The 49,217-nt window shown below is 44.7% G+C and carries 29 protein-coding genes and 1 pseudogene; 29 read left to right on the top strand and 1 reads right to left on the bottom strand.

Features of this window, described 5'->3' with window-relative positions; genetic code table 11:
- The 7 genes and pseudogenes from GC102_RS09590 to GC102_RS09560 all read left to right on the top strand — a co-directional run.
- Positions 1-2,097: OmpL47-type beta-barrel domain-containing protein (locus GC102_RS09590; RefSeq protein ID WP_171689305.1), on the top strand; the 2,097-nt coding region annotated here is incomplete at its 5' end.
- Positions 2,098-2,300: 203 nt separating this feature from the next.
- Positions 2,301-2,507, top strand: a pseudogene (locus tag GC102_RS09585) (SUMF1/EgtB/PvdO family nonheme iron enzyme); the annotation flags it as partial.
- 438 nt (positions 2,508-2,945) lie between these two features.
- The gene (locus GC102_RS09580) at positions 2,946-5,345 is read left to right on the top strand and encodes a helix-turn-helix domain-containing protein (RefSeq protein WP_171689304.1); all 2,400 of its coding nucleotides are present in this window, start codon (positions 2,946-2,948) and stop codon (positions 5,343-5,345) included.
- A 374-nt stretch (positions 5,346-5,719) separates the two neighbouring features.
- Positions 5,720-6,631: an ABC transporter permease gene (locus tag GC102_RS09575; RefSeq protein WP_246320829.1), complete on the top strand. Its 912-nt coding sequence runs from the start codon at positions 5,720-5,722 to the stop codon at positions 6,629-6,631.
- Positions 6,632-6,665: 34 nt separating this feature from the next.
- Complete coding sequence (locus tag GC102_RS09570; protein WP_171689302.1) at positions 6,666-7,532, top strand: carbohydrate ABC transporter permease; 867 nt, start codon at positions 6,666-6,668, stop codon at positions 7,530-7,532.
- 67 nt (positions 7,533-7,599) lie between these two features.
- A complete protein-coding gene (locus GC102_RS09565) occupies positions 7,600-9,132 on the top strand; it encodes an extracellular solute-binding protein (RefSeq protein WP_246320828.1) in 1,533 nt (510 codons plus the stop codon).
- 84 nt (positions 9,133-9,216) lie between these two features.
- Positions 9,217-10,632, top strand: a complete 1,416-nt coding sequence (locus tag GC102_RS09560; RefSeq protein ID WP_171689301.1) for a sulfatase family protein — start codon at positions 9,217-9,219, stop codon at positions 10,630-10,632.
- Between the two features lie 362 nt (positions 10,633-10,994).
- Here the strand turns inward: GC102_RS09560 and GC102_RS09555 are convergent, their stop codons facing one another.
- Positions 10,995-11,960 (bottom strand): AraC family transcriptional regulator, encoded by a 966-nt coding sequence (locus GC102_RS09555; RefSeq protein ID WP_171689300.1) that lies wholly within the window; start codon positions 11,958-11,960, stop codon positions 10,995-10,997.
- Between the two features lie 79 nt (positions 11,961-12,039).
- Here GC102_RS09555 and GC102_RS09550 point away from each other — a divergent pair, with 79 nt between their 5' ends.
- The 22 genes from GC102_RS09550 to GC102_RS09445 all read left to right on the top strand — a co-directional run bounded on the left by GC102_RS09550 (position 12,040) and on the right by GC102_RS09445 (position 49,063).
- Positions 12,040-13,503, top strand: coding sequence for a sulfatase family protein (locus tag GC102_RS09550; RefSeq protein ID WP_171689299.1), 1,464 nt, complete (start codon positions 12,040-12,042; stop codon positions 13,501-13,503).
- A gap of 281 nt (positions 13,504-13,784) precedes the next feature.
- Positions 13,785-14,726, top strand: a complete 942-nt coding sequence (locus GC102_RS09545) for an alpha-L-fucosidase (RefSeq protein ID WP_171689298.1) — start codon at positions 13,785-13,787, stop codon at positions 14,724-14,726.
- A gap of 207 nt (positions 14,727-14,933) precedes the next feature.
- Positions 14,934-15,395, top strand: a complete 462-nt coding sequence (locus GC102_RS40545; protein WP_171689309.1) for a glycoside hydrolase family 36 N-terminal domain-containing protein — start codon at positions 14,934-14,936, stop codon at positions 15,393-15,395.
- On the top strand, positions 15,326-15,532 hold the full coding sequence (locus GC102_RS40540) for a GH36 C-terminal domain-containing protein (RefSeq protein ID WP_171689297.1): 207 nt from the start codon (positions 15,326-15,328) through the stop codon (positions 15,530-15,532). Before GC102_RS40545 ends, GC102_RS40540 begins: the two co-directional genes overlap by 70 nt.
- Before the next feature lie 6 nt (positions 15,533-15,538).
- Positions 15,539-16,588 (top strand): glycoside hydrolase family protein, encoded by a 1,050-nt coding sequence (locus GC102_RS09530; protein ID WP_246320827.1) that lies wholly within the window; start codon positions 15,539-15,541, stop codon positions 16,586-16,588.
- Positions 16,589-16,916: 328 nt separating this feature from the next.
- On the top strand, positions 16,917-17,840 hold the full coding sequence (locus tag GC102_RS09525; protein WP_171689307.1) for a carbohydrate ABC transporter permease: 924 nt from the start codon (positions 16,917-16,919) through the stop codon (positions 17,838-17,840).
- Between the two features lie 14 nt (positions 17,841-17,854).
- Complete coding sequence (locus tag GC102_RS09520; RefSeq protein WP_171689296.1) at positions 17,855-18,685, top strand: carbohydrate ABC transporter permease; 831 nt, start codon at positions 17,855-17,857, stop codon at positions 18,683-18,685.
- Between the two features lie 110 nt (positions 18,686-18,795).
- Entirely contained in the window at positions 18,796-20,148 is a 1,353-nt protein-coding gene (locus tag GC102_RS09515) for an ABC transporter substrate-binding protein (RefSeq protein WP_171689295.1), read from the top strand.
- 99 nt (positions 20,149-20,247) lie between these two features.
- Positions 20,248-21,969 (top strand): sensor histidine kinase, encoded by a 1,722-nt coding sequence (locus tag GC102_RS09510; RefSeq protein WP_171689294.1) that lies wholly within the window; start codon positions 20,248-20,250, stop codon positions 21,967-21,969.
- 27 nt (positions 21,970-21,996) lie between these two features.
- Positions 21,997-23,592: a response regulator transcription factor gene (locus GC102_RS09505; RefSeq protein WP_171689293.1), complete on the top strand. Its 1,596-nt coding sequence runs from the start codon at positions 21,997-21,999 to the stop codon at positions 23,590-23,592.
- Between the two features lie 875 nt (positions 23,593-24,467).
- On the top strand, positions 24,468-28,883 hold the full coding sequence (locus GC102_RS09500) for an OmpL47-type beta-barrel domain-containing protein (RefSeq protein WP_171689292.1): 4,416 nt from the start codon (positions 24,468-24,470) through the stop codon (positions 28,881-28,883).
- A 302-nt stretch (positions 28,884-29,185) separates the two neighbouring features.
- Positions 29,186-29,536 carry a hypothetical protein gene (locus GC102_RS09495; protein WP_171689291.1) on the top strand — a complete coding sequence of 117 codons (351 nt, stop codon included), beginning with the start codon at positions 29,186-29,188 and terminating at the stop codon, positions 29,534-29,536.
- 624 nt (positions 29,537-30,160) lie between these two features.
- On the top strand, positions 30,161-31,702 hold the full coding sequence (locus tag GC102_RS09490; protein ID WP_171689290.1) for a glycoside hydrolase family 16 protein: 1,542 nt from the start codon (positions 30,161-30,163) through the stop codon (positions 31,700-31,702).
- Positions 31,703-31,921: 219 nt separating this feature from the next.
- Positions 31,922-34,570 (top strand): alginate lyase family protein, encoded by a 2,649-nt coding sequence (locus GC102_RS09485; RefSeq protein WP_171689289.1) that lies wholly within the window; start codon positions 31,922-31,924, stop codon positions 34,568-34,570.
- A 474-nt stretch (positions 34,571-35,044) separates the two neighbouring features.
- The gene (locus tag GC102_RS09480; protein WP_171689288.1) at positions 35,045-36,661 is read left to right on the top strand and encodes a type 2 periplasmic-binding domain-containing protein; all 1,617 of its coding nucleotides are present in this window, start codon (positions 35,045-35,047) and stop codon (positions 36,659-36,661) included.
- Positions 36,662-36,768: 107 nt separating this feature from the next.
- Positions 36,769-40,314, top strand: coding sequence for a heparinase II/III domain-containing protein (locus tag GC102_RS09475; protein ID WP_171689287.1), 3,546 nt, complete (start codon positions 36,769-36,771; stop codon positions 40,312-40,314).
- 220 nt (positions 40,315-40,534) lie between these two features.
- Positions 40,535-41,491: an ABC transporter permease gene (locus GC102_RS09470; protein ID WP_171689306.1), complete on the top strand. Its 957-nt coding sequence runs from the start codon at positions 40,535-40,537 to the stop codon at positions 41,489-41,491.
- A gap of 18 nt (positions 41,492-41,509) precedes the next feature.
- The gene (locus GC102_RS09465; RefSeq protein ID WP_171646607.1) at positions 41,510-42,400 is read left to right on the top strand and encodes a carbohydrate ABC transporter permease; all 891 of its coding nucleotides are present in this window, start codon (positions 41,510-41,512) and stop codon (positions 42,398-42,400) included.
- 13 nt (positions 42,401-42,413) lie between these two features.
- Positions 42,414-43,805, top strand: coding sequence for a sulfatase family protein (locus GC102_RS09460; RefSeq protein WP_171689286.1), 1,392 nt, complete (start codon positions 42,414-42,416; stop codon positions 43,803-43,805).
- A 133-nt stretch (positions 43,806-43,938) separates the two neighbouring features.
- A complete protein-coding gene (locus tag GC102_RS09455; RefSeq protein WP_171689285.1) occupies positions 43,939-46,284 on the top strand; it encodes a polysaccharide lyase family 8 super-sandwich domain-containing protein in 2,346 nt (781 codons plus the stop codon).
- A 92-nt stretch (positions 46,285-46,376) separates the two neighbouring features.
- Positions 46,377-48,635 (top strand): helix-turn-helix domain-containing protein, encoded by a 2,259-nt coding sequence (locus GC102_RS09450; RefSeq protein ID WP_171689284.1) that lies wholly within the window; start codon positions 46,377-46,379, stop codon positions 48,633-48,635.
- 101 nt (positions 48,636-48,736) lie between these two features.
- Positions 48,737-49,063, top strand: a complete 327-nt coding sequence (locus GC102_RS09445; protein ID WP_171689283.1) for a PAS domain S-box protein — start codon at positions 48,737-48,739, stop codon at positions 49,061-49,063.
- The last annotated feature ends 154 nt before the right edge of the window (positions 49,064-49,217 follow it).

Below are 49,217 nucleotides of genomic sequence, written 5' to 3'. Positions count from 1 at the left end.
CAGTATTCCGATATCTCACATCCAAATCTTGAATGGAAGGTAGTCAAGCTTGCTAACGGTTACTATAAGCTTGTAAATCATACAAGCGGTAAGGTCCTTGACAATGCGGGCTCATTAACAGACGGGACCGCTCTTTATCAATGGGCTGATTTAAACAATCCAAACCTGGAATGGGCATTACAAGCAACAGATCAAACGGTACAGGTTTCTTCGATTTCGGTAAATGGAGCAGGCGGCGCGAGTGCGATCACAGTCAATGATGGCACGCTGCAAATGCAGGCTGATGTTCTGCCAGCCACTGCAGCAAACCGTAATGTCACATGGAGCGTCTACGAAACAGATGGTACAACGTTAACGGATAAAGCGACAATTGATGCCAATGGAATGTTGAAAGCTAAAAAATTCGGGACTGTGAAAGTCGTTGCAACGGCCACTGACGGCAGTGGCGTACAAGGATCCACATTGATTACGATTGAATCCGACCAGATGGACGTCGCATTGGATAAAGCGAGTCTTGCTATCGGCTACGCGGAAGGTGACAGCGAAGTAGGCGTAACGAAAAACGTTCATTTGATAACGAACGGTTCGAACGGGACAATAATTACATGGAGCAGTGACGCTACATCTGTCATCGACGCGAACGGTAAGGTAACCCGCCCGTTATCTTTCGAATCTGATACGACTGTTAGGCTATTAGCAACGATCACAAAAGGTACTGTTTCGGACACAAGGACTTTCATTCTTAACGTATTAAAGGGGGCTCCTCCGGTCGACGCCTTGTTGTCTGCAGACATTACAGCACCAACCAATAGGGACGTTACCGTAACAATTAGCTATCCGTCGGATGTGACGGTGAAGGAGTACAAAGTAGGCGGTAACGGCACATGGACAGCGTACACCAAACCGGTGGTTGTATCCGCCAACGATACCGTGTATGCACAGAGCAAGGACGCAGCAGGCAACGTATCAAATGTGACCAGCTATACGGTCAGCAACATCGACAAGACGCCTCCAGCTGACGCAACGTTGTCAGCCGACACTACAGCGCCAACCAATAGAGACGTTACCGTAACGATCAGCTTTCCGGCTGACGTCGCGGTAATGGAGTACAAGGTAGGAGATAACGGCGTATGGACGGCATACGGCGCTCCAGTGGTTATCTCCGAAAACAGTACGGTTTATGCAAGAGGAATGGATGCTGCGGGCAATGTGTCGAATGAGACGAACTGCACGGTCAGCAATATCGATCACATAGCACCTATCGATGCAACCTTGGCTGTAGATACAACAGCGCCGACCAACCAAGGCGTCACCGTAACGATCAGCTACCCGGCAGACGCTTCGTTGATGGAATATAAAGTGGGAGTAAGCGGCGCGTGGACATCATACACCGCTCCAGTGGTTGTTTCTGACAATGACACCGTGTACGCAAGAGGAATTGATGCAGTAGGCAATGTATCGAATGTAACCGGCATTACGGTAAGCAACATTCATAAGATTGCTCCTGTAACCACCGCAACGTTAAGTCCGACTGCGCCTAACGGCAAGAACAGCTGGTACTTGGCGGATGTGACCGTAAGCTTATCCGTAAGCGCCAGTGTTTACGGAGGCTCCGTAACAACGGAATACCAAGTGAATGAAGGTGAATGGATCGTTTACACCGGCTCCATTCCAGCTTTCGGTGACGGAACTTATAAGCTCGGATACCGCAGCAAGGATCAGGCAGGCAATGTAGAACAACTCAAAACAGTCGAATTTAAAGTTGACAAGACAGCTCCAGCACTTTCCGTCCAGTTAGATAAGACGTCGATTTGGCCAGCGAATCATAAAATGGTTACGATCAATGCCACGCTGAATCCTAGTGATGCTACATCGGAAGTTGAATCCGTGGTATTAACGTCCATCACGAGCAATCAACCAGATAGCGGTCAAAGCGACATCCAGGCCAATTTCGGCACAGCGGCCACTTCCTTTAGCATGCGAGCCGAAAAATCACGCATCTATACCATTACGTATACGGCAACCGATAAAGCAGGCAACAAAACGTTTACTGCCGTAACCGTCACAGTGCCGCATGATCAATCGGGCAAACAATAAGAAAAAATAAAGAAGGGAGTGATCTGGACCCTTTGTCAAGGACACTTGTAAAAGTGGGGCATATCTAAGAAGCTAATAATAGATGATTCCTGTATTACACAGGAGTCATCTTTTTTACTTTCGGAACGTTCCGATATACTCCATGGTGCATGGGAGAAGCACCATAGCGTTTTGGCGGGAGGCACCAAGCCACTTGTGTGGGTTGGTGCTTCTTATGTTTTTTTACGACGCGCAAGGATGTGTCGTTGCATGATCCCATCGGAACGGACAAAGACAACTGGGTTTTAAGGGGAGGCTCGTACTTGTGCCATGCTTCCTATTGCAATCGATATCGTGTGGCTGCACGGAGTAAAAATATATCTGACAGTTCTGCGGGAAACATAGGTTTCCGATGTGCTGCTGATGCTTAATTTCGTATCCATGTCGCCAATAACAACTGAAACCGATTTATTTGATCCACTGGCGTTTCACTCTCAGGGTGAGCATTCATCAATGATAAATAAAAAATATATTTGAATGAATATACTTCTTTAAGTATAATTATACATATCTGGTCAGGGGGATGAAACGTTGGAGTCCGAAAAAACACTATTGTCAAACAAGCATGGGTTTACAATCAGTAGTAATAAAAGTTTTTTGGACATAGAAGTTATACATAATTTTCTTAGTAAGGATTCTTATTGGGTAAAGGGTATTGCCAAAGAATTAGTAGTAGCATCTATTGAAAATTCTACCCTTTGATATAAGATTCTTTAGCATGTGTATCGAAACCAAGGCTGAATCTGAAACCGAACAATGGTATAATAAAGTAACGAAGCTGCCTTTGTGGCATAAAAGGATTGAAGACCATGAGAAGAACAGCCTTTATGAAGCTGCTGATACAATTGACAGCGGTCGTTTTTGTGATAACGCTTTCAACTGGCGCGCTTGTATATCGCTACGTTAATCAGACACTAAAAGAGGAAGTATATCAAGCGAATACAGAGCTCCTCGGCCAAACGAAAAATATGATTGAGATCTTCCTCCGCGAAACCGAACAAATGGCGTTTTCGCTAGCGATCAACAAGGACGTGCAGCGGGCGATTTGGCTTCCTTGGGACCAACGGGATAGTTTTGATTTCATGCAGAATGTCAATGTACTGTTCAGTGACAAGATCGTTTCGTCCAGCTACGTGCATTCCATATACTTGTATAACGTGAAGAACGGCAAAAGCATTTCGAATGGCGGCGTTGATACACTGGCCGGCTCTCGCTTTGAGAATGAGGTACGCAGCTTCCTGGAGAACAAGTCTCCGATCAGCTGGCTCGATACAAGGACCGTCGGCAATATCACTGGCGAGCAGGAAAACCTCATCAGCTTCATGATGAGCGTACCTATTAACGAATATCCGAAATCAGGCGTACTGCTGCTGAACATAAAGGAGGATCTGCTGTACGACGCGGTCGTAAACATTAACAACAGCAAACTTGGCAACGTAGCGGTGCTGAACAAGGCCGGACAGATGCTTTCCTACAAAGATAAAAGCATGCTGTTCAGCCGGTTTGAGCCCGCTGAAGACCATAGGATGGACGAGAGCAAGTCGGGCTATATGATCGTTGATATAGGCGGGGTGTCCACGTTCGTTTCGTATATTACCTCTGACTTCAACGGCTGGCGTTATGTAACGCTGAACTCGGCGAGCGAGGTGTTTAAAAAATCGAGCCTTGTCTTGAAAATGACGCTGACCGTTTCCGGCATTTGCCTCGCCATCGGTTTGCTGCTTGTGTCGATCGTATCGGGCCGTCATTATACGCCGATCCGCCGCATGCTGATGGCTATCGAAGGGCAGTTCGGAAAGCTCCCTCTGCCCGCCAGCCACCGGGATGAATTTAGCTACATTACGGATTCGTTCCGTTATTTAGCCGGGCAGAACGAGGAGTTTCAAGAACGGTTCCGGCAAAATGAAATGGTGCTCAAAAATCATTTTCTGCTCAGTTTACTCATCGGCCAGCAGAAGGATCAGCGCGATATTGTTCGCCAAATGCAGTATTATGGCTTGAACGTGGAGCCGGAACATTTCGTTGTCCTGGTTCTGCGGCATAAAGGGCATTCCTTTCGACCAGCGGCACCGGGTCCGGCAAGTGAAGTGGTCGGAGAATCGATCTGTGAAATCAGGGATGCCTCTGCTTCGGAGTGGGATGAAGAATCGGAACGTGAAGAAAACCTGCTCAGTTATGGGATCTTGACCCTGTGCGAGGAGTTCGTCGACCGGTTCGGCAAAGGGGTCGTCATCGCCCGCATTCAACGCTTCGATACGGCGATCGTGCTGAACATCCCGGAGGAGATCGGCAGCAGCGACAAAGAGGCCGCGAACGCTATGGCAAAGCAGGTTGCCGTACAAATTCGTGACGCGCTCGATGAGCGGTACGACTTGCAGACAACGCTCGGGATCGGGAGCTATTATGCGCGGGCGTCCGATATTTCCGTCTCGTTCAGCGAAGCGATGGAGATGCTCCTCTTGGAGCGCGTCGCCGGGCCGGGCAGTGTCATTTCATATACGGATATGATGGGCGGGACGTTCAACCGCAAAAGCTTTCTCGCTTATAAGAGCCAATCGGACAAGCTGATTCAGGAACTGAAGGCAGGCTCGCTCGAAAGCGCCAAAGCGGTCAAAAACCGGCTAATCGCTGAGTTGCAAGGGGAGGAAGAGCTTAGCTTCTCTTATAAAAACATCGTACTGACGCAAATTGTCCACAGTCTTATTACCGTAATTCTGGAAATCAACGGTCAGATAGAAGACGTCTATGCGCCGGGCGTTAACATCTATAATGAGTTCTCCAAGCTGAATTCACTACCGGACATGAGCGTCTGGTTCGATGACGTCCTGGAGAAGACGCATCTTTACATCCAGAGCAAACGGGAGAATAAGAACGCCGATCTGGTCCGCAAAATCGTAGAGTTCGTCCTCGGCCACTATGCCGAGCCGCTTACGCTGCAAACGATTGCCGACCACGTATATATGAACGGTAATTACGTATCGAAGCTGTTGAAGGAAGAGACCGGCCAGTCGTTCCACGAGCTGATGACCGATATTAGGTTCCGGAGCGCATGCGACATGCTGCGCAGCTCAGACCGCGGCATTAACGAAATCGCAGAGCTTTGCGGCTTCGGACAGAAACAAAATTTGATCCGTACGTTCAAAAAACAGCTCGGGATGACCCCAACGGAGTACCGCAATAGTAGTATAATCGAACGGCTCGAGCAGTAAGTCCCCCGCACAGGACAAGCCAAAAAAAGATCCAAGCGATCGTATTATATCGCTTGGGTCTTCTTATTTTACCGGGTATATTTACGGTCTTCTATTACAACGGAAACGGCTGATCGGCGACGGTTTCCGAGTAATTGACACCAATCCGAGAAATTGATACCTGCACTAAATGCGAAATTGAAACCTTTTTCTAATTCCGAATCTTGTTCGGACTTGTGACACTTTGTATGCTTAAAACACGTTTCTATCATAGCGCTCGACAGTGACTGTCAGCATGCTGCAGACTTCACACCGCTTAGATAAAGCGCTTACAAGACATTAATAAACCCGGCTTTAGCACACATATGCCGGCAAAGAAAAGGGGGATTGGAAGGATGTCTTTAGGAAAGGTTTGGCAGTACATTCATGTGAATCGTTACTTATACTTGATGCTGCTGCCCGCGCTCGTATTTTATGCGGTCTTTCATTATTACCCGATGTATGGAGCGAGCATCGCCTTTAAAGATTTAAGTTTGACCAAAGGAATCTTGGGCAGTCCTTGGGTTGGGACAAAACATTTTACGTATTTGTTCGGGCTCGACAAGTTTTGGGAGGTTTTTTGGAATACTATTGTCATCAGCTTTTACCGTCTTGTATTCGGATTTCCGGCACCTATTATCGTAGCGCTCCTGCTGCATGAGGTTATGAACCGGGCTTTCAAACGGACGGTGCAAACGGTTATTTATTTACCCCACTTCATTTCGTGGGTCATTCTTGGCGGCTTGCTCGTCAATCTCTTGTCCACCAATGGCGGGGTCGTGAATAAGGTGATCGAATCGCTGGGAGGAAGTCCGATCGGATTTCTGAGCGACGACAGTCATTTCCGCAGCACGCTTGTCTGGTCGATGGTCTGGAAAGAGTTCGGCTGGAACACGATCATTTATATGGCAGCGCTCGCAGGCATCAATCCGCAATTGTACGAATCGGCCGCTATGGATGGCGCCAACCGATGGCATCGAGTTTGGCACATTACGCTCCCGTGCATTCGCAGCACGATCGTTATTCTGCTCCTGCTCAGGATTGGCAGCATGATGGAAGCGGGCTTCGACCAGATTTTCATCTTGTATCATACCGGTGTATATAACGTTTCGGACATTATCGACACCTACGTTTACCGGATCGGGCTTGCCGAAGGACGGTTCAGCTTGGCGGCGGCGGTTGGACTGTTCAAATCGGTCATCAATTTCGCGTTGCTCGTCTTTGCCAACAAGCTGGCTCGCAAAATGGGCGAGCAAGGCGTCTATTAACAGGCTTAAGCTTATCCAAAGGAGGACTTACAACATGGGCAAAACGAGCCTGGGAAGCACTGCGTTTCAGACGCTGAACTATACAATGCTTATTCTTGTGACGCTGACGACGCTGTATCCGTTCTGGGATTCATTGATCGTCTCGATCACGCCACTAAAGGAAAGTATGGCGACGAACATTCACCTGTTTCCGAGGACGATCACGTTCGAAGCTTACGCCTACCTGCTTAAAATGGGCGAACTGTGGTCATCGTATCGGGTTAGTATTTTCGTGACCGTTATTGGAACGGCAATCAGCATGCTGCTGACGATCATGGCCGCATACACGCTCTCTAAGCGCAATCTTAAGGGTACGCGGTCGATCATGTTTCTGATCGTGTTCACGATGCTTTTTAATGGAGGGCTCATTCCAACTTACATGGTTGTTAAGCAGGTCGGGCTGATGAATACGGTGTGGGCATTAATCCTACCGTCGGCGATTAACACGTACAACCTGATCATTATGCGTAACTTTTTTCTAGGTATACCGGAAAGTCTTGAGGAGGCAGCCAAAATGGACGGGTGCACCGACGTCGGCATTTTATTCCGTATCGTCATTCCGCTATCGATGCCGGCGATCGCGACGATCAGCCTGTTTTATGCGGTGGCGAGGTGGAACGAGTTTTTCGCAGCGGTCATGTACATTACGGATAAAGATGTTTGGCCGATGCAACTGTTCCTCAGATCGATGCTTGTGGAGAATGGCGCCAGCTATGCAGGAGGTTCGGATAGTCCGTTCCTGCTCGGCCAATCGATCAAGATGGCGACAATCATGGTTGCCACGATACCGGTCATGCTTATTTATCCGTTCTTTCAGCGTTTCTTTGCGCAAGGCGTCATGCTTGGCGCCGTAAAGGAGTAACAGGTAAATCAATGCTTTTCGTTTCGAAAATGCATTGAGATATAATAACTAAAGGGAGGTTTCTCATTTGAGCAAAATCAAGAAAACAACGGCCCTGTTTCTTAGCGCAACCATGTTGTTTACACTGGCGACAGCATGCGGGAAGGCAGAGGAAGGTACTTCAAAGGATTCAAAGCAGAACCAGACGAACGATAAGCCTTCCAAGCTTGTCTTCATGACGACCGGCGACCAGGCGGCTGCCAATTTGAAAGGGAATGACCGTATTATTAGCGAAATCAACAAGCGGTTAGGCGTCGAACTTGAAATGAAAATCGTACCGGAAAATTCGTACGATAAAATTAATGTTGCTATGGCAACCGGCGATTACCCGGACGTTCTGACCATCAACTATCCGAGTAATTCGCTTTCCCAATGGATCGATGAAGGCATCATCATACCGATCAATGATTATTTGAAGGATATGCCGACGGTCAAGAGCAAACTCGATAGTTCCCTTTCCTGGACGGCCGTGAACGGTAAATATTACGGCTACCCCTTTATCGAGGAACGATCAAATTGGGACCTCGTCTATCGTGCCGACTGGCTTGAGAAATTGGGGCTGAAGCCGCCGCAAACGCTCGATGAGTTATACGAAACTCTGAAAGCGATTGCTACGAAGGATCCGGATGGTAATGGCAAGGTCGACACATTCGGACTAACATCTGCCAAAACCGGTTCTAAAGTTCCGACTTTCGACTTTGTTTTCTACGCTTATGGTATGCCTTACGGCGACTGGGCGCTTGACGATAAGGGTAACATTATTCCGACTTTCGAGCATCCGGCGTTTAAAAAAGGGATGACCTATCTGAAGAAGCTGTGGGATGAAAAGCTGATTGAGCCTGAATATCTACTCAATGACACGCAGATGAAAGAGCAAAAGTTTTATCAGGGCAAGGTCGGATTTATGGATGCGGCATTGTTCCGAAATGTCAACCGGATCGAAGCAAGCCTGCAGAAGGTGAATCCGAACGGCAAGCTGGGCTTTGAAGCTCCTCCGGCCGGACCGGACGGCAAGCACGCGATGTACCAAGCGCCAAAAACCGGATTATTCACGGCGATTACGAAAGGTGCCAAAAATCCGGAAAAGGCAGCTAAATTCATTGAATTCATGCTGTCCAAGGAAGGACGCGACCTGCTTGAGCTCGGTATCGAGGGCGTTCACTATACGAAGCAAGGCGATAAAATTACCTACAACATTGAAGAAAGAGCAAAAGATAACTTCGCATCTAACGGCTGGGCGCATGCGCTTGCGTGGGGCAGCGTTGTCTGGCCGCTTACCGAAAACTATTTACCGCAAACTGAACCGCAAGCCGACCGGGCAAAAGAGTCTGTGCGTATAGCGACTGAAAATATGAAGCCGAATCTGATCAATGTGACGAAAAAATCGGAAACCGAATTCAAAGGTGTCTTGGATGAATTGTACTACCAGTATTTTAACAAGATGCTGATGGGGAAAATCGATATCGATACAAGTATTGCAGAGCTAGGGAAAAAATGGAGAGAGCAGGGCGGTAGTAAGGTTCTTGAAGAAGTCACTGCAGCTTATAAAGCGAAAAAATAAGGGATTCAAGCATATCAAATCAAAGATAGGTCGGATTGCCGAACAAGCGTCCGGCCTTCTCGTTATATGCGGAGGGGATGTATCATGGGAGAAAAAAGCTTGAAAAGACCCAATATCGTATTTATTTTATCCGATGATCAAGGCGCTTGGGCAATGGGGTGTGCGGGCAACCGCGAAGTGAAGACACCGAATCTGGACCGCCTAGCGGCAAGCGGCGTCAGATTCGACAACTTCTTCTGCACGTCGCCGGTCTGTTCGCCTGCGCGGGCTTCGCTGCTTACGGGCCGGATTCCGTCGCAGCATGGCGTGCACGACTGGATTCGCGAAGGCAGTATCGGTCCGAATGCGATCGAATATTTGGCCGGTCAGCCCGCTTACACGGAGGTGCTTGCCGAGAACGGCTATGTCTGCGGCTTGAGCGGCAAATGGCATCTCGGAGACAGCGTGAAGCCGCAGAAAGGATTCACGCACTGGTTCGTGCACCAAGCCGGTGGCAGCCCATATTACAACGCCCCGATGATCAAGGACGGGCAGCTGTATAACGAGCCTGCGTATGTAACCGACGTCATCACGGATGACGCACTGCAGTTTCTCGATTGGCAGGCGGAAGATGGCGAAAGACGCCCATTTTATTTGAGCGTTCACTATACGGCTCCGCACAGCCCATGGTTGAACGGTAACCACCCGCAAGAGTTTCTCGACATGTATGCAGACTGCCCGGGTGAATCGTGTCCGCTCGATACGCCGAGACATCCTTGGCTGATCAAGAACGCGCCGGGCGAGGACCAGCCGCTGGAGAGCCTGCGTGGCTACTATGCTTCGATTACGGCTATGGACGCGAATATCGGCCGTATCCTCGACAAGCTGGAGGAGCTTGGCCTCACGGACGATACGCTGGTCGTGTTTATGGGCGACAATGGCTTTAATTTCGGCCATCACGGGGTGTTTGGTAAAGGGAACGGGACGTTTCCGCAAAACATGTATGACACATCCGTCAAAGTCCCGGCGATCTTCAGCCATCCGGCGCGCATTCCGCAGGGCGTCGTGTCGGATACAATGGCAAGCGGCTACGACTTCATGCCGACGATCCTCGAGTATGCCGGTGTGCAGGATGTTGCGTTGGACGGCTTGCCGGGGCATAGCTTTCTGCCGCAGCTGCTGGGTGAACCATCCGCGGAACGAGAGAACGTCGTCATCTATGACGAATACGGTCCTGTCCGGATGATCCGTAACAAGGAGTGGAAATACGTCCACCGATATCCATACGGATCTCACGAGCTGTACCATTTGGCAAACGATCCAGACGAAGCCATGAATTTGATCGATGCACAGGAATACAGCGAAATGCGTGAAGCGATGAAGTCACAGCTGGAACAGTGGTTCCTGCAATACGTCAACCCAGCCGTCGATGGCGTCCGCGAGCCAGTCAGCGGCAGCGGGCAACTTGCGGAAGCGGGCGTCTGGGGGAAGGGCAAGAAAGCTTACCAGGGGCTTGAATAGTCGTATAGGTGACATGGCATAGATAAACACATGTTCATGAATGCCAAAAAAGCAGGTTTTGTGCTAAAGACACAAAACCTGCTTTTTTTTGCATGATAGCAGTCCACAGCATTAAGAAAATCGGATTCTCAGATAGCTTCCAGAAAGCTATGGAAAAATATGTGGTTGGCACGTTATCTATATTTACTGGTGCTGCCAATAATGCTTTACTATATCCTTTTTCATTATGTGTCGATGTACGGGTTGCTTCTGGCTTTCAAAGAACTGAATTTCGCTAAAGGAATTACAGGCAGCCCATTTTCGAAGGTATTTACCAATTAGCTTTCTGAAGGATTGTTTTCGAATTCCCGGTTCCTATCATCTCAGCAGAAATCCGCATGCCGCCATTCCCGGCGGTAGTCTTGCGGGCTTTGCCCTGCGGATTTCCGGAAAGCGCGGCTGAACTCGCTAAGTTCGCCGTAGCCTACACGCTGCGAGATTTCACTGATGGACCAAGATGTCTGAAGAAGCAACTCCTTGGCGACCCCGATGCGGTAATTCCGTAAATACTGAGCAGGCGGTTGGCCGAGAGCATTCCGGAATAAGTAGCTGAAATGGCTCGGGCTCAAATAGACTTGAGCAGCCAGCTTTTCGAGCGGGATCCATTCCTGCACATGCGACTGCATATAGATGCAGGCATTCACGACACGGGGATCAATTGCATGAAGCCGCTCCGGCAATTGAGGTATCAGCAGGCTTATCAATTGCGCGAACCATTGATACAAGGTTCCTTGAATGCGTAGCAGTGTAAGCGAAATGGTCAGGTCCGGCAACCTCCCGCTAAATCCCTCTGCGTCATGTTGTTCATGAAGCGCGGCGAATTGCTCGAACCAAACAGCCGACTCCGACCATTGGGAGGCAAGCGCATCGAATACAGCGCCGTCGGAGACATTTAAAATCTTCGGGAATGGATACAACTCATGGAAATCGAACGGTCCGAGTCTTAAGTTGCAACTGAGTGATAAGTAACGAACACTATTGCCGACTTCTGCAGTTTGGAGTCGGTAGGGCAAACCGGGCGGAAACACAATCAAATCTCCCTTGCGAACGTGGTGTCGTTCTTCATCGATTTGAATGTTGCGATTGCCCTCCAGTATGAGCCAGAAAACCGGGAACGGATTGGTGACTGGTCCGAAGCTGAAATCGTGCGGCTTATCCATGTGACGGATCCATCTGGGTTGGAGACTGAATTCGAGTCTTTGTGCATTAGGATGCAGAATAAACATCAGCGGATCGCCCTCTCTTTCCTTCATCGTAAGAAATGTCAAATCTATCGTTAATAATGTCATGGGTTCGAATTTCTGTAAATGATATTATATCGATAGGAAAGAACCATGAAATAATATAAGCGGTAGGAGCATGATTACAATGGAAAATGTCAAACGGAAGCCGAACATCGTATTTATTCTCGCAGACGATATGGGCAGCTGGGCGCTCGGCAGTGCTGGAAACGGTGAAGTTCACACTCCCCACCTTGACCGGCTCGCTGCAGAAGGAATGCGATTCGATCACTTTTTTTGCACATCGCCAGTTTGTTCGCCTGCGCGGGCATCGATCATGACGGGACGAATTCCGTCACAGCACGGCGTTCATGACTGGATAAGTTCCGGAAATGTGAATTACGGCGATCTGCAGGAAGAGGTTCGCAAACAGCCTGTTTTTGCCGATGAGCGTACGGCAGTCGAATATTTGGCCGGGCAGCCGACGTATACAGAGCTGCTCGCCAAGGCCGATTATGCCTGTGCTTTAAGCGGGAAATGGCATCTCGGCAACAGCACAGTCCCGCAAAAAGGGTTTGGGCGCTGGTTCTCAATCGCCAGAGGAGGCTGCTCCTATATGAAGCCTGACATCGTGGAGAATGGAGAGGTAAAGATCGTGAACGAATACGTAACCGATCTTATCACGGATAACGCGCTGCAATTTTTGGATGAGCTTGCGCAGCAGGAAGCCCCGTTCTATTTGAGCGTTCACTATACGGCGCCTCATTCTCCTTGGGACCGTTCGGAGCATCCTGAATCGTATGTCGCCATGTACGACGATTGCCCGTTCGAGTCAGTGCCGGAGCTGCCTCCGCATCCGAACCAGATCCGGACGGCACCACAGGGGGAAGGAGAACGCCGCAAAGAACTGCTGCGCGGCTATTATGCGGCCATCACCGCCATGGATCACGGAATCGGCAAAATCATGGACATGCTGGAGGAACGCGGGCTGAGAGAACGGACGCTGATCATATTTATGAGCGACAACGGCATGAACATGGGACATCACGGTGTATGGGGCAAAGGGAATGGAACGTTTCCGCTCAATATGTACGATACGTCGGTCAAGGTTCCTGCCATTTTCAGCCAGCCGGGGGTCATTCCAGCCGGACAGGTTCGGAACGAGCTGGTCAGCCAGTACGACGTATTCCCAACGCTTTTGGACTACGTGGGGCTCTCCAATCCTGAAAAGGGTCGCTTGCCCGGCCGCAGCTTCGATGAACTGCTGCGGGGAGAAGCGGGCGCCGGACGCGAGGATATCGTCATTTATGACGAATACGGACCCGTCCGCATGATCCGCACCCGGGATTGGAAATACGTTCACCGCTATCCGTACGGGCCACACGAGCTTTATGACCTACGGAAGGACCCGGACGAGGACGCCAACCGAATTGATGATGACGAATGCCAAGAGATGCTGGAATCGCTGCGGTATCGGCTCGGGGAATGGTTTGGGAAATACGTGATCCCCGAAAAGGATGGCCGAACTGCGCCTGTTACAGGATTTGGACAGCTGAGCCCGGTGGCTCCGGGCGTAACGGAAGGCGGAGCCTTTAAGCCACTCTCTAAATAGCAAGAAGGGGAAGGTTTCCAGCCGTCCTCCGTCATATCCATACCCTCTTTTCACGGCATTCGCCCTGGTAAGGATGCACCATGGAAGGATTCAGGCTCCTCCCTAATGCAAGCTTCAGCCCGTTTTCAATTTTCGCAGAAAGTAAAGAAAGTGCACATTTAGGTAGAATTTAAATATACTCAATAAGTCTACTGGTTTTTTATAATAAGATTAGATACTCGGTCATTGACGGAGGGTTACCATACGAAAGTAACTAAATGAGATTAAAGGAGAAAATTGGGATGTCAGGGAATGCGAGATGGATGAATGAAGCGAAGCATTTTGGTGTGATGGTACATTATTTAAGTCATACACAGCCTAGGTCCGGCGAGCATGAACAAGACTTCAATACAATGATCGATCGTTTTGACATGGAAAAGTTTATGGAACAGTTCAACCACACAGGCGCCGATTGGTTAATTTTCACTTTGGGTCAAAACACGGGATATTATTGCTCTTACAATAGGTATCTTGAATCCATCGCCCCGGGCTGCTGTTCAAGACGCGATCTCGCGCTCGAGCTTGCGGTCCGAGTGAAAGAATCAGGCAACAAGTTTATTGCATATCTGCCTACCGAAGTGGACGCAAACGTTGAAAAAATGCGAGAAGCTTTTGGTTGGGATCTTCATCCCGCTGATAAAAGTGAATTTATGAAGATGTACATGCTGTTTGTCAAGGAGTATTCCGATAAATTTGGGCGTTTGGCGGATGGCTGGTGGTTTGACGGTTGCTATAACGCCTCTGAAAAATCTTTTCTAAGAACCCGGGAATGGGATAACACCCGCTTTGAGCGGGATTTATGGTTTGCGGCAGTAAGTTCAGGAAATCCCGAAGCTGCCATTTCGATGTGTCCAGGTGCGAACTCATTGAACTATGTGTTTGATACAGAGGATTTCCTGGCTGGCGAGGTAGACCTCGGGACGTATCCTCCTAATGAGCTTCCAGCTGGCATGCAGCCGCATGTACTATTCTGGCTTGATTGCTGTTGGGGGCATTGGGATGCACCAGGCGAGATTGTTCCGCCCAAGGTTTCGGAAGATGAGCTTTACGAATATATCGTTGCCTGCAAGAAGAGAGGTGCAGCCGTAACGATTAACATCGGCATTTACGAGGATGGTTCGATGGCCGAGAAATCCGTTGAGATGCTGCATCGAGTATCGAAACGGTTGGACGAAAGGAAATAGGCATTTTAATAATAAAACATGATGACGCAAGAAATATTTGGCTGCTTGAAGGAGATAACATTTCCTATGCACTAGGACTAAGTGAGTTAGGCACTATCAATCATATTTATTTTGGAGATAAGCTTCCGCGCATGACTGATTACCCTAACGCGAATATCATATCAGAATACCCCTATACTGTTGGAAGTGAATTAAGCGAAGAGGAATATATGGGGTGGGGGAAAGCTGAATTTACGGAGCAAAAGCTTAAAAGTTACGTTTCATGATCATGTTCGGGATGTCCTTCTGAAATTCGAATCTTATGAGAGCTCACATAACACACTTTTGCTATTGTTAAAAGATACGCATTATGACTTAGAAGTAAAGTTATATTACAAAATAATCGCGGATTGTGATCTCATTGAAAGGTATTGTGAGATTATAAACCGAGGTGAGGCTAATGTGACATTGGAACAAGCATTGACCGGCTCCATATACCTGCCAAGGGAGAAGGATTATAGACTTACTTATCTTGCAGGACGTTGGCCTGCCGAGACGCAATTGAGTCGTGGCATGCTTCCGGATACGAAGCTTGTCCTTGAGAGCAGACGAGAGTTTTTGTGTTCTTACACTCGAATAACTTTGCCAATGAACTTCCAAGAATTCGTTTGCAGGGCCTTGATGAATTGACGTTGTATCAAGTTGAAGGTACCGAGCAACCTCTCAGTGGAAAGGCATTAATGGAAGTTGGGATTAAGGTTAATCTCAGAGGGGATTTTCAAAGTACGATTATTCGCATTCAGAAACTGATTGATGAAAGGGAGTAGTAATAGATGAATCATAAGATGCTGTATGAAAAGATGCTTCCTGCGCTTAGAAACGGCGGTTTTAAAATGGAAGACTATTGGGTTTGGTGTGGTTCTGTAGTAAAAGGTGAAGACAACAGATATCATATGTTTGCCTCAAGATGGACCAAAGACCTGCCTATGCACCCGGGCTGGCTTGTTGCATCAGAGATTGTACGAGCTGTTTCGGATACACCAGAGGGACCCTATCAATTCGAAGAAGTTGTGTTGCCTTCCAGAGGAGCTGAATACTGGGATGGAAGAAGTACCCATAATCCGCAGATTGTCAAACATAAGGACACGTACATTTTATACTATATGGGGTCAACCCACCCGTTCAAAGATGTATCATCAGATGAACAATTTGACCTGAATGATCCAAGATGTATAGTAGCACGATCCAATAAGCGGATAGGTATTGCCACTTCCAAGAGTATATTTGGTCCATGGGAGAGACTGGACAGCCCCATTTTGCAGCCGAGACCAAGCAAGTTTGACAACTTTTTCACTTCTAATCCGGCGCCATGTATTCATGAAGATGGCTCAGTGCTGCTTGTTTACAAGACTAGAACCTACAAGTCAAAGCCGTATCCGACTTTTTTGCATAGCTTTCAAATGTCTTTTGGAGTTGCGCGTGCTAGTCATTATATGGGGCCTTATAAGGCTTTATCGGAAGAGACGATTTTTCCTTCTGAGAAATTCAATTTGGAGGATCCTTTTATTTATCAAGTGCCTGGCGGTTATGAAATGATAGCCAAGGATATGACAGGCAATATTAGCGGGGAGTACCACGGAGGGATTATCGCAAGGTCTAAAGACGGCGTGAAATGGGAAGCGCTTGAAGGACAAAAATCATATACGCGAATGATAAAGTGGGATGATGGAGCGGAACAGGTGATGGGAAGCCTTGAAAGGCCATTTATCTTATTTGAAGATAATGAGCCTACCCATATGTTTTTTGCGACAGCAGATGGTCCTGGCGAATTTACTAACGCTGTGAATACCTGGAACATGGTTATCCCTTTGAAACGGAATTAATTTGCTGCAGGTGATATCTGGGAGTAGCCCATGCAACGATGCATGGGCTTAATTGGCGATTAGTTGATCGCTTGTAGATCACTTATCTATGAATTTTTAAAAATAGTAGATATTTTGCACACTCCGGTAAAATTCACACCTCGTAGTTTATTTTCATTTCAATTATCATAAAAATCAATCCAATGCACTCGGAAGATACCATACAAAGAGCGGCAATGGGGTTGTTAGCATCGGATAGAGAATCGCACGTTTCCTAGGTGCTAATTGATATGAGGGAAACGTGATACAAATGGATTAGGGGTGAGTGTGAGTGGCAGTGAATGTAACCATGAACAGGAAAGAGGTGCACCCAAAGGTTCGTAAAAAATCCTTTTGGACGAATCAGCGAAGAGAATCAGCAGTAGGATTATTGTTCGTTACACCGGAATTCCTTGGGATTTTATTACTTGGTGTTTTCCCTCTGTTTTTTTCGCTATATTTGAGTTTTACGGAATGGAACCTGGTGGGTGGCGTAAAGGCTATTCATTTCATCGGATTGGATAACTATAATGCTTTGCTGCATGATAAAAAGTTATTCCTCTCTCTTAAAAACAATGCGCTGTTTACCATAGTGACCGTTCCTATGGGAATGGCTCTTGGATTTATACTTGCAGTTATAATCAATTCCGCAGTATACCTGAAGGAATATTTCAAAGTTGTATTTTTCATTCCTTATATTGCTACGGGAGTTGCAGTCGCAACAGTTTTCACGGCTTTGTTCCATCCTTCGAACGGTCCGGTCAATCATTTGCTTATGAGCCTTGGAGTATCTGATCCGCCTAAATGGCTGGGAAGCACGGATTACGCGCTCTGGGCCATTATTATTGTAGCGATCTGGATGCAGCTCGGTTATAACATTGTCATCTATATGGCAGGTTTGACGAATATTTCGGAAGACATATACGAATCGGCGCAAATTGACGGGGCTTCATGGATACAGAGATTAACGAAAATTACCTTGCCGTTACTTGGCCCGACCACGTTCTTTCTCAGCATCACATCGATAGTCGCTTCATTCAAGGTATTCGACCTGATTGCTTTCTTGACGGAAGGCGGTCCGAATAATTCTACAAATGTGCTTGTGTATTATATTTACGAAGAAGGATTCAAAAATTTCAGAATGGGCTATGCATCAGCCTTGTCATGGGTCTTGTTTCTGATTATTGCCATTGTTACTTCCGTCACCTGGCGAATTCAGAAAAAACAATTTTAAAGGATGGAGACACGATGAGTACAAAAATAATGACAAAGAGCATTATAACTGTGTGTATAGGATTGATATCTCTTCTATTCATATCACCATTAATATGGATGCTTTCTGCGGCATCCAAAATTGAAAAAGATGTTATGACTTATCCGATTCAATGGATTCCACAAAACTGGAATTTCATTGAGAACTTCAAAACGGTATGGATGGGAAGCATTCCCTTTGGTCAGAATTATTTTAACTCCTTGAAGATTTCAATTATAATGACGTTACTTACTCTACTGTTCTCATCAATGGCGGGTTTTTCATTTGCGAAACTTAATTTTCCTTTCAAAAATCTGATGTTCATCTTGCTATTGTCGTTTTATCTCGTTCCATCTGAGTCCACACTGGTTCCTCGATTTATTATGATCAAATGGCTTGGCATATACGACACTCATGCGGCTTTGATTCTGATGGGGGCGTTTTCGATAGCCTTGACCTTCTTAATGAGACAGTTCATGCTTAGTATTCACCATGAATATTTGGAAGCGGCTAAGATCGATGGAGCAGGGTATTTGCGGATTTACTGGCAGATCGTTCTGCCTATGGCGAAGCCAATTGTAGCCACGGTCGGCATCTTGAAATTTTTGTGGACTTGGAACGACTATCAAAATCCGCTTATCTTCTTGATGAATCGCAAATTATTTACAATACCGCTAGGCATGGGGGCTTTCAAAGATGAGTATGCGACCAGCTACGCCGTTACGATGATGGCTTCAGTTTCAGCGATTATTCCACTTGTGATCATTTTTATTATCTTGCAGAAACAAGTGATCAACGGAATTGCCGGCGGCGGGGTTAAAGGATAATAAACAATTAAAGTGCACAACCTGATCAAAATAGTGCACACAGCAAAATGAATGAACCATATACAATGGATTCAGTAACAAATCCATTTATATTCATAGGGGGAACAAACATGAAAGTCTTAAAAATGATGTTAGTGTCAGGGCTTACTGTCTCGATGTTGGCTGGTTGTGGAAGCAAGCCAGAGGCACCTAAAGCAGGCAGCGCAGCAGCGACTTCTGCCGCAACCACTGCCAATCCAGCAACGATCAAGTACTATAACTGGGCTACCGGTCCATCTATTGAACAGATCAATCAGATTATTGCCAACTTCGAGAAGAAGTTTCCGAATATTCATGTAGAGAACATACAACTGGTGAATAACGGAAACTCCCTCGAATTTTACAAGAAGCTGGACCTTATGGCTGCATCCGGAGAAGCCATCGACGTGGCTGATTTCTCTAATGTCGATTTTGTAACTGAAAGGGCTTCCCGAGGTGTTTTGCAGCCGCTTGATGAATATCTCAATAAAGACGGGATTAAAGTTGACGATACGTATTACATGACGCCGAAATATCAAAATAAGGTATATGGGTTAGAGAATAGCAGTCAACTATGGTTGGTCGCAATCAACAAAGATGCTTTGGACGCTGCCAAATTGCCTGTGCCAACATGGGGCTGGACTTGGGATGATTTCCGCGACTATGCGAAGAAAATGACCAAAGGTAGCGGAGATACTAAGCAATATGGAGCTTTCTTCCATACTTGGGGCGAATATGCGAACATGACGGCCTATACCGAGCTGCCTCATCCATATTTGAAGAAGGACCAAACACCTGTGTTCGGCGACGAATCGTTCAAAACTTTCTTCAATCTTCGTCGTGCAATGGAGAAGGACGACCAATCTGTCAAACCTTACTCGGATATTATTGGAGGAAAACTGCGTTACGATTCCGAGTTCCTGGGCGGCAAGGCAGCCATGATTCCAACTGCTAACTTTGTTGTGAATTTGATCAAGGATACCAACAAATTCCCGCATACGTTCAAAACAGTATTCGCACCGATGCCTGTCTCCTCAAAAAGTGTAGAGATCGGAACATCCAATCTCGGCGGCGGTTTTATGAGCATAGGGCAAAGCTCGAAGCATAAGCAAGAATCTTACGAATTTATCAAATATGTTACGCAGCAAATGGATGTCATTCGCGATTTACCAGGCTTGAAATCGGCGGATAAAGATAAAATAATCAAGGCTCTAGTCGGTGATAAAGCGGATTTGATTGATGTTGATTCACTCTCTGCAACGATGTTCGACAAGAGAATTAAATCCATCTATGACCCGAGCTATTCCACACCTTATTCCAGCCAATTAAAACCGGTATTAGAAAACGGACTGAGCACATTCCTGCTTGATAAATTGACCCCAGAAGCCGCGCAAAAACAAATGATTGACGAGGCTAATAAAATTATTCAGCAAAACAAAAAATAAGTTTAAGGGCGGCCGTAAGGCTGCCCTTCTGCATTCTCAAATACCCGTGAATCTATGGTATATTAAATCAAAGAAAATGGGGAATTGGAGAGGACTAGCATGAATTGGCTAATGAGATTTTCATTTTACAGAAAAACCCAACTTTCGTTTTCTATTCTAATTCTGCTTCCGCTCGTTTTCGTTTCTATACTGTCTTATTTTCTAATCAAAGGCGTGGTCATTGACAAGGTGCACGCTTCGAACCAGAATGTGGTTGATGTTATTTCATCCGACTTGAACAAAAATGTGGAGGACATCATTTACGCCTCTTATTTATTCAGCAACAAGGGCAGCAGCTTGTTTAGCGATTTGCTTGCCTTTAAGGATGTTCAGAAACTGAACAATTCCAAAGACTACTTTACCAATAAACGAATATCCGAGTTTCTGGATATGTCGTTCTCGAAAACTTCGGGGCTTAATGCTCAAGTGTTTTTTGTAAATAAAAGCCATTATGTTATTTATGCTACCAACAATTCACTGGACTATCCGGATTTAACCCGCTGGTTATCCGAAGTAAACAATACGGAATTGAACAAGAATGTGGGACCAATTCCAATTCGGTGGATGGAAGTTGATCATTTAAAGCAGAGTTACAGTTCTGAGACGGAATCTTATTATTTTGCAGTGAAAGTGATCAGTGATCCCGATAACGGGGATATACTCGGTACGTTGTATGTCGGTATACCCCATGAATACTTTGCGCGTACGTTTGCTAGAGGAGGGACTGGTCAATTCCAGCTGTATACCACCGAAGGCGAGCTGATTTACCAATATCCGAAGGAAGCCGCTTTGCCGGAACGAAAGCATGAGTTGGAAGTGCAGAATAATATCCCAAAAGTAGGGTGGAAGCTCGTTTACAAGTTCTCTTCTCAAGAGATTACGGCTGAGATTTCGAGGATGTTCAGCATATATGCGATCATTCTGTCTATGTGTATTCTTTCTTTTTTAATTATCTCGGTTTTCATTGCCAAAACGCTTCATACTCCTTTGAACAAGCTTCGAAAAACAGCGGAACAATTCGGCAACGGCAATAGACTTGTTCGCTTTCCTGTAAGCGGCAAAGATGAAGTGGCTGTGCTTGGTTTGGCCTTTAACCGTATGCTTGACCAGATCAATCTGCTCATTGCGGAAGTCGAGCAGGAGCAGGAAGAGAAGCGAATTATTGAACTCGACGCGCTATTCTCGCAAATTCGGCCTCATTTTCTGCTGAATACGTTGAATTCGATCAAGTGCAATTTAGCGACAGAAGGAGACTCTATCAATAGCAGGCAAATCGATGCTTTAATGAGTTTGCTGAGGGCTTATATGCGTGTAAACGAGCCATGCTATCTTAAACAGGAATGCAAGCTCCTTGTAGATTATGTGGAAATTATGCAGATGCGAAATGATATGCGGCTGCAGCTTCATATTGATCTCTCGGAAGAACTGGAGGATATGGAGGTGCCGCGTCTCGTACTTCAACCGCTGGTAGAGAATGCAATTGTTCACGGGTTTTCAGAGATTCCTGAACATGCTTCCATTTGGGTCAGCGCTGAACAAAGTGATGGAGAGTGCCTCATCGAAGTAAAAGACAACGGAACGGGAATGAATGAAACAGAAATGAAAGAGTTGCTAAAAAGAGTGCTGCAATCCAAGACGGAACCGCAAGCTTCGAATCAACGGATCGGACTAGCCAATGTATATAACAGGCTTAGGCTGACTTACGGCACCAAAGTTAATATGGACATTCGATCCAATGAGTTTGGCGGCTTATCGATCATTCTTCATTTTCCGAGAATATAGAGAGGATAACTGGAAAGGAGAGCGGCAATGATGAAAGTAATGCTTGTTGATGATGATGTCCCGATGATCAAATATTTGCACAAACTGATCCCATGGAATGAAATGGGCTTGCAAATTACGGCGACCGCCCAATCTGGAGCCAAAGCTTTGCAAATGTTTCAAGAAACGAAGCCGCATCTGGTTATTACCGATATCGGTATGCCCAAGATGGATGGCATCGAGCTTGCGGATCGGCTGAAGCAGATGAACCCTGATGTGAGGATCATTTTTCTGACCTGTCACGAGGATTTCCATTATGCAAGGGAAGCCGTCAAACTAAAGGCAGATGATTATTTAATCAAAGACGAATTGACCGCCGATACGCTCAAACAAAGTGTCGAAAAAGCAGTCAGGCTCATTGGCTTCATGCGGGATAGAAGCGAAAATATATCTTATCGTGAGGAAGTGGATAGAAACCGCGATTTGCTGAAGCGATCATTCTGGAAGCAGATCGTCGCCGGGGATTACTCGGAAGTGACTTTGAGTTCAGGGAGGAAACTCGGAATCGATTGGAAGGACCTGCATTTTATGCTGGGACTCATCCACATTGATTATTCTTCTCTGCTCCGGTGTTATGACTTGAAGGATGCGCAGCTTATATATTACGCGATATATAACATTGCCCAGGAGTTAGCCGAAAGCCTGAAGGGAGTTACTGTTTTTGCACATGAGGGACTAGAGTTATATTTCGTGATGAATTATCAACGAAATCTGGTTGTTAATGCTCATGAAACTTTTCGCCGTTTTGCAGCTGATTTGCAGAGCAATGCTGAAGCGTACTTAAAGGTCGGCACCTATTTCGTATACAGCTATGAGTTTCAGGGACTGAAGGAGATCGGCAAGACACTCGGAGAGCTGAAATTGTATAACTGCAGTCTCTATTACGAAAAGGCATCATTCCATACGATGCCCTCTAGTCATTCCCGTTCCTTTATGAATGTCTTTGATCCCAGCGGGGAGAGCTTCAAAGAAACACTGCTACAAGCCTATCGCGATAAAGATATAGATGCCATCTCAGATATCATAGATAATGTTGCAAAACAGACGGCGGCCGACCTGTCTTCGCCCTCTTCCTTAATCGCTCAATTGTCGCAGTGGGTACGATTATTAGAGTACGATTCCGGATATGACAAGGATCATGCCTTGTTTCATTCCGGCTTAGAAAGAACTGTGCGACTTCAGGAAACCTTGCAGAGTGTAAAGGGGCGGATTAAAACAATCCTGTTCGAGAATTACTCTGATGAATTATCGGGAATTGACAAACACAAGCTGCAAATGATCGACCGCTATATTATGGAGCATCTGTCCGAGAATATTTCTTTGGTTTCTATTGCTAACCATTTATACCTGAATCCGAGTTATTTCTCAAGGTACTTCAAGAAAATGAGCGGAGTCAACTTCACCGATTACGTACATCATTCTAAGATGAAAATCGCGCTTCAGTTGTTAAAGAACAGAGAGATGACGATTGAAATGATCGCCGCCAAGCTTGGTTATTCAGACCGCACGTATTTCTCGAAGGTATTCAAGAAATACAACGGAATAAGCCCGGTCGACTATAAGGGGAAGTATGGGAAGTTATGATCCGTGGCCAATGAGATCGTCATTGGAAATAGAACGTTGCGAACGAACCCGCAAGACATACCTTGGCACTCGCACTTCAATCGATTGTGCAAGGATTTACCAATTCCGGATGCTGAACGCAGCGATTTAAACAAAGCAAGATACAAATAACAGAGGTGATATATTCGGCGCCCTGCTTCTATTTTTGCTATTATGTTTTTTATCGCAATACGATAATTAGCCAGTAGGTGGGGATCATAAGCTATGAAAGTTGGACACAAGTAATCAGATCGAAACATTAGAAATAATTAAACTTAAACTGAGAAGTGTGAATTAATCTTGACAATTGTAGTCATAAAGATAAGATGGATTCCTATCTAATGATAACCAACCAAGGGATCAAGCGCCATTTTAATAGAGTGCGTCAGAAAGATCGCAGAAAATCCTTTGGGGTATACATCCCACAAGGATTTTTTCTTTTAAAACGCTTGTCGTTATCATTAAAGGGAATCAAGGCCATGCATATGATTAGGAAAGGGCAGTCCGAACATAATTCGACTGCCCTCTATCTTATCCAATGATGTGGCGCTACTACTCTTTAACATTTTTATTTTTGCAATACAACCCACTATTTAATTTATTAGTAGTGGTCTACAAAAGCGCTTTGTCTTAAACAGAAAGTAGTGAAATTGCACATTCAGGTAAAAATTAAGCATACCTGCAGAGTACTTTACTGTTTATACTGTGACTAGTTGTTCATTATATCGGGAGGAGGAATCTAATGATCAAACAAATGACACGAAATTATCTTTATTGGAAAAATACAGTTTGATTAAGCGCTCTCCACTACAATCAATTGAACTAAATCAAATTATTACGACTTGGGGGGATCTCGTGTGGAAATTGGAAAAAAAATCATGATTGTTTTTTTATCGATATTGCTAATAACATCGGCAGTTCCTGTGTTTGCTAAAGGCTTAGTAGCGGCCCAAGGGGAGCCTGTACTGATCACCGGAGATTTCACAAGCGTTGACTTTAATGTAAGCGCTCCTGCGGTTGCGAATGGCACATATACGTTGGATACAAAATTGTTGGGAACTGTTGCAACGACAGCGGGCAAAAATTTGGCTGGACTTGTCGCAGATGGAACCGGTTCGAGCTTGTTTTTTTTGGAAGCGGATACAGCCAGTGTCGGTTCGTATAAAGCCGGCATTAATAAGACGGACCGGTTCGGTATACAAACTAGATTGAAATTCAATAATACGAATTCGCAAAGAAATGTCTTCCAGATGAAGAGCATGACCCCGTCTTCAGGTACGCCTGCTTGGCCATCATTGCTTGTTTTTGATCAGAATGGAAATATCAAAGATTCCAAAGGGAATGTGCTTGGTCCCTATACAGCGGATCAATGGTACGACATCGTTGTTGATGTGGATACGCCAAATCATTGGTATAGTGTCTGGATCAACGGAACGCTGAGGATCAACAAACAGGATTTGGGCAATTGGATTGGTGTATATCAAAATAATATCACGCAAAATACAAATGCAAGCAAGATGGCAAGCCGGACGATGATCGCATACTTGAAAGCGGGTTCAATCGTTCCTCCGCTCCAAGACATTATTGTTTCCGATATATCTGTAGATAAAGGAAAAGGATCCATTTTAACCATCAAGACGCTTCCCGATCCGGCCTATGTGGAAAGGGTAATCTGGACATCCTCGGACCCAAGTATCGCAAAAGTGGTTGGCAACGGACTACTCGCGCTGAATACGGGAGTGGCAACGATTACCGCGACGGAAACAGCAAGCGGACTGAGCAGGTCTTTCCAGGTTACTGTGCAAGAACCGGCTCATGCGTGGAACTCGCACGCTATCGACGGAGGGGATCTGGCAGCGGTTCTTACGTCAGCGTCTCGGAGCGAGCTTACTTATAGTGTAGGCCAAATCATGACGCTGAACTCTGAGCTTCAAACATATTTGGATATGAATGAAAGTGATTTCATCCAGGAGGTTAAAGCGGCATCAGCCAAAATTTCAATCCCGGATAATCATACCAAGTTTGAAAAATATGCAAGGCTATTTGCTCAACTTTATAAGCTCACCAATGACCCCAAATATGCAAGGAAAGCCGCCCTCATCCTTTATTATCAGGCGCTGGATTATCCTCGCATTGTGGTAAATAAAAACTATACCGACTTCTGGGGAGGAAATTATCAATTCCCGCAGGATGTGGTCTACACTTATGGCACGCTTATTGACTTAAGTATATGGGGTGAGCTAGACCCTGCGATCTCCTCTGCAGAGGTTAAGCAAACGATCGAGGAGCTTTGGCTCAAACCTGGCGCCTACGAGAATATCAGACTCGTCAACAGCATGCCATTGAACAATATCACGCCATACGGTACCCGATCCTCTGCTGTAACGGGCATGCTTCTAACTGACCCCGATCTGATCCGGGAAGCGATTGATCTCAATGACCGACTTCTTAGCGGGACCTATTATTTCTCCGACGGCATGTGGGGAGAAGAAACGACCAGCTATGGAGATCAGGTATCCGGTAATGTGAAAACGATGGTGGATGTGTTGAAAAACTGGACGGATCCACAAGACTATGTGGATACCAAATTGGGGCTCAAGCTGGATAAGACGGAACTGAGCTCAAGATGGCCACTGCTGTCAATGTCTACTAATTTTAGTTCCGACAAGCTGATCTATCCGGATGGCAAAGCCATTCCAATCAGTGATACGTATGGTAAAACCGGAGATCCGCAAGCATTGCCGATTGTCGACAAAGGATTGAAAAACATCGAATTGCCGGGCTTAGGCTATTATGGACTGTTCCAGGGAGATCTAACTGAAGCTACCCATGCCGGGTTGTTGTATCAGCCTACAGACCTTGGCTTCGCAGGCGGTCATACGCATTCGAACTTCTTATCCCTTGATCTATGGGGAGCCGGAGTTGAAATGCTGCCATATACAGGCTATCTGAATAGAACTAGCTACGGCGATGGAAGCGGGGCTACCTTACGATATCCTTCGATGCGGCCGCTCTGGAGAAATATGCCGTGGGTATGGAGACAGGACGGAGCGAATACGGCATCAACTGGTGCATGGACAAAGCCTTCATTATTGGCTTACGATTCCGGGGCGTCGAACAGCAAACAGGTGCAGCTGGTTGAAGCTTCCGATCCAGGACCAGATGGAAAAGGCGCAGCTATGAACCGCAGATTAATCATGCTTGTCAATCTGGGCGGGAACAGCAACTACACCTTTGACTTGACTCGAATGCAAGGCGGCCAGGCGCATGAAATCTATCAACGCGGCTCGGAATTGGAAAACATGGACGTTCAGGTGCAAGACGTTCAGCTCGCAGATACGGGAAAAGCCAACTTGCAGGACTACTTGACTAGCATTAACAGTACTGCAGGATTGTCTACCGATAGAAATCAACTGTTGAAGCCGCAAGCCGGATCCGGAAATAACAGCTTCTCCTTTACTTGGACAGGAAAGCAAACAGGCGCGTCCCTCCGTACATTCATGAATGGGGTTGGCGGCTCGGATGTATTTTTATCGCAGATTCCAACCGGCAGAAGAACGACAACGAAAGCTGAAGAATCCAAGTATGTGACGTCTCACCTTGCTAGAAGACACATTGTATCGGACAGCAGCCAAATTACACAGTATGGTTCTGTGTATGAAATGTTCAAACAAGGTCAAACAGGACAGGTAAGCAGTGTTGTTTGGGTAAAACCAGACGATGCGGATCCAATGACGAACTTTGCCGTTGTAAGAAGCAATAACTACGTAGACATTATTTATACAAGCGGCGATATGAAAGAACGCAATTACAACGGCATCACCTTTGCAGGAAATATTGCCGTTGCGAGAACTGACGCCGTAACTGGAAATCTTGTATATTCCTATGTTAACGGCCCAGGTAAAGTGGCAATGCAAGCTGCAAATACAGTCGGCTATGGCACGCAACAACTGGAGATCACAGCAACAACGACGGCTTCCACGAATACGGCGCTTGACCCGGCCGTAAGAGGTAACACGATTACCGTAAATGGAAAATTCTCGAATCCGAATGCATTAGTAGGACAGAGAATCCAAACGAAATTCGGTGATGGATCAGGATACGGGCTGAAAGTGGAAAGCGTCACCGAGCTTACTGATTCCACGGTGCTTACTGTTGGAAGTTACAATCCTTTCCGCGTGACGGATCAAGGTGTGGATACGTTATTCTTTCCAGAACTATCTATTCCAGGAAAGGTTTACGTTGTGTTCAATCAACCGAAATTTACGTCAGATTTTACGCCTCCCGTTACGACCGATAACGCGCCAGCCGGATGGGTCAACCAATACACGACCGTCTCTTTGAACGCCGTTGATGTCGGCTCGGGAGTAGCGGCTACGTATTACACCGTGGACGGCGGCGCACAGCAAAGCGGCAATACGGTTTTGTTTAATACGGAGGGAGTCCATAAGCTTGTTTATTGGAGCGTGGATAATGCAGGCAACTTGGAACAGGCGCATACGGTTACTTTCAGTATAGACAAGACGCCGCCTGTAACGACGGCGGTTGTAACGCCTTTACAACCGGACGGACTGAACGGATGGTATGTGCATCCGGTTACGGTAAGCCTGAACGCTTATGATGCTTTGTCCGGTGCTGCTAAGACTGAATACAGTCTAGATGACAGGGCTACTTGGCAAAGGTATACGGCCCCGGTAACGTTGAATCAAGACAGCAAGTACACATTGAGTTATCGTTCAACAGACATCGCCGGGAATGTTGAAACTGCCAAAACAATCAGTTTCAACCTGGATACGATTGCGCCAACAATTACTATATCCGAAGTGGTGTATGGTACATTTAACGATTCCGGGAGCATAACTCCAGTTATTTCGCTGGTTGATAATTTGTCCGGGTTTGATAACACCAAGACAACGGTCATGTTGGATGCAAATACGTTACAACAAGGGGCGACAATTCCCCTGTATAAGTTACAGCTTGGTCTTCATACACTCGTTGTATCTACGAGTGACCTAGCCGGCAATCAAGGAAGTGAAACCGTTCGCTTTCAGACTGTAGCCAGCATCGATTCCTTAAAAACATTGGTGACGCACTTTGCCGATACCAATTTGATTGATAATGCTGGAATCGCCAATAGTCTGCAGGCAAAATTGGCAAAAACCAATTTGAAGAGTTTTGTGAATGAGGTGCAGGCGCAAAGCGGGAAGCACATTTCTAGTGAAGCTGCGAAATATTTGCTGCGGGACGCTGAATCTATTTTGTTACAAAAATAGTGCATTCATGACTTAATGCGGGTAATAGAGCTTGCGATGCATGATTCGCGAGCTCTTGCCCGTTTTACATTTTTAATGCTAGTAAAGCAGGAAGTAGGGGAATTGCACATTCAGGCAAAAATGTATCACACCTCTAATGCCCATTGCACACTATGACTAATTAGTACTCGTGAGGTGAATTCCTATGATTGAAGGAAAAACTTGAATATTATAGCCTGGACTACCGTTGATTGATTAATCTGGCACTCTCCTCTATTTTCAATCGAAGTAAATCAAACTACCAAGTCATGGAGGAATTATGTGTGAAAATTGGAAAACAAGTAATGCTTGTCTTATTATCGATGTTGCTAGTGGCCTTGATATTTCCCGTTTGTGGAAGTAGTCTAGCAGCGGTGCAAAGGGATCCAAGTATTGTCTCAGGGACTTCACAAATGTTGATTTTAATGCAAGCTCCCACGGTTACAAATGGCACCTATACACTGGATACCAAATTATTGGGGACTGTTGCTACAACAATGGGCAATAATTTGGCGGGACTCGTCGATGACGGTGCTGGCTCTAAGTTGTTTTTTTTGGAAGCGAATACAGCTTGTCACACACCATCCCAATTAACCACATGTGAGGTGCATTTTCATGTATACAGCTTGATTTAATTCTGCGTATCATGAAAAAAATGTATATATACCTCAGAAAAGAAGGGTGCAATAAACACAATGCTATATGTTTGGTCAAAATGGATTACATAACTTGAAGGTGGGAAAAGAGACAGTAGAAATTCCGTGCTATACAAGGGAATCATGCGCTATAATCCTTATGGAACGTGGGTTTACAGGGTAAATTGGAATTCTGCACATGCAGAAAAAAATGTATATATACGTCAAAATAGCGTTGTACTAATATGGAAAATGTAATTGTTAAGCGTTTTCATTCGGTTGATGTGCTAGAAGTTATTACATGCCACTTGTTACATAATTTGGAATTATCAGAAAGGAGTGGTGATAATGCATTCGTGATAACGCTTTCATTCTGGCGGTAAAAGCGGAGTCAGCTAAGCTCACGTCTCGGAATTGGAGAACGTATTTTTAATGATACGCCAGACTGTACACTCAGCTACACAAGCTGACGAATGACCCGAATTGTGCAAGAGGGCCTCCGCAGGAGAATACAGTACCCACATAAGGACAAAGGATCCTGAGCAGATTCGGAAACGGATCTGGATACGGACTGAAAGAGATTTTACGACATGGACTTTTTTACAAATGGAGGAGGATCAATAAATGAAGAAAAATTGGAAGGCCATTATGGGAACGGTTGTATCGATCGCGGTGCTGATATCATGCAACCTACAACAGGCGACCGCAGCAGGGTTCGATAACTCTGCATATCAACTTGTCTTTGAGGATGAATTCAACGGAGCGGCAGGCTCAAGCATGGATACATCCCAATGGGATTACCGCTATCTCGGACCGCGCAATGATTCCATCAACACCAAGGATGCGGTCGTTCTTGATGGCAGCGGAAATCTTTTGGTGAAAGCATACACCGAGAACAACACTCATTATACCGGTATGATCAGGACCAAGAATATGTGGAAATACGGTAAATTCGAGGCTCGTATCAAATTTAACACCAGTCCGGGGCAATGGTCGGCCTTCTGGCTGCAGTCGCCAACCTATGGAAAAATCATTGGCGATCCGTCCAATTCCGGTGTGGAGATGGATATTATTGAACATCGCTATGTAACAAGGAACGGCACAAACATATCGTCCAAAGGGATGAACAACATTCACTGGGACGGTTATGGCGCTTATCACAAGTCGCGAAGCAGCGAGTTATGGGAAGGAGATACGGGAACCGGTTACCATACATATGCAGTGGAGTGGTCCCCAACCGGGACGAACTATTATTTTGACGGTGTGCAGAAATGGTCAACATCAACGGCTGTATCCAACGTTCCGGAATATATTATTCTGAGCATGGAGGTTAAGAATAATGATTGGGCAGGCAATATCCCAACGGGCGGCTACGGCTCCTCCAGCACCAGCACTACAAATATGACCGTTGATTATGTCCGGGTATATCAGAAGGATTTAACACCGCCCGTTACGACAGATAACGCCCCTGCCGGATGGGTTAATCAGGATACAACCGTCACCTTGAACGCCGTTGATGACAGCTCGGGAGTAGCGGCTACGTATTACACCGTAGACGGCGGCGCACAGCAAAGCGGCAATGCGATTACATTGAAGACGGAGGGAGTCCATACGCTTGTTTATTGGAGCGTCGATAACGCAGGCAACGTGGAACAGGCCCATTCGGCAACCGTTAGCATCGACAAGACTGCGCCGACGGTGCTGGTGTCTGTTCCGGTTGAAGACGGCACTTTTGAAGATTCCATTGATCTAACGCCGCAGTTTACGCTGAATGATATTCTGTCGGGTATCGATGACGGTAAGACGACGGTGACACTGGATACGTATTCTTACACGACCGGAGCCGCGATTCCGCTATATAAATTGCCGCTCGGGGTGCATACACTTGTTATTGATTCAAGCGACTTGGCGGGTAACCAGGGAAGCCAAAGCGTCACGATTCGGACGGTGGCCTCTGTCGATTCCTTGAATGCATTGGTGACACGCTTTACTGACAATAAGTGGATCGACAATGACGGTGTTGCAAATAGTCTTCTTGTAAAATTGGCCAAAAACAATTTATACAGCTTTGTGAATGAGGTTCAGGCGCAAAGCGGGAAGCATATTTCAAGCGAAGCGGCGGCCTATTTACTGCGAGATGCTGAATATGTATTGTCGAAAAAGTAGAGCAGTGTATTTGATGTTGCCCATAGTTCTTCCTTGGGAAGGACTATGGGCAATCATAAAAACCCTTATGGAACAGGACTGTATGAAATGTAGATATACCTCAGAAAAGAAAGGTGCAATAAACACAATGCTTGGAACGTGGGTAATAAAAACAGGATGAGTGAGATTTGCTGTTCGATTATGCGGACAAACGGTGTTCACTCGGAAAGGTGGTCGGTTATGGCACGTCCGGTTGGTCGTTATACAATGATACTTAGTTTGGGAGTGAGTTTGGCCGTCACGTCTTTGCCTATTGCGGATGCGGATTTCAATTTGCGAGCTGAGGCGTCCTCAGCTGATTCCGCAGTCTTGAAAACAGCGTCAAATGTTATCGGAAAATGGTCCAGTGCGGATGTTAAGCATCCTATTCCATTTACCGTCAAGGAGAACGGGAATGAGGTTGCAGCCATTACGAAAATGTTCGCTTCCTTCCAGAAGCCCAACGAGGATGACGCCAAAATCATGCAAGGCATTGCCCCGATCATGGCGATGACGGAAGAGGATCTAATTGAAGCAGCCAGGAAGAACGCCGAAACCCGTACTCGAATTGACATTCACCCCGAGTACGAGACGATGGTTAGCCGGATGGCTCAAATGTATGGCAAAACGGGTGATGAGCAGTATGCAAGACGGGCCATTCTCGTCATGCAGCAATTTGCCCAAGGTTACGGAGCTGTTCCGAAATCGGTAAATATCCAGTTCCATTCCTATAAGGACATCATACCGATCCAGTGCGTTTACGCCTACGATCTGATTTATAATTCGGAACAGTGGAAGACTCTTTCATCCGAGGTTGGCGGTGACATTCGGTCGTCGATCGAAGACTGGTTCCGAGAAGCAGCCATGGACATGTATAATCTTGGGAATGAAGCTTACCTCAGCAATATCGTTCCTTACGGGCTCCGCAATGTATTGGGGACGGCGGTCATCCTGAACGATCCCGATATGATTCGTTTATTTATTCCTTGGTTCGAAAAGTTGTTGTCCGGAACCTATTTTCACGCGGATGGCATCTGGCATGAAGGGACGATCAGCTACCACAATCAGGTTGTCGGCAATATCGTTGCGGCTCTTGATTTGTTGAAACTCACCTATTCGGATCCGAAAGGATACGTCGACAAGAAGCTGGGCTTAAAGCTCGATCACACTGATTTAAGCCCCATGTGGTCGCTTCTGGAGAAAGCGAAACAAATCCCAACGATACTGCAGTTTCCGGACGGCAGACCGATTGCTCTTAACGATGCCGATGCCAACACGAATAACAAATCCGCGGCTGATCCGATCAAGAACCTGAATAACATCGAGCTATGGCACTTCGGGCATATTGCGCTGACAGCCGGGGATAGGGACGATGCGACTCAAGTGAATCTCAGCTTTAATCCGCTGGCGGAAGGTACTCCTTATTCTGGAGGGCATTACCATGCGAACAACCTAGGATTGATTCTATGGGGAGCCGGTATGGAAATGCTGCCCGATTCCGGTTACATGCGCTCCGGTCCGACCCGCTTTTTCCATATGGATGCGGTTGATCACAATGTCGGCTGGGTATGGTCTAAAGATGCGAGCAACTACAAGAGCAGAGCGTCGCAGCCGACACGTGCATCGATGCTGGCGTACGACCCGGGGACACTGTCCGGGAAACGGGTGCAGTTGATCGAAGCTTCCTCGCCTGGGCCGGAAGGCGATCTGGCCGAAGTCAAGCGCCGTCATCTGATGCTTGTTCAAATTGATGGCAACCGCTCATATGTCGTCGACCTGCAACGACTGAAAGGCGGTCAGGCGCATGAGCTATATTTGCGCTCCGAGGAAGACGAAGCGTCGCAAGTTTCGACGCCAATGGAGCTGGTGCAGCATCCGGGCGAGACGACGGAAGGCTATTTGAAAAGCATCGGCAAGGAGGAAGGGTTACCCGACTACCGGAACCTGATGTCAAATCCGCAGGTTGGCAACGGTTCAGCGGATTTCCAATTCACTTCGATCGGTTCGACAAGCGGTTCTTCGATTCGCGCCTATATGAACGGGATTCCGGATAGCGAGGTTATTTTCTCGGAAGTACCGACAATGCGCAGAACGGGTGGAGACGCGAAGAAAGCTTTTGATTTCCCGGGCTGGCATTTGTACCGCCGTCATATTGTGAATCCGGAGACGGTCACGCGCTACGGAGCTGTTTACGAAACGTGGAGAAGCAGTCTGCAGCCGATGGTGCAATCGGTTCAGTGGAAAGAGACGGCGCCGGCGGATCCGATGAGCAGTGCGATTGTCGTTCAGGCCGGGTCATACGAGGATATTATCTATATCAGCGACGATACGGCAACACGCGAAGCGGAGGGCTTCCGATTTGCAGGCAAGACGGCCTTAGTGCGCAGAGACAAGGCGACTGGAAAGCCGATTTGGGCTTATCTGTACGGTGAAGGCCAAATTGAAGGGGAAGGCGTATCGGTTAAAGGGGCTGCGGACCTAAGATTTAAAGCAGTGGATGCTAAAGGCTCCAATAAGGACAAGTCCGAAAGCAAAATCCGAATAGACGGCTTGATACCAAACGATCCTTCTATGAAAGACCTTTGGCTGCAAATGACATTCGGCGACCAATCGGGTTACGGCATGAAAATTGCCGACGCACAAGGCAGTATGATTCGTGTGCAGGATCGCCCTCCCTTCGAGTTGACGGAGCAGGGAGCGAAGATGCTTTTCTATCCGAACGTTCAAGACCAAACCGGCGCGCTGTTAAGTGGCCAAAACAACCTAAATGTGGAAAAGCGGCAGCCTAGAATCATTCCTGGGGATGTTTGGGTCGAGATTCGCAAACCAAACTTTTTCATTCTTGAGTAAATAGTCGTTGATTCCGCCGCCAAACAGGCGAATATCAAATCTCGCATTTCCGATTTGGCATATGTACCTGCTGACAGAGCTGTGATAAAAGTGAATAGTGAAAACGGTTACTATATGAGACTGACATCTTGCGGAACTGAACGAAAAACATGTTACAGCAAATCGAAACGCCATAGTCCTTCCTTGGGAAGGACTATGGGCAATCATAATGCAATAAACACAATGATATATGTTTGGTCAAAAAGGATTACATAACTTGAGGGCAGGGAAAGAGACAGTAGAAATTCCGTGCCATACAAGGGAAGCATGCGCTATAATCCTTGTGGAACGTGGGTTTACAAGGTAAATTGGAATTCTGCACATGCAGAAAATAATGTATATATACGCCAAAATGGCGTTGTACTAGTATGAAAAATGTAATTGTTAAGCGTTTACATTCGATTGATTTTACATTTCACAAAGGAGTGGGTCTTAATGAAAAAGAAACTAACATCATTCATCGTCCTTAGCATGTTTGCTTCAGTTATGCTGACAGGCTGCAGTAGCGACAAGAACACAGGCAATGGAGCAGATTCTGGACAGAAGATGACGACAGCCGTTAAGTCAGTGGAATTTCCACTAAAGGAAAAAGTGAAGTACACGTTTGCACAAAACAGATCCGACGGTTTTAAACCCTTCCAAACATTGACGGCATGGAATGAGCAGTTTGAGAAAAAGTCAAACGTTCAGATTGATTGGTTGGATTGGGGCACAGGAGATGCCTTTAAGCAAAAAAGACAGCTGGCCTTTGCAAGCGGAGATCTGCCGGACGCCTTTTATGGTGGCTTTGCTATTGAAACAAGTGATTATGTGAACTACGGCACTCAGGGAGTTCTTATTCCACTGGAAAAGATGATCAATAAAGATCTTATGCCAAATTTAACAAAATTGATAGAAAGAAACCCGAATATATTAAAGCAAATGACAGCACCTGATGGACACGTATATGGATTGCCTTCGTATTCTGAAGGAACTACCAATACCAACGACACCATCCTTTATAACAAGCTTTGGTTGGATAAGCTAGGTTTGAATATTCCTACCACAACGGATGAGTTTTACGCATACCTGAAAGCTATCAAAGCGGCGAAAGATTTGAACGGCAATGGCAAAGACGATGAAATTCCTTTTACGTTCCGATATGGTACCAATGGACAGGTAGATAAAATAAATGGCATTTCTTCCTTGATCGGATTTTCCGGACTTGTTATGCCACAGTCGATGATTGATGTCAAAGACGGTAAACTCATTTTTGTACCTGGACAAAATGAATATAAAGAAGCCATTAAATTCTTAAATAAGTTGGCGACTGAAGGACTGATTGATAAAGAAGCTTTTACAATGGACGGTTCTGCATACACGGCAAAAATGACAAGTAAAGTACCTTCAGTAGGCGGCGGTATTTACTGGTCGACAGCAAATACAAATAGTGATAATTTTGTTTATGGCCCTCCTCTTAAAGGACCAGATGGCAAGCAACGCTGGGCGAAAAGGCTAACGCCAGTGAATTTCAATATTGCTTTTGCAATCACGAATAAGGCGGAAAATCCGGAAGTTTTGATGAAATGGGCAGATCTGAATTACGATACGGATACATCCATTCAGAATTCCAGTGGACCCTATGACAAGTACCTTAAAAAACTGGGCAACGGAATGTTCGAAGAGATACTGAAGGCAGACGGTAAACAATTTACAGGGATTGAAAAATCTGCAGATACACCTGTTAATTCCTCCTTGTATATTCAACTTATGGGCGATGTAACATTAAATAAAAAATCAGCCGCCACAATATCCAAGGAAGAAGCGGAAAAGATATATAGTCCATTTTTCCAAAAAGAAGCCTATGGGAGTCCTTTCATGGAACAAAAGGATGCGGAACGTAACGCAATTGTTGTAGCAGATCTCGGGCAATATGTAACCAAAATGACGGCAAAGTGGATCTATAGCGGCGGGATTGATGCTGATTGGAATGAATACGTGAATCAGTTGAAAAAACTCGGGATGGACGATTATATCAAAATTAATCAGAAAGCCTATGACAGTACGAAATAATCAACTATAAGCAACTAGACGGGGCAGAATTGTAGCTAGCAATAGTTAAATCTGTCCCGATTTACTGAAACTCAAAATAATTTGTTAATTAGCGAGGAGTGTTAGATTTGACTAAACAGTATGGAAGAATTGTAGCCTTGTTGCTTGTTTTGATGATGACGTTTCAAATATCAAGTATTGCAGCTTCCACTGGATCAGAAGGTCCACCCTATAAAATGGAAAAGACTGCATTCAGAGACTGGGCACCCAAACAGTTAACGGGTTCAATAGTAAGCAAACTAAGCAACGCTTTGGTCATTTATGCAGGCAATAACAATGCTTATGTGAATAATAACAGAGTCAAAATTGATGCAAACAATCCGGAAGTAAACGCAACGAAAATTGATGACATGCTCTATGTCCCGGTCAGTTTTGTTGTAAAAAGCCTCCAATTACAGGCTCCTGTACAGCTGGAAAATAACACTTTAAGATTCACTTTTGCAAACAAATCTGTAGATGTTGCCAGTAAGCCAGGAAGCTATGAGCCCCTTGTACCCATACAGACGATTGCAACAGCTCTAGACAAAAGTGTATATGAAAATGAAAGCGGTTTATTGGTTGTAAGTGATTCTCAACTGTCTTTTGAACCTGTTGAAATAAGCAACATGATCAATGCCATTGTTACATGGGACAGTACAGACATTAAACATCCTATACGAGTGCCAACTACTAGTTATCCGAATCAATTAATCTTAATGTTTCCGTTCTTTGGTGATATGCAAGGAGTAAAAAAAGAAGAATTAGACACTACGTTAACCAAGCCAACAGTTGACCCTGTTATGGCATTATCTGACAGTTCTTATTTGACGCGTATTCAAACTGAATCGCTAAGCAGAAAAACGTTAGACGCTCGTCCGAATTTTGAAAAAACGATCAGACAAATGAGCTTTCTCTATAGTACTACTAAGGATGAAACATATTCGAAAAGAGCGATTCAGGCGCTTTATAGGTTTGCTAAGGACTACTCGAATATTCCAAAAATTACTAAAGATGATTTGTTCCATGCCTTTCCAAATTATGTGCCTGTTCATGCTGTTTATGCATATGACTTGGTTTATAATTCAAGCCAGTGGGATCAGATCTCATCTCAAGTCGGAGAAGATGCCCGAAGCGTTGTAGAAACCTGGTTAAGATCCACTGTGATTGATATGTATAATCTGAATAATGGTTTTTATTATTCCAATCTTGTGCCTTATGCAATAAAGGCTGTATTCGGAGTGGCATCCGTATTAAATGATCCGGAATTAATAAGGTTAGTTCTGCCATGGGTAGATACTTACATGGGACCGGATCAATTCTTTGCCGACGGCTTTTGGCAAGAAGCGACTATTACCTATCACGGGCAAATGGTAAATACAGGTGATGCCGCTTTGCTTTTAGAGAGCTGTTTCAAAGATCCTCAGGGTTACATTGATAATCAATTTAGATTAAAGTTAGATCATACAAACCTGTCCAACCGTTGGCCAATGCTCCAAAAGGGCAAAGACCTCATGAATAAAATGAAATTTCCCAATGGACAAAAGATATTCCTGAACGATACGGATCATTTTGTACGTTCTCAAAAAGACCCTATTTTACCGGAGTATTTGTCTAATATTGAATTAAATGCATCGGGATACTATGCTCTTACACAAGGGGATACCGAGAATGCAACACAAGTATCTCTGACTTTTCCGCCTATTGCAGGAGGATTGCCTTATTCTACGGGGCATGCACATGGGGATCACCTGCAATTGACATTATGGGGATCGGGCAGTGAAGTATTTCCTGATCCGGGGTATCCGAGAGGGCGAACTTCCAACGGTTTTTATCATATGTCTTCCCAAGCTCACAATATTGGCTGGGTATGGTCCAAAAAAGCTGGTAGCAGTTATACGAGCAGAAGTCATGAAACGCGCAGAGCGTCACAGTTGGCTTATGATCCTGGAACAAAGAATGGAAAACAAGTGCAGCTTTTGGAAGCGTCCTCACCTGGTCCTATAGGTGATTTGGCTGAGATGAACAGGCGTATGATATTACTTATGAAAGTGGATGGTAATAAGTCCTATGTGCTTGATTTGCAAAGACTAAAGGGTGGCGACGCTCATGAATCCTATTTACGTGCTATTGAGGAAGAAGATACGAATCTAGAGACGTCACTCCAATTGCAGACTCATGATGGCACAGATATGGCGCAATATCTGAAGAGTACCGGCCACGAAGAAGGGCTTAGCGAATTCCGAAACCTAATGAAGAATCCGAAAACTGGGAGTGGAGAAGGTGCATTTAGTTTTTCATGGATTGGCAAAGACACGGGTGTTGCAGTAAAAAGCTTTATTAACGGCGTACCAGGCGCGGAAACGTATTTTACTCGAGTCCCGACACTCAGAAAGACGCTGAATAAAACAGAGTTGCAGAACAATTTCCCTGGATACCAACTTTACCGGAGAAATCTTGTATCGCCTGATACCGTTACCAAGTATGCTGGGGTATACGAGACATGGAAGAGCAAGACGGAAACGCCACAGGTTGAAAATGTCAGATGGATTTATCCGGAAGATCCTACTGGAATGACCATTGCTGCAGTTGTCACGACAAAAGATTATGAAGATATTGTGTATATTAGTAATGATTCGTTAAAGAGAAGCGTGGAAGGAATCACCTTCTCAGGCAAAGTATCCATTGTTAGGAAAGCTAGAGATAACGGTGAAATTCTTTGGATATATCATGGTGAAGAAGGGAATACGGAACTTAACGGCAGTGTATTGACCGGCAAAAAAGATCAAACCTTCAAGGTATTGTCAACGACTGATTCTATTGACGGCACATCTCCAAATACAATGACGCTGGATGGTATCGTTGAGAATGCTGAGCTCTTAAAGAATCAATGGGTACAGACTGAATTTAGTGACACTTCCGGTTGGGGATTGAAGGTTGTCGCTGTTGATACCAAAGATCATCATACCGTTTTAACGCTTGAGCAGCCTCCGGCTTTTGAAGTTGTAAACGGTGGCGGGAAATGGTTATATTGGCCTAACCGAATAATGGAAGATGGCAAATTCGTCATGGAAGAGCCGCCAGGCAGCGGGGTACCGTATGTCATACCAGGTGATGTAAAGGTTCATATTTCTTTACCGACATTTATCGTTGACCAAACACCGCCGGCTATTTCGGTGTCCAATCCGAAAGACGGCAGCGTATATGATGATTCTGAGGAATTGAGGCCGCAGTTTACATTGACCGATGACTTGTCCGGTGTCGACAACAGCAAGACAACGGTTACGCTGGATACGTATGCATTCCAAATGGGAACGACCATTCCGCTCTATTCGTTGCCGCTGGGTCAACACACACTTCTAATTACCTCCACTGACATATCTGGTAAACAGGGAATCAAGACCGTTCAATTCCAGACGGCTGCAACGGTCGATTCCTTAAAGAAATTGGTAGCTCTCTTCTTGAGTACCAACAATATCGACAATGTGGGAATTGCGAATAGCTTACAGGCAAAATTGACCAACAACGAATTAAAAAGTTTTGTGAATGAAGTGAAAGCGCAAAGTGGTAAGCACATTTCAAATGATACGGCAACCTTATTGCTGCGTGACGCCAATTATATATTGTCACATAATTAAAGAGCTGTGGAATTGGGGGAGGAAGGCGCACGCGCTATTCCTCCTCTTTCACGTCCTGAAACCCTTGCAGGACATGGTTTTGAACCTATGTTGAAATTCTGCATATGCAGAAAATAATGTTTATATACGTATGAAAGCGTTTGTACTATATTTAGAGGCATAATATTGAAGCGCTTTCAGAGAAAGATGAAGGAGATGGACCGCTGTGGAAATTGCAAAAATGGCTTCAAAGAATGATGTGAAAACAGAGGAATACCCGCAAGTCAACAAGAAAAGGCTTCTAAAAAAGGTATTCTCTCGCGATTATCATTTATACCTATTGTGCCTTCCTGCACTGATTTACATTATTATTTTTGACTATGTTCCTATGTATGGTATTCAACTGGCATTCAAGGATTTTGTGATTTCAAAGGGGATATGGGGCAGTCCTTGGGTAGGATTTAAGCATTTTGAAAGATTTTTGGGATCCTACCAGTTCATGACGGTGTTGAAAAATACGCTTGGCGTAAGTCTCTATGAATTGATTGTAGGTTTTCCAATTCCTATCATTCTGGCATTGCTTTTAAATCAGGTGAGAAACCTGCGTTTCAAAAAAATTGTGCAAACAGTAACGTATGCTCCCCATTTTATATCGGTTGTTGTTCTCTCAAGCATGCTGCTTATCTTTTTATCGCCCAGTATCGGTGTAGTCAATACGATTATCGCATCATTTGGCGGAGAAAAAATTAACTTTATGGCGCGTCCCGACTTGTGGAAAAGCATATTTGTATGGTCAGGCATTTGGCAGAATGCCGGTTGGGGAACCATTATTTATATCGCTGCATTGTCTTCAATCAGCCCTGAATTGTATGAGGCTGCAAAAGTTGACGGAGCCAGCAAGTTACAGATCATTCGGCATGTAGATATTCCAGGAATTTCACAAACGATGGTTATTTTATTTATCCTCAACGTGGGTTCTGTCATGAATGTTGGTTTCCAGAAAGCTTACTTGCTGCAAAACGCTCTGAATATTGATGCATCTGAAGTGATTTCAACTTATGTATATAAAATTGGTCTTGAAGGCAGCCAGTTCAGCTATTCAACGGCAATCGGACTTTTTAATACGATAATCAATATTATTTTGCTGATCAGCACAAACCGTATCGCTAAAAAGCTGAGTGGTTCCAGTCTCTGGTAAGAAAGGAGTTCGACGACGATGAAAACAATTAAAAGATCTAAAGAGGATCTCGTATTTGATATCATTAATTATAGTGTGCTGGGATTTTTCCTGCTTATCGTGTTATACCCTTTATATTTTGTTTTCATAGCTTCCATATCGAGTCCAAATGACGTAGTTAGCGGCAATGTGATTATGTTGCCCAAAGGCATTACCTTGGAAGGATACGAAAGAATATTCAAGGATACAAGAATTTGGACGGGATATGGCAATACCATTTTATATACGGTTGTTGGAACTACGCTCAATGTTATATTGACCATGATGATTGGCTTCCCTTTATCCCGCAAATATTTCTCGGGACGCAAAGTAATTATGATCGTACTGATGATCACGATGTATTTTAGCGGCGGTTTAATTCCGCATTATTTGTTGGTCAAGAGTCTTGGTCTTCGTGACACGGCGATGGCGATGGTTATCCTTGGCGCGGTTGGGGTGTTTAATATTATTATCACGCGCAGCTTTTTGGAATCCAATATTTCAGAAGAAATCGAACAGGCGGCAGCGATTGATGGATGTTCGCCGTTCAGGTTTTTTATTTCGATGGTGCTTCCTTTGTCTAAGTCTGTGATGGCAGTTTTGGCGCTTTACTATGGTGTGGGGCATTGGAATGATTATTTTAAAGCAATGATTTTCTTAAACAGCTCAGAGAAGTTTCCGCTTCAGTTAATCTTAAGATCTATCCTGATCCAGTCCCAAAACTTGACGACTATGACCGATGATATTACACAGGCTGAGGAAGCCCGAATTATTGCGGAACAGATCAAATATGGCGTCATTATTATCGCAAGCGTTCCGATGCTTTTCTTGTATCCTTTTCTTCAGAGGTACTTTATCAAAGGAGTTATGGTTGGTTCTATAAAAGGATAGGAGTGTTTTGAAAATGAAACATCCGAATTTAATTTATTTTTTTCCAGATCAATGGAGGCAGCAAGCACTTGGGTTTATGAATGCAGATCCGGTAATCACACCTAATCTAGACCAATTCAGCCAAGAAAGTTTAGTACTCGAAAATGCGCTGAGCAATTTCCCTTTATGTAGTCCGTACAGAGGCATGTTGTTAACCGGCAAATATCCATATTCAAATGGCGTAATCGCAAACTGCAACAGCAACAGAAACACGTATGGCGTGTACCTGAAAAAAGATGAAAGATGCATTTCGGACGTTTTATTCGAAAACGGCTACAATACGGGGTATATTGGCAAGTGGCATCTGGATCCGGTAGATCTATCGCAAGAAAAGTATACAGAGGGACGCAGGGAAGATGGCGTGATGTGGGATTCCTATACGTTGCCGAATAGAAGACATAACTTCACGTTTTGGCACGCATACGGCGCCTGCGACAATCATCTTGAACCGCACTATTGGGTGAATAATGCGAAGATTGAGGAGAAAATCAAGCCGGAAGAATGGTCAGTCAAGCACGAGACTGACGTAGCGATCAATTATATCCGGAATAAGGATGGGGAATATCGGGATGAAAGCAAGCCGTTTGCTTTGATGATGTCCCTAAATCCTCCGCATCCGCCATTTAAACAGGTTCCTCAAAAGTACGTCGATATGTACGAAGGAAAAAGCGTAGAGGATTTGCTGAACAGGGAAAACGTAACGGATAAAACCCCGGAAGAGTATTTACAGATAAGCGATAAATCCCAAAATGGTAAGGAAATTGCACGAAATAATGTGAAAAATTATTTTGCCGCCATTACGGGTGTGGATGAACACTTTAAGAGAATACTCGATGCCATCGATGAAATGGGAATAAAGGACGATACGATTGTGGTCTTCACTTCAGATCATGGAGAGATGATGGGAAGCCATAACGTTATGGGGAAACCGCATTGGTACGCTGAAAGCTTCAAAGTGCCTTTTTTGATCAGACACCCTGGGAAGATAAAACCAGGTAAGTCCGATTTCATATTAAATGTTCCTGATATTATGCCAACCTTGCTAACCATGATGGGACTTGAAGATCAAATACCGGATGACGTTGAGGGTGATAATAAGGCAGGCTATTTTTACGGTCTCCAAGATGGTGATACAGAGGGATTATTTATTAATGCATTCACAAATATGAGGGGACTCAAGACAAAGCAGTACACATTCTTAGTCAAAAAAGACTATGTCGAGAGAGAATCTTACATTTTGTACGACGATCTGAATGACCCCTACCAACGGAGAAATATTGCCGATGTTCATGACGAACTCGTCAAAGAGTTAAGAATAAAACTGGATGAAGTTCTCGCAACTACAAAAGATATCTGGAATAAATAGGATGAAGAATAAGAAAGGGGTAACTATGAATACTTATAACACCATATATGCTGATCTACTACCTGAAACCTTATGGAAGAGCTCTTTATCATGCAGTGAATGTCTACATAAACTTAACGAGAATTCGGCCGAGATGCTTGCAAACAAGCGGGAAGCTTTAGAAGTTTTGCGCAGGCAAATTGCTTGCAATCCAATTCGCGTTAAACTCTATAAGGATTATAATCAAGGTGATTATTATATCTCACAATTATCAGAAGATGGACGCTTTGCAGATTTAGGTGATTCTTTTAAGGACGTGTATGATGCCATCCTGCGGCTGACCTCGCTTTCTGAACCCTTCCATTGGTCACGAGAACAACCGATGCAGGATGAAAACTTGAAATCCAGAATTTTTAAGGGCATTGCTTTTTATTGCAAAATGGAAGCGGACAGAGAGGACAAGAAGGCTACTCGGTTTCATAACTCTGTTTTTGCTCTCCCTCTTGCTGCTGTGAATCTGTTTGTCTTCTTTCTTGACGATATGGAAGCTATAGAGAAAGGAACTAAGGATGATTCACTAACGAAGGAAGTACATAAGCAGCTGAGCCGATGTGCGCTTCAGGCATGGACATTGCCGCTTCGCGGCGATCATACTGACAGCCATCCGATCAGTCCTGAGCGGTTCCGAATGCATGTCTGGTGGGTAGGCGGTAATGCGCTGACCTATCGTCCTTCCTTCTATACGGCAGTGATGCTTCAATCTGTAGAAATGATAGATACGATGATACATGTCGTCAGTCATATTTTTACGCCGACTTCTCATACGAACAGCAACGAGTCCTATTGGGACGAAGGGATATGCGCCGACGGCTTCGGTTGGGGGCATGGTCCGCAAGCCTACAATAGCGGTTATCCGAAGGATGGTATACTGAGCGGATTGAATATCATCAAGGATCTGAAAGGAACACCCTGGGAGAAAGAGATCACTTACCGAAATATGGATTGGCTGATCAACTTTATTCGCGGAATCAGTTGGAGTCATTACAAGGGCTTTGACGCACCCATGCAGTCCAGGCATATTTTCACAAGGAAGATGAAAGATGACGTCAGCTATATTTATAATTTGGCACAATTACTGATAGAAAATTTTAGTTATTTGTTAACGGAAGAACAGTTGAAAGAAATGAACGATCTACTTGATCATAAAGATGTTCAAATGATGGACGGGTATCCTTCAGGTTATTACAAAGGAGTACGCTACTTCTGGAACAATGATGATTTGATCAAGAAAACGGATAAGCTGTATTTCTATTTGAACATGGCTTCAAATCGTTGCGACGGTGTAGAATTCGCTCATATTATGGCAGATAAGCTTAATCTATTTACAGCGGATGGTTCCTATGTCATAGCAGGAGACGGCACTGAATGGGCTGAAAGCAAAGGGGCCTGGGAACTTGCTTCTTTACCTGGCATAACAGCCCGCTATATAGAGACTGCAAAGCTTGTGCCCGGGACAAATTGGTCTGGTTATAACAGTATTCATCCTTACGCGGGAGGAGTTGCCCGCAATGACAACGGTGCAGCAGGATTTATTTTTGAGAAAGATGATCGGAAGAAGCTGGATGGAGCCGGTGTTATCCATCAAGATGGCAGCAAAGAAATCTTCGGAGTAAAGGCGCATAAAGGTTATTTTATTATAGGCGATACGATTGTCTGCTTGGGTGCGGGGATCTCGGATCATCGACCTGAAATGGGCAGCGAGATACGGACCACGATCAATCAGACGAAGTGGGCTACGGATATTTTGTATCATACGGCAGGGAGTCCTTCGATAGAGACTTACGGAATGGACAAAAATGGTGTAAAGGTAACACTTAAAGGGTGCGAGTCCAGGAGCAAGGATATTCCTTGGGTAAAGCAGGATGGCATTCTTTATGCGGTACTTCCTGAGCATACGTCCGGGGAAGTCGTCATGTTAGCAGAGGAAAGGAAAACGCATTGGGAACTGTTAAACTTTACAAATAATGAGGCAGACAATGAGCTGTGCCCGATATTCCAGATTTGGGTGAATCATGGGGCGGCGCCTGTTGATTGCAAGTATTCGTATCTCATGTATGCCGGCGATCAGGAGCCGCAATCGTATCTAGCTTCAAATCCTGTTCAAATCATTTCCAACACAACCAAACTTCAAGCTGTGGCCAATAATAGTATGATTCAAGCTGTGTTCTATGATAATGAAACAGTATGCAGTACAGAGACGTTGAAGATGAAGGTTTCCAAACCTACTGTAGTCATGTTGGAGCAAGAGGGAGACAAGCTGTTTATTACGGTAAGCGACCCTAATCAGGATGTGAATTTGGATGAACTAATTATTTACTTGACCATTCCGCTTGTTGGTGATGGGAATACCATTGACAATGAATGGCATGCAGTTCCAATCAAAATGCCTGGAATACCTGAAGTCGGTAAGCCGAATACGGTCGTTGTCAATTTAAAATAATGGGCTGAAAACCTTTTTGGAATAAAGACTTTCGTTTGCTTGGCAAGCCCAGTATAGTTATAATAGGACATCCTAGAGGGGCTGAAGCGAAGATGAAATCTTACATACAGGAAAAAGCTTTATTTTTTAAATATCTGATGTCTTATGTCGTTATTTTATTTATTTGTATTGTAGTTATGGTATTTTTTGTGAATTATCAGTTCATAGGTATACTTAAGAACGAGTTAATTGCCAATAATGCAAATACGTTAAATCGAGTCATGTATATCGTTGACGCCAATATTAAGCAATTGGATAGTATACAAACGCATATTCAAATGAACAGGAGCTTAAATCCCTATTACGCATTGAATGATCCGAATCTTGCTATCGATGCACAGCGTGAACTTGGCAAATATTTGGCTTCGAACAATTTTATTAAAGATATGATGGTCTATTTTCGTGGGGATTCGTTTATTTACTCCAGCTCAAGTTCGTATTCTTTACCGTTATTTATTAATCAAGCTTTTAAATACAGTTCCTGGAATGAAGAGGATTTTAAAAGAGATATCAATTCGCTCAAGGTTCCAAAAGTACGTTCTGCCGAGGATGTTATCAAGTATGATCGTGAAGCAGAAAAAATTGTAACATTCATTTATCCCATTTCCGGTTTCGGCATTGACGCTAACACAACGGTTCTTTATTTGGTGGATGAGAATTTCTTTACCAAAATTATTAAAGACAATTTTGGCGGATATCATTCAAGTATTATGATTCTGGATCAGAATAATCAAGTGATTACGACTTCCAATAATGCTCTTCGGTTATCTGCGGATAAACTTAATGAATACCTTGGCAGCAACGAGAATCATTTTTCCAAAATGGTTTCAGAGGACAACCAGAGGATGTTAATGTCTGTAATGAAGTCTGATAAGACAGGCTGGAAATATATTTCTTTTACTCCTATTAATGAGGTTCTAAAAAAAACGGATGGCATTCAGGTCGAGTTTATACTGGTTGTACTTCTGCTTTTAGTGCTCGGGAGTATTGTCATCTATTTCAATATGCGAACTAACTATAAACCGATCCATAATCTTAAAAATTATGCAAGCAGGATTCTGCAGCATACGAACAAAGCCGAAAATGAGATCGATGTTGTGAAAAATACGATCGATTATCTTTCCAATCAGAATAAAAGTTTAATATCCAGTACCCGAGTCGCTTCCAAGGACTTTATTCTGGATAGTCTTCTCAAGGGGCGGATTCATACGCCGGAGGATCTAAAGCAGCAGGGGGAGCCCTTTGCGATATCGTTCAGAAATCCGCTTTATTTGGTGATCATCGTTCTCTTGCATACGCCTCATTCCATAAAATCTCAGGATGTTCCGGAGTTGTTGAGTCAATTTGAAAGCACGGTCAACCTTTTTTTCAATGGGCATGTAAGGGAACATTTGGATCAAAAGAAAATGGTGTGTATTCTGTCTCTGGATGAGATTCAATCGGAAAGTCTTATGGCGGAGCTTGACGCTTTTCAAATGCATTTGAAAGAAGCTATAAGTATTCAAACAACAATTGGGGTTGGCAACGTATACGAGGATGTTAAAGTTATTCCGCAATCCTATGTGGAAGCCTCTGCCGCCCTTGATTACCGCCTGGTGAAAGGAAATGGCAGCATTATTTTCAATGATGAATTATCTCATCAGGAGGAATCCTTGGATTCCTATCCGCATAAAGAACTTGATATTTTGAAAAGCTTGATCAAACAGGGCAATGATCTGGAAATTGAATATGCGTTGAACAATATCATCAATTATATGAAAACCTGCAATACGCCTCTTTTTGTTGCAAGAGGGCTTTGCTTTGATATCTTGAACGTCATCTGGCGGACTTTTGCAGAAGTTAACAAGGAACTTCTGCTTCCCAAAGGTGAATATCCGAATGCCTCTATGCTGGCTGAATTTGAGACCATTGAAGAATTAACAAACCTTGTTAAAAACATATGTTCTCATATCTGTACGTTTATCCGCGAGAGTAAAGACGTAAAGGATCAAAGCCTTATCAATGATGCGGCCTCCTATATTCAAAGTAATTTTGCGAATTGTGACTTCTCAATTCAAAATATGGCTGACCATTTCGGCATGACACTTACGAACTTAAGCCAATACTTCAAAAATCAGACCGGACAAACGATTATTGAATATACAACGAATTTAAGGATGAATAAGGCGAAGGAACTGTTAATGACAAGCGATTTAAACCTTAATGAAATATCCATGCAGGTAGGCTATATGAATTCCTCCAGCTTCATACGCCGATTCAAACAGATAACCGGATTGACACCAGGACAGTTTGTGAAGGAAAAAAAGAAATAGATTTTATTGGAGAGTGTCATCATGCAGATTAAACCATATCAGATCGCGGCAAACGGAAGCTTTGGATGCCAAAAACTCGATTGGGGTAGGGGGCACAAATTATGATCAATGCCTTAATGGCTAATGAGAAAATTATTCCACGGCATGTAGCTCAGTTTATGCATGCACTTATGAATCTTTCTTCAGACGGCATGGTGATTGTGGATCTAGAAGGAAAAATCGTGGAGGTTAATGAAATATTTGGGAAGCTGCATGGATTTAGTAGAGAAGATCTTCTTGGAAAGATATTACCGTTAGAGCCTTTTGTAATTGAAGGAGATAAAGTAAGTCATTTTCATAAGGATGTTATCTTTTCACCTATATACGATGAACAAGGAAAAGTGATTGCCTTAATGGGGTTTGAAAAAAGTGGGAGATTAGAAAAATAATGAGTTTCCTTAGTACTCTATATGTAATTTAGTAAAAATCACTACTTTTGGCTCAGCCATGAGTAGTGATTTTTCGCTTTTTTACGTTGCTTCGTGTTCACAACCTCAAAAAATTCGACAATACAGGAGAAGATCTCGAGGATTTAATCTCGAT

The organism is Paenibacillus germinis, from assembly GCF_013141785.1.
Classification (GTDB): domain Bacteria; phylum Bacillota; class Bacilli; order Paenibacillales; family NBRC-103111; genus Paenibacillus_E; species Paenibacillus_E phytorum.
This window is presented reverse-complemented; position numbering and strand designations above follow the sequence as displayed.

Bases quoted from the DNA above. Each gene is read 5' to 3' on its own strand.
- GC102_RS09575 (WP_246320829.1), top strand. From the start codon at position 5,720: ATGTCTTTAGGAAAGGTTTGGCAGTACATTCATGTGAATCGTTACTTA.
- GC102_RS09560 (WP_171689301.1), top strand. From the start codon at position 9,217: ATGGGAGAAAAAAGCTTGAAAAGACCCAATATCGTATTTATTTTATCC.
- GC102_RS09445 (WP_171689283.1), top strand. From the start codon at position 48,737: ATGATCAATGCCTTAATGGCTAATGAGAAAATTATTCCACGGCATGTA.
- GC102_RS09525 (WP_171689307.1), top strand. From the start codon at position 16,917: ATGAACAGGAAAGAGGTGCACCCAAAGGTTCGTAAAAAATCCTTTTGG.
- GC102_RS09550 (WP_171689299.1), top strand. From the start codon at position 12,040: ATGGAAAATGTCAAACGGAAGCCGAACATCGTATTTATTCTCGCAGAC.
- GC102_RS09545 (WP_171689298.1), top strand. From the start codon at position 13,785: ATGTCAGGGAATGCGAGATGGATGAATGAAGCGAAGCATTTTGGTGTG.
- GC102_RS09530 (WP_246320827.1), top strand. From the start codon at position 15,539: ATGAATCATAAGATGCTGTATGAAAAGATGCTTCCTGCGCTTAGAAAC.
- GC102_RS09570 (WP_171689302.1), top strand. From the start codon at position 6,666: ATGGGCAAAACGAGCCTGGGAAGCACTGCGTTTCAGACGCTGAACTAT.
- GC102_RS09465 (WP_171646607.1), top strand. From the start codon at position 41,510: ATGAAAACAATTAAAAGATCTAAAGAGGATCTCGTATTTGATATCATT.
- GC102_RS09505 (WP_171689293.1), top strand. From the start codon at position 21,997: ATGATGAAAGTAATGCTTGTTGATGATGATGTCCCGATGATCAAATAT.
- GC102_RS09455 (WP_171689285.1), top strand. From the start codon at position 43,939: ATGCTTGCAAACAAGCGGGAAGCTTTAGAAGTTTTGCGCAGGCAAATT.
- GC102_RS09520 (WP_171689296.1), top strand. From the start codon at position 17,855: ATGAGTACAAAAATAATGACAAAGAGCATTATAACTGTGTGTATAGGA.
- GC102_RS09490 (WP_171689290.1), top strand. From the start codon at position 30,161: ATGAAGAAAAATTGGAAGGCCATTATGGGAACGGTTGTATCGATCGCG.
- GC102_RS09555 (WP_171689300.1), bottom strand. From the start codon at position 11,960: ATGACATTATTAACGATAGATTTGACATTTCTTACGATGAAGGAAAGA.
- GC102_RS09470 (WP_171689306.1), top strand. From the start codon at position 40,535: ATGGCTTCAAAGAATGATGTGAAAACAGAGGAATACCCGCAAGTCAAC.
- GC102_RS09460 (WP_171689286.1), top strand. From the start codon at position 42,414: ATGAAACATCCGAATTTAATTTATTTTTTTCCAGATCAATGGAGGCAG.
- GC102_RS09580 (WP_171689304.1), top strand. From the start codon at position 2,946: ATGAGAAGAACAGCCTTTATGAAGCTGCTGATACAATTGACAGCGGTC.
- GC102_RS09515 (WP_171689295.1), top strand. From the start codon at position 18,796: ATGAAAGTCTTAAAAATGATGTTAGTGTCAGGGCTTACTGTCTCGATG.
- GC102_RS09450 (WP_171689284.1), top strand. From the start codon at position 46,377: ATGAAATCTTACATACAGGAAAAAGCTTTATTTTTTAAATATCTGATG.
- GC102_RS09485 (WP_171689289.1), top strand. From the start codon at position 31,922: ATGGCACGTCCGGTTGGTCGTTATACAATGATACTTAGTTTGGGAGTG.
- GC102_RS09510 (WP_171689294.1), top strand. From the start codon at position 20,248: ATGAATTGGCTAATGAGATTTTCATTTTACAGAAAAACCCAACTTTCG.
- GC102_RS09480 (WP_171689288.1), top strand. From the start codon at position 35,045: ATGAAAAAGAAACTAACATCATTCATCGTCCTTAGCATGTTTGCTTCA.